Below are 57671 nucleotides of genomic sequence, written 5' to 3'. Positions count from 1 at the left end.
GTGTTGCTGTTACTTACCCTGGCTTAACTAAAGATTTAAAAGTCGGTGATACCGTTTTAGTCGATGATGGCTTAATTGGTATGACTGTCACCAATATCACTGACACAGAAGTCGTTTGCCAAGTATTAAACAATGGCGACCTTGGTGAGAAAAAAGGCGTTAACTTACCGGGCGTTTCTATCGGTTTACCCGCTCTGGCAGAAAAAGATAAAGAAGACCTCATTTTTGGCTGCCAACAAGGCGTTGATTTTGTTGCAGCTTCATTTATCCGTAAACGTTCAGACGTTGAAGAGATTCGTGCTCATCTGAAAAAACACGGTGGCGAGAATATTCAAATCATCTCTAAGATTGAGAACCAAGAAGGTTTAAACAATTTCGACGAAATCCTTGAAGCCTCTGACGGTATCATGGTTGCACGCGGTGACTTAGGGGTTGAAATCCCAGTTGAAGAAGTCATTTTCGCCCAAAAAATGATGATTGAGAAATGCGTTAATGCTCGTAAAGTGGTTATTACTGCAACGCAAATGTTAGATTCAATGATCAAAAACCCACGCCCTACCCGCGCAGAAGCAGGTGACGTTGCGAATGCTATCTTAGATGGTACTGATGCAGTTATGTTGTCAGGGGAAAGCGCGAAAGGTAAATACCCAGTTGAAGCTGTGACCATCATGGCAACAATTTGTGAGCGTACTGACCGCGTAATGCCTACTCGCATTGAAAACCAAAAACCAACTCAGCGTTTACGTGTCACTGAAGCGGTTTGTCGTGGTGCCGTTGAAATGTCAGAAAAACTGGATGTACCATTAATCGTTGTAGCGACTTACGGTGGTAAATCAGCGAAATCTGTACGCAAATACTTCCCTACCGCGCCAATTCTAGCTCTAACAACGAATGAAGAAACTGCACGTCAGTTACTGTTAGTTAAAGGTGTTATTCCGATGATCGTGGGCCCATTTGAATCAACCGATGATTTCTATCGCGAAGGTAAACGTGCTGCACTGGAAAGTGGTTTAGCTGTATCCGGTGATGCAGTGGTTATGGTCTCTGGTGCGTTAGTACAAAGCGGTACAACGAATACGTCATCAGTGCACGTTCTGTAATCATTTAGCCTTAGTAAGAATGACAATAACCCTATTGCTTCACCGCAGTAGGGTTTTTTTATTCGCTAACATAACTGGAATTTAGTGATTCGTGCGAAATATAATTTCAATAAGTTACGTTATGATCTTCGAAAATCTAATTCACGCAAATCTCAATTACAAATCATTTACAAAATTAATCATAAAACGATAACCATTCGCTCAAATTTCAAACTAACAATCCCTTAATTGAAATTTTTATTCGTTTTCACCCTGTTAAATATAAAGTATTTCTAGCAAAACTTTGAATTACGTACTAGCATAAGACTTAGTAAGTACCATACCCTAATTTACATTAGGTTGTTTTAAAGGGATAGAGGTAGCTTTAAGATAACGCTCTTAAGTCTATTTTTTGGTTGCTTGCTTTTATATTTTCAAGATAAATCAATCTAGAGGGTAAAATAATGATTCGTACTAAAATTGTACTGGGCTCTATCGTATTAGCTTCAGCATTACTGGCGGGTTGTTCTAACAGCACTGAAGTGCAAAAGCTCTCTTCAGACGTGCAAACTCTGAACGGTAAAGTTGACCAGCTGAGCAATGACGTTCAGTCTCTGCGTTCTGATGTACAAACTGCACAAGAAGAAGCAGCTCGTGCAAACCAACGTCTGGACAACCAAGTACGTACTTACAAAAAATAAGTTCGACTTGATGTTATCTAGAAAAGCTTAACAGCTGAATTATTATTGAGGGCCTATTTTATAGGCCCTTATTTTTTACGTCGACTCTCGCTCAGGATAGGCAGTCATTAACTTTTAAATGACTGATATTTGGCAGGAATAGATGACTTCACTTCCCCTTCAAACACAGGTTGAGGTTGAGTGATCGTAAATGGTGCAATCGGTTTTAATTGCTGATAATCGCGTCCCATCGTTTCCGAGTTTTCGCCAACATTCACTTTTACAGGAAGCCCTGAGCGTCTAGAGAGCTCTGCTTGAACCTTCGCTTTATCAACCCCTGGATTCGCTAAAAACGCTTGGAAATCGTCTGTCAGCTTAATTGGCATCGTTTGTGGGTTATCACTGTCTTTACGAGACAACGGCTGATGCACTTCAATATAGTAACTACCATCCGGCTCTTTCGAATACTTAACAGGCTGATCAATAACTTGAACTCGGGTACCTTTTGGCACATTCGTGAACAACGCCTTGATATCATCAGGGCGTAAACGAATACAGCCAGAACTCACTCGCATACCAATACCAAAATTAGCATTAGTACCGTGGATCAGGTATTCACCTCGGCCATAAGACAGACGCAGCGCATACAGCCCCATTGGGTTTTCAGGTCCAGCTGGTACTACCGCAGGCAACGTTATACCTTGTTGCGCATAATGCTTACGAATATTGGTTGTCGGTGTCCATGTTGGGTCTTTAATCAGCTGGCTAATGGATGTGACCATTTCAGGGGTATCACGTCCTAGTTGGCCAATTCCAATTGGATACACAACCACTTTGCGGCTATTTTCTGGATAGTAATAGAGACGAAGTTCCGCTAAGTTGATCACAATGCCTGTACGCGGCGTTGAAGGTAATAACATCTGCGCTGGAATAATCAGTGGCTTACCCACTTCAGGCAAATAAGGGTCGGTGCCAGGATTTGCTTCTAACATTGCCAGTAAACCAATCTGGTAGTCACTTGCAATTGCTTCCAGTGGGCGCCCATCGTTAGGCACCACATACGTGATATTTTCCCCGATTAGGCGCGTATTGTTATTGGGTAATGGATAATCTTTAGCCTGTGCTGGTGCCAGCACCGCACTCATGACAAACAAACTTACCGCCGTCAAAACTCTTTTCATACCTACTCCAAGGAAAATAAGATTCATTACAAAATTCAAACAATATCGCTCATAATAGCAACTATCTCGAATATCTTTAATACTTAATAAATATTTTAGCCAGCTAATCATTAGAATAAGCGATAACTACCGTAAGACATTGTTAATTTAACAATAGAATACAGTAAGTTACTTAACTATAAGTTCTAGTATAAGAATAAGAGGAATAAAAGAAAAATGTGGGAAATTCTGAAGATTTCCCACTGAGGCATTAAATTAGTTGGCTGGCTCGCGTCAAAATCGACTTGATCATGCCATTTAAACCTTGCGTACGCGAAGGTGTAAGATGCTGTTCAAGCGCTAATTGTTGGAAAAACCGCTTCACATCCACGGCAAGAATTTGCTCGGGTGTTTTCCCTTGAAAAAGGATAATCACAATCGCGACTAGACCTTTAACAATTGCTGCATCACTGTCTCCCGCAAGAGCCACATGACCGTCCGGTTGCTTTTGCATATCAATCCATACTTGGCTTTGGCAACCTGCAATCAAATTAGCATCCACTCTTTGAGCTTCAGATAATTCAGGGAGTCGCCCACCCAGCTCAATCATATACAAATAGCGCTCTTCCCAATCTTGGCAACGGGCGAAATTGCGTAATAGCTTAGTTTCATCGGGTAACGCCGACATAATATTTCCTTTACTGTCCATTGCTAAATACGACTTGTCTTTATATAAAGCCTGTTTTAGCCGAGTAATTGTTTAATCCGCAACAACGCATTATACAAAGCATCAATCTCTTGCTTTGTCGTATAAATGCCTATAGACGCTCGACACATAGCTGGAACCTGATAGTGCTCCATTAACGGCATCGCACAATGGTGCCCTGTACGAATAGCAATCCCATATCTATCAAGAAATGCGCCAACATCATAGGCGTGATGCTCACCTAAATTAAAGGTAATCACCCCTTCTCGTTGATCATTCCCATATAATCGAAGGGAAGGTACTTGCTTCAGCAACTCTGTGGCATATTGCATCAGCTGCTTTTCATATTCAAAAACGTCGCTAAGTCCCAAACCATTGAGATAATCAAAAGCAGCCCCTAAACCAACGATACCACTAATGTTCGGGGTTCCGGCTTCGAATCGCCAAGGAATATCTGCAAATGTAATCCCTTTTGTGAGGCTAACTTGGCGGATCATCGCTCCGCCTCCTTCCCAAGGCGGCATTTTTTCTAACCATGCTTTTTTGCCGTATAAAATCCCAATCCCCGTTGGTCCATACAGCTTGTGCCCAGAGCAAACATAAAAGTCACAATCCAGCGCTTGAACATCCACGGTTTGATGCATAGCCCCTTGCGCGCCATCCACGACAATAGCGAGGGGATTTCCATATTGGCTGGCAATTTCGCGCGCATGTGAAATCAATGCCTTCACTGGGTTAACCGTACCCAACACATTGGAAATATGGGTAAAGCTGAATAATTTAGTCCGCGCATCAATCAGTTGTGTTAGTTGAGCCGTATCCAGTGTACCATCTTCAACAATCGGCAAAATACGGACTTCAAATCCACGTTCTTCTGCCAGCATAAACCATGGGACGATATTCGCATGGTGTTCCATTTCAGTGATAATAATATTGTCACCTTGCTGGATAAACTCACGCCCGAAGCTATTCGCAACGAGATTAATTCCTTCTGTCGTGCCTTTAACAAACACAATCTCTTCAGGGGATGTGGCATGCAAAAAATCAGCGGCTTTTTGTCGTACATTTTCGACTCGCGTAGTCGCATTTGCGCTCAGCGTATGTACGCCACGATGAACCGCGGCATATTCGTGCAACGTAAATTGGCTTTCAGTATCCACAACGGATAACGGTTTCTGGGCGCTGGCTGCGCTATCCAGATATACCAGTGGATGGTTATTTACTGATTGCGCTAAGGCAGGAAAATCCTGCCTCACTGTTTCAACATCAAAGGCCATCGGTTTACACCTCTGCTAATCGCTGGTGAATACTCAACATTACTGCCTGTTTCAGCCCATCAATAGCAATAGATTCCGTTAACTCGGCGGCAAATGCGTTAATAATCATCTGTTTCGCAGCTTGGCTATCAATTCCTCTAGAGCGCAAATAAAAGAGCTGCTCGTCATCAATACGCCCGACTGTCGCACCGTGTCCACATTTCACATCATCGGCATAAATTTCAAGTTGCGGTTTCGTATCGATTTCCGCTTTTTCACCCAGTAATAAGGTGTTGTTCGTCATTTGCCCATCTGTTTTTAGTGCATTCGGCGCAACTTTGATCATGCCGTTAAATACCGCTTTACTGCTATCCATAGCAATGACTTTGTGCAATTGATGGCTTGAGCAATAACCTGCATTGTGCTCAAGATAACTGCGTGTATCCGCAATTTCATTGCCTTGCGGTAACAGCAAACTATTTAACTCAAATTCCGTGTTTTCACCTTCAAGACGGCTACTCGTATGATGACGAGTCAGTCCAGCACCCAATAAAAAGCTACTGCTTTTCACTACGCTATCGCGACCTACGATAATGTCATTATGAGCAAAATGCTGAGCCGAAGCGTTCTCTGTCATGAGCTTGAAATGGGTAAATTGAACATTATCCCCTACTTCAACAGTCAAACGCCCGCCAGTGAGATGCGGTTGATCATCTAAGCTAACAAAATGTTCAATGACGTGAGATTGGCTATTATTTCCCAGCGTAAGATGATAACGATACTGGCTCATGTTCATCGCTTCTGGATCATGGCTACTACTGGAAATATTCAATAAATAAAGCGGCTTAGCTGCCACTTTATTGGCAGCAAGCTGAATAATCAGCGGCTGAACCGCTAAACATTCCGTGAGATGCAAGAAAATCTCGCTGCTCACTGCGTCTGGCAACCAATCTTGGCTATCAAGTAGTGAAACTTGAAATTCCCCTGTATCCACCGAGCTCAGTTCCGCATTATACCGACCATCCACCAGCACAATGCGATACGCATCGATAGGTAACGCAAGAGCTTCACTCAGTTGTACCTGCTGGTTGGGCGAACTAAAACGATATTGGGTATTTAACACGCTATTAAGCGGCGTATAGTGCCAATCTTCATGACGAAACGCTGGTAGCCCTACATGCTTAGCAAGGCTCCAATGAGTTTGAGCATGCTGAGATTTTCCACCTGCCCCCTGCTCATATAGCGTTTCAAAACGGCGCATTGCCTGTTGATTTAATGCATCAACGGCAGCCCGCTTTTCAGTTCTTTCACTGTTGGTCAATAAGCCAGCCATAGCCTTGCTCCTCCAGTTTTTTCGCTAAACTGAAATCACCTGATTTAATAATTTTTCCTTGATAAAGGACATGCACAAAATCGGGTTTTACGTAATCTAAAATGCGTTGATAGTGCGTCACGATGATAAACGAACGCTCAGGTGTGCGCAGAGAGTTCACCCCATTAGAGACAATCTTTAACGCATCGATATCTAGACCAGAGTCAGTTTCGTCCAAGATACATAACTTCGGCTCTAATGCCGCCATCTGTAAAATATCATTACGTTTTTTCTCGCCACCCGAGAAACCCACGTTCACAGAACGTGTTAACAGGTCTTGGGGCATATCTAATAATTCGATTTTATCTTCAATAAAATCTTGAAAATCAAAACGGTCTAGAGGCTCTTGTTGGCGGTATTCACGAACTGCATTCACTGAAGTTTGCAGAAAAAACTGGTTACTGACGCCTGGAATTTCAACTGGGTATTGGAATGCAAGAAAAATACCTTCACCAGCCCGCTCTTCTGGATCTAACGCTAATAAATCCTTACCATTGAACGTCACTTCACCGCTATCAACTTGATAATCTTCGCGTCCCGCTAAGGTCGCGGATAACGTACTCTTACCCGAACCATTTGGTCCCATAATAGCGTGAACTTCCCCTGGTTTAATTTCCAGAGATAAGCCTTTTAAGATTTCATTACCTTCTACACTTACATGCAAATCTTTAATACTTAACATATCAACATGCCTTTGGCGCTTAAGCGCAACTAAACTCGGTTAGGATCAGCCCACACTATGTTCTAAGCTGATAGCCAATAATTTTTGTGCCTCGACGGCAAACTCTAATGGCAGTTCTGAGAAAACATCTTTACAGAAACCGTTAACAATCATTGAGATAGCATTATCTTCGCTGATCCCACGTTGCAAGCAATAAAATAGCTGGTCTTCCCCAATACGGGAGGTTGTCGCTTCATGCTCCAATTGTGCCGTATTGTTCTTCACTTCCACATACGGGAAGGTATGCGCACCACATTGAGTACCTATGAGCATCGAATCACACTGGGTAAAGTTACGAGCGTTATGGGCGCTAGGAAGAATTTTGACTAAACCACGATAGCTATTTTGGCTTTTACCAGCCGAAATTCCCTTCGAGATAATGGTTGAGCGAGTATTTTTACCAATATGGATCATCTTGGTCCCTGTATCCGCTTGCTGATTACCGTTGGTCAGCGCGACAGAGAAAAATTCGCCTACCGAGTTATCCCCTTTTAAGATCACACTCGGGTATTTCCAGGTAATCGCAGAGCCTGTTTCGGATTGGGTCCACGACATTTTGGAATTTTCACCTTCGCACAGGGCTCGCTTAGTCACGAAATTGAGGATCCCCCCAGCTTCGCTATCGCCACCAGAGAACCAGTTCTGCACCGTCGAATATTTGACTTCAGCATCTTTATGGATAATCACTTCGACTACGGCTGCATGTAACTGATAGCTATCGCGCACAGGCGCTGAACAGCCTTCGATATAGCTCACATAGCTGCCTTCATCTGCGATTAAGATGGTACGCTCAAATTGCCCTGTTTTTGCCGCATTAATACGGAAGTACGTTGATAATTCCATCGGGCAGCGAACCCCTTTCGGGATATAAACAAACGTTCCATCTGATGCCACTGCGGCATTCAGTGCGGCAAAGAAATTATCGTGGCTCGAGACTACGCTACCTAAATATTTTTGGACGAGTTCTGGGTATTCTTGAATAGCTTCACTGAACGAGCAAAAAATAATCCCGTGTTTGGCCAAATCACCGCGGTAGGTTGTTGATACAGAAACAGAGTCAAATATCGCATCCACGGCGACTTTGCTTCCTTCACGAACAGGGACACCGAGTTGGTTGAAGGCATCTTCAACTTCGCTCGTCAGGTAATTTGCCTCTTCAGCCGTACCCGTTGATTGCGTCGCCCCTGATTGTGAACCGCAGGTATCATCACACGACCCACAGGAAGGTGCTGAATAATAACTATAATCTTGATAATCTAAGTTTGGATAATGTGCTTTTAGCCAATGCGGCTCTTCCATTCCTTTCCAATGATTGAATGCATCTAGACGGAACTGCAACATCCATTCAGGTTCATTACGTTTAGCAGAAATGGCGCGAACGACATCTTCATTGAGCCCTTTAGCCATCTCATCGGTGGCAACTTGGGTAAAAAAGCCTTCTTTATAACGTTTTTCATCAAGCCAGCTTTGAACATCTTCGCCAACTTCTACATTGCTCTGAGACATAATCTAGCTTCACAAGTTAAACGCCGAAGCTTTCACCACACCCACAGGCATGCTGAGCTTTCGGGTTATTAAATTTAAAAATATGGTTAAGTCCTTCTTGGACATAATCCACTACGGTGCCATCAATAAATGGCATAGCTTGTTTTGGTACATACAGGTGTGCACCATCGAGTTCAAACAGCAAGTGGTCATCGGTTGGATTTTCAATCATCTCGAAGACATATCCAAAACCCGCACATCCTGACTGTTTGACGCCAAGCGACAGTCCCTTGCTATTCGGTGTTTGAAGAACCAATTTATTAATCTGTTTAGCGGCATTCGGGGTTAGGCTGACGCCCTGCCATGAATTTTCATCGAGTGAAAATGTTTCTACACCATCAGTCATATTGACCTCACTTTTCTTATGGTTTTTCAGCCTGTTATCAGATATTTTTTCTCTATATGACATGGTAATGATAACCCATATGACTTCAACCACTTGTTTTAAGAGGTTATAGCGATGAGAGGGCATTATTGATGCCATTTCCACACAAGAGAAAGTCTAACCAATTAATTATTAAGCAATAATTTTAGATTATGATGATATTTATTATGTATTATTGAGTACATAAAAATGACACAAATTAATAAAGTAATATTTGATATAGGACGAAATTAATTGAGTAAAAATAAATAATTCAGATAGGTTATAAAGTTTTGATATGAAAGACAAATAAATGGATGATACCCTCAAATAAACTGAGGGTATCTATCAGGCGAAATTGCTGATTATTCAAACAAAATCGCGGTGGTTAAACGAGAAGTACAACACAGCTGCCCTTTCTCGTTAAAAATTTCGATATTCCACACCTGCTGACGACGTCCTAAATGAATCGGTTTGCAGACACCTCTCACTATACCTTCCCGAGCGGCACGAACATGGTTAGCATTAATTTCCAAACCAACCACTCGCTGCTCACCTTCACTGCAAAGATAACCGGCAATGGAACCTAAAGATTCCGCTAATACCACGGATGCTCCACCGTGTAATAACCCAAAGGGCTGCTTAGTACGGTGATCCACCGGCATCGTCCCTTCAAGGTAATCATCACCAAAGCCAGTGATTTCAATCCCCAAGTGACCTAACATACAGCCTTCAGCCATTGCTGCCATTTGTTGTAAGTTAAATTGACGCTTCCAAATCATGAAACAATCTCCAGTAAGGCTTGAATTGGGTGTTTAATTGCCGTTTTTTCCATTCGTTTTACTTGGCTACGGCAGGAATATCCCGAGCTTAAACAACGCTCTAAGGGTAATTTTTCTATCGCAGGTTTCCACGACAAATTATAAATACCTTTTGAGTTTTCGAGGTTCGCAACTTCATGACCATAAGTCCCCGCCATACCGCAACAACCCACGCTAACATTGATAAGCTTGCGTCCATAACGCGTAAATAATGCCGCCCACTGATTAGCACTATTAGGCAATGCGGTGGATTCTGTACAGTGACCAAAGAAATACCAAGGCTGCTCATCCGCTCCACTCGTCTCTGTTTGCACCGGTAATGAAATTAGCCATTCATGAGCTAGCATCACCGTAAATTGGCACTGCTGCTCGCCCAATATTTCATGATATTCATCGCGATAACATAGTACCAGCGCAGGATCGACCCCGACCATAGGTAATTTCAGCTTAGCAACCCGATTTAAAAACTCCGATGTTTTACGTGCTGTTTTTGCAAAGCGACTTAAAAAACCTTTAATATGCTGCGCTTTGCCATTCGGTGAAAACGGCAATAAGACAGGCTTATAACCCAATTTGTCAATCAGCCGAACAAAGTCAACGACCACTTTCGCATCATAATAACTGGTGAACGGATCTTGCACGACTAACACATGTTTTTCACGTTGGCTCGCTGACATTCCCTCAAGTTGCTCCAACGTCATTGATGTTGCGGCATGACCCGATAACTCTTGCTTCAACGTCGGTTGTGAAAACAGCGGCAAATCCACCATACCAATGGTGCGCTCACTAAGCTTTTGCACCAATGTTTGGCGTAAAAAGAAGTTAAACACACCTGGTGCCTTTGACAGCAATGGTGCACTCACTTCCACATTCGCCACAATATGGTCACGCACAGGTCGCAAATAGCGACTATGGTAAAGAGCAAGGAATTTTGCACGGAAAGATGGCACATCAATTTTAATTGGGCATTGAGTGGAGCACGCTTTACAGGCTAAGCAACCTGACATGGAGGCTTTTACTTCATGGGAGAAATCATAGTCCCCCTGTTTAGCACGCCATGAATTACGCGTTTTCTCAATTAGCCCACGCAGCGATGGAGAATCGCTTTTGACACCTTTATCAATCTGTTCTGGTGTTACGCCTTGCTCTGCCAATAGGCGTAGCCATTCACGGACTAACGTGGCGCGACCTTTCGGTGAATGAACCCGCTGACCACTGATTTTCATTGATGGGCACATTGGGCTTTTCACATCAAAGTTAAAACATAGCCCATTACCATTACAATCCATAGCTCCCCGAAATTCTTGGCGCATTTGAATTGGAATTTGACGATCAAAAGTACCTCGTTTCACCGCATCGACTTGCTTCATTGGGGCATCGATACCTGCAGGTGGGCATATTTTACCTGGATTCAAACGGTTATCGGGATCAAAAGCCGCTTTTATATTGCGCAGTTCACCATATAGCACCTCGCCAAAGAACTCAGGGCTATATTGTGCCCTAAAGCCTTTACCGTGCTCCCCCCACAGTAACCCGCCATATTTTGCAGTTAACGCAACGATCTCATCAGAAATTTGCTTCATCAATATTTCTTGTTGAGGGTCGCACATGTCTAATGCAGGACGAACATGTAGCACACCGGCATCGACGTGACCAAACATGCCATAATTCAATTTATGGCTATCCAACAGAGCCCTAAACTCGGCAATATAATCCGCAAGGTGTTCTGGTGGTACACAAGTATCCTCAACAAAAGGGATCGGTTTTGCTGCGCCTTTGCTATTACCCAGTAATCCCACTGCTTTTTTGCGCATATTATAGATACGTGTAATATCATCCAGGTCATGGCAGACCTGATAACCAATCACTCCAGCCTGGTTGTTTGCCATCAGTTCATCAAGACGTTGGCATAAGCTATCGGTCAAATGATTAATTTCATTCGCATCATCACCACTAAACTCAACAATGTTCAGCCCTAACATCTCTTTATTCGGGACATCTGTGATTAGTAATTTTACTGAGTGCCAGACGATATCTTCTTTCGCTAAATTGAGCACTTTGGAATCAACTGTTTCCACTGATAGTGCCTGTGCTTGTACCATAAATGGTGCATTACGTAGCGCAGATTCAAACGAATCATATTTAACGTTCACTAGGCGACGTACTTTCGGTAACGGCGTAATATCTAATGTGGCTTCGGTAATAAACGCCAGAGATCCCTCAGAACCTGTTAAAATACGAGTTAAGTCAAACTGGGTAAGGTCATCACTAAAGACATGACGTAGGTCATAGCCCGTTAAAAATCGGTTTAATTTTGGGAATTTTTCTTCGATTAACGGACGTTGCTCTAAACAACGCTCAAGTACGGTTTTATAAATTCGACCTTCGACTGAATCCTCTAACGCAATCGTTTGGGCGAGTTCGATAGGCATAGCTCGGGTATCTAGGCAGGCGCCCCCTAAAACCATCGCTTTAACACCCAAAACGTGATCTGACGTTTTGCCATACACCAATGAGCCCTGCCCAGAGGCATCAGTGTTAATCATGCCACCCAGTGTTGCACGGTTACTCGTTGATAATTCTGGGGAGAAGAAATACCCATACGGTTTTAGAAACTGGTTAAGCTGGTCTTTAATAACCCCCGCTTCAACCTTTACCCATCCTTGCTCTGGGTTAATTTCTAAAATTCGATTCATATAACGGGACATATCCACCACAATACCTTCGGTGAGTGACTGCCCATTTGTGCCCGTACCACCTCCCCGTGGAGTGAAGCTGAGTTCGCGGTATTTATCTTGCCCTGCTACGCGCGTAATAATTTGCACGTCAGCACTTGAACGTGGAAATATAACTGCGTGAGGTAATAATTGGTAAATGCTGTTATCCGTTGCCATAGACAAACGCTCAGCATAGCTGGTGCCAGTATCACCAGTAAAACCTTGCTGTTGTAACTCGTGCAGAAATTGTATGGCTAACTGACTAAGATGTGGTGCTTCAGATATACGCGGGATCATTATTAATCATGACTCTTGTTGTTGAGTAATCGCATTTGTCGTGATGTACTATCCTTAGTTTAAGTAGCACAATAGGCACAAGGTTTATTGAACGATCTCCTCGCGACCTGTAAAGATAGCGCATCTGCCGATGACATTGTCAGTAAAACCATATCACAATATTGTTTCTTTTAAGCATGAAAAATAATTACGTTATTTTCACCTGTAAAAGCACTAACCCCACAGAATTTTCATTTATTAAGGATTGATCATTAATGGAAAAATCGCAAAAACGCTTGGACTTACCCAAGCTTGTCCTAGGGCTGCTCTCCATTATCTTTATGATAGCCACCTGTTTTTGGGTTTTAAGCCCATTTATTTTAGGATTTATATGGGCGGGGATGATGGTGATTGCGACTTGGCCAATTCTCTTACGATTAGAAGCACGCCTTTGGCATAAACGTTGGCTCGCCTCACTTACCATGGTTCTGCTGATCTTTCTTCTATTTGTTATTCCAACCAGTATTTTGATTGGCAGCATTATCCAAAACAGTGCGCCGCTCATTGAATTGGCAAAATCCCCCACTAACATGACACTGCCTGACTTAGAGTGGTTAAACCAAATTCCAATGGTGGGCGAAAAACTGTATTACGCTTGGCATAGTCTCGTTGCCAGTGGCGGAAACGCATTATTGGCAAAAGTTCAACCTTACTTTGGTCAAGCTGCGGGTTGGTTTGCCACTCAAGCCATTAGTGCTAGTCGTTTCTTGTTCCACCTTGTCTTAATGCTACTATTTAGCGGGTTACTCTACTATAAAGGTGAATTAGTGACTTTGGGTGTTCGTCACTTTGCTGTACGCCTTGCCGGCATTCGTGGTGATGCAGCAGTGGTTCTCGCAGCGCAATCCATTCGTGCTGTCGCGCTAGGGGTTGTCGTCACCGCACTGATCCAAGCGATTGTCGGTGGAATTGGTCTAGCTCTGTCTGGTATTAGCTATGCCGCTATCCTTACTGTTTTAATTTTTATCTGCTGCGTAGCGCAACTTGGTCCTCTGCTAGTGATGGTGCCTTCTGTGCTCTGGTTATTTTGGACAGGTGATACCACATGGGCGATTATTCTCGGTGTATGGGCAGCGGTTGTTGCGACCATGGACGGCGTATTACGCCCTTGGCTCATCAAGATGGGGGCAGACCTTCCTATGGTGCTTATTTTAGTGGGAGTCATTGGAGGCATCTTGTCATTCGGGATGATAGGTCTATTTATTGGACCGGTTGTACTGGCCGTTTCATACAGCCTACTTAAAGCGTGGATGAACGAAGTTGCGCCACCAAGCGAAGATTTAGAAGCCACTGAAAAATTTCTTGAAGAAGAATTTTTAATGAAGAAATAAATTTAGTTTAATCCGGAAAAACATGTTTCATTTTGAACATGTTTTTCCATTTAGACATTCTCATTAATATTTAGAAACAATATTTAACACTCTACTGTTAGTTTTTATTTTAAATTATGTTAATATCCCTCCGTCGAATGAATAATCATTTTAGAACAATAAGTAATATTTTATTAAGAGTGTTCTGAGTGATTAACTTATTTAAACGGTTTAATATATTTCTGTTAATATCTCTTCGATAATGAATTAATAAGTTGCGTTATTTAATTTCCAACGTGACTTACTTAGCCGAATTGCTGTGTGTAGTCTTTGCCTGTCAGCCCATGATAGGCTTTTTTTTTATCTTTACTCTCCCAGCGCATACTCCCATCTGCGTCACAGTCATGTCCAGACCTATATCAACAATATAATATTCTTATTACTCTCCATATGCGTAATTACGCATAATTAGAGTAATGGATTTAATGGAGTTAATGGTTTTTATTAATTCAATGGTATTATATTTAACATTGATAATGAATAAAGCGTGAGACTGTAGTTTTATTTTGCTGAAATTCTGAATAATATATTATGAATATTTACGTAAATTAAACTTATATTTTGTTTAATACGGATGAGTTGGTGAAAGCGTTATATATATAAATAAAGGTCGGTAAATAGTTATTATTTACCGACCTTTTTATAATTACCCATCTAAAAATGAATAATTAACCTATTGATTTTCTGCGATTGTCACCCAAGTTTGCACAACAGTATCTGGATTCAAAGATAGGCTATCAATGCCTTCATCCACCAGCCATTGAGCAAAATCTTGATGGTCTGAAGGACCTTGACCACAGATACCAACATACTTGTTCTGACGCTTAGCCGCTTTGATTGCCATCGACAACATCGCTTTCACTGCATCATTACGTTCATCAAACAATTCAGATACAACACCAGAATCTCTATCAAGACCAAGCGTTAACTGAGTCATGTCATTTGAACCAATGGAGAAACCATCAAAATGCTCAAGGAATTGGTCTGCTAATAGTGCGTTGGATGGGATCTCACACATCATAATAAGCTTGAGACCATTTTCGCCGCGTTTCAAATCATGCTTAGCTAATTCAGCCACAACAGACTCAGCTTGTGCGACAGTACGAACGAATGGAATCATGACTTCAACGTTAGTCAGTCCCATCGTGTTACGGACACGTTTAACCGCTTCACATTCTAATGCAAAACAATCACTGAATTTTTCAGAGACATAACGCCCAGCACCGCGGAAGCCCAACATTGGGTTCTCTTCCTTCGGTTCATACTTATCGCCACCGACTAAATTCGCATATTCATTGGATTTAAAGTCAGATAAACGAACGATAACGCGTTTAGGCCAGAATGCCGCAGCCAGTGTTGAAATGCCTTCAGTTAGCTTACTAACATAGAATTCCACTGGATCATCATAGCCAGCCATCATATTACGGATTTCGGCTTGCAGCTCAGGAGTTTGCTCATCGAATTCGAGCAGCGCTCTTGGATGCACACCAATCATCCGGTTAATGATAAATTCAAGTCTTGCTAAGCCTACGCCTTCATTCGGTAAACAAGCAAAGTCAAATGCACGGTCAGGATTACCCACGTTCATCATGATTTTCACATTTAAACTTGGCATATCTTTAACTTGAGAGCTTTGAACTTCAAACTGTAGCTTTCCGTCATAGACAAAACCGGTATCCCCTTCAGCACAAGAAACCGTGACTTCTTGATTTTCTTTCAGAGTATCCGTTGCATCGCCACAACCGACAACTGCGGGAATGCCCAGTTCACGAGCGATAATTGCTGCGTGACAAGTACGTCCACCACGGTTTGTCACGATGGCGGCAGCTTTTTTCATGATCGGTTCCCAATCAGGGTCCGTCATGTCTGTCACTAACACATCTCCTGGTTGAATGCGATCCATTTCACTTAAGTTATGGATGACTTTCACCGTTCCTGCGCCAATACGATGACCGATAGCACGGCCTTCAACTAAAACCTGCCCTTGGTCTTTCAGTTGGTAGCGTTCCATAACCTGCTGGTTAGAACGAACGGTTTCAGGACGCGCTTGGACAATATACAGACGACCATTATGACCATCTTTTGCCCATTCGATATCCATTGGACGACCGTAATGTTTTTCAATCTGTAACGCTTGGCGAGCTAGCTCTTCCACTTCGAGGTCAGTTAAAGAGAAACGATTGCGTAGTGCTTCTGGCACATCTTCAATCTTCACTTGCTTACCGTGCTCTTTACTGTCCGCGTAAACCATCTGCAACTTCTTAGAGCCTAAAGTACGGCGTACAATTGCAGGCTTATTGTTTTTCAGCGTTGGTTTATGCACATAGAATTCATCTGGGTTTACCGCGCCCTGGACAACCATCTCGCCAAGACCATAAGCCGAGGTGATAAAGACGACTTGGTCAAAACCAGATTCAGTATCGATAGTAAACATAACACCGGAAGACGCGAGGTCAGAACGCACCATTCTTTGTACCCCCGCAGACAGTGCAACGCCACGATGATCGTAACCTTGGTGTACACGATAAGAAATAGCACGGTCATTAAACAGCGACGCAAACACATGTTTAATAGCAACCAAAACCGCTTCAATCCCTTGAACGTTAAGGAATGTCTCTTGCTGCCCAGCAAATGAGGCATCCGGCATATCTTCAGCGGTTGCTGATGAGCGAACAGCAAATGACGCTTCGGCTTCACCTTCAGAAAGCTGGAGGAATGCGTCACGAATATCCTTCTCTAATGCTGGCGTCAATGGTGTATCAATAACCCATTGACGGATCTGAGCACCGGCTACCGCCAGTTGGTTCACATCATCAATATCCGTTTCATCTAGCAGGTTGTAAATACGCTGATTTACACCGCTCTGCTCCAGAAAATCATTAAACGCCTGTGCGGTTGTCGCAAAACCGTTTGGTACGGATACACCAAGATCGGACAAGTTGGTAATCATTTCACCGAGGGAAGCGTTTTTGCCACCAACACGGTCAACATCATTCATCCCTAATTGGTTATACCAAAGTACATTACACGGAGTAAGGCCATTTGTGGACATTGAAAGCGATCCTTTTATAGCAATTTAGTGACAGACAACAAATCGTAAAAAATCTCGTTGGCGAATAATCGCCGCGGGAATAGACTAGCACAGACGTTATGGGAAGATGGACTGGTGAATCGTTCCATCAATTAATAAAAATTTTTTGTTCTAAAAATTGTTCAAAATTTGGCTATACTTCCCCCACAAATTATTTTTTGACGTTTATTCACTAACAATATTTTTCAAAACTCAGAAAAAACACGATAAAAAGAAGCTATTTATGAGCGAATTAAATTCTATGAGTAAAAGTGCCAGCCAAGTCCAGCGTACCGTTTTTTTCATCTCCGATGGCACCGCGATTACCGCTGAAACGTTAGGGCACGCTGTCTTATCTCAGTTCCCTTTATCCTTTATTTCTTACACGTTGCCGTTCGTCACCAATCAAGCCCGTGCCCTTGAAATTAAGCAAAAAATCGATGCCATCTACGTAGAAACGAACCTTCGTCCTTTAGTGTTCTATTCAATCATTTCGCCAGAAGTCAAAGAGATCATCACCCAAAGTGCAGGTTTTTGTCAGGATATTGTCCAAAGTCTTGTTGCCCCAATCCAACGAGAAGTGGGATTAGAGCCTGAGCCTAAATTGAATCGTACTCATGGATTATCCATGCAAAATATGAATCAATATGACGCTCGCATTGCCGCCATTGAATATACTCTCGCACATGATGATGGAATTTCACTGCGCAACCTTGAGCAAGCCCAAGTGATCTTAATTGGTGTATCACGCTGTGGGAAAACACCCACCAGCTTATACTTAGCGATGCAGTTTGGTATTCAAGCCGCTAACTATCCCTTCACGGCTGATGATATGGACAATTTACAATTACCCGCAGCATTGCGTCCATATACTCACAAATTATTTGGATTAACCATCAGCCCTGAACGACTCGCGGCTATTCGTGAAGAACGACGAGAAAACAGCCGTTATGCGTCACTCCGCCAATGTCGTATTGAAATTGCAGAAGTAGAAGCTCTATTTAGACAGAATAAAATCAATTACTTAAATACGACGAACTATTCCGTTGAAGAAATTTCAGCCAAAGTGATCGATACGATGGGATTACAGCGCCGTATTTTTTAATAAAATTAATTATAAAAAATTATTCATTCACCCTAGTTGATGGTTTGAATTTGAGCCACTTTCGTTTATTGTGACATTAGTCACTAATACGGCAGGACAAAATGGTTCAGCCGAGTACCAGTTTTGAGAAACGAAATGCAAAAAACAGATGAGTTACGCACTCAGCGAGTGGACAGTTTAATTACGCCACAAGCGCTTGCTGAGGAATTTCCTATATCCCAAGCAATTGCCGAAAACGTGACAGCGTCACGTAAAAGAATTGAAAAGATCTTATCCGGTGAAGACCCTCGTTTATTGGTCATCGTAGGTCCGTGCTCTATTCATGATATTGATGCCGCAATTGAGTATGCGAACAAGCTCAATACACTACGTCAAAAATATCAAGATCGCTTAGAAATTGTCATGCGCACCTATTTTGAAAAACCGCGTACCGTTGTGGGCTGGAAAGGCTTAATTTCTGATCCGCATCTTGATAATTCATGTCAAGTAAACACCGGTATCCGTTTAGCGCGCAAACTTTTGATTGAAGTTAATCAATTAGGGTTAGCAACCGCCACCGAATTCCTCGACATGGTGACGGGGCAATATATTGCGGACTTAATTAGCTGGGGAGCGATTGGCGCTCGTACCACTGAAAGTCAGATCCACCGAGAAATGGCTTCGGCGCTCTCCTGTCCTGTTGGTTTTAAAAACGGTACAGATGGCAATATCAACATCGCTATTGATGCTATTCGTGCAGCCAGAGCGCAACATATGTTTTTATCGCCAGATAAGAGCGGGCAGATGACCATTTACCAAACCAGTGGTAATCCTCATGGGCATATCATTATGCGTGGTGGCAAGAAGCCTAACTATGAAGCGCAGTACATTTCACAAGCATGTGAAAAATTAAATGAATTTGGTTTAGCTGAGCATTTAGTGGTGGACTTCAGCCATGGTAACTGCCAGAAAATTCATCGTCGCCAATTAGATGTTGCGCAAGATATCGCCCAACAAATTAAGCAAGGTTCCACAGCAATTAGTGGTGTGATGGCAGAAAGCTTCTTAAAAGAAGGTAATCAAAAAATCTGTGCAGGCCAACCTCTAGTTTATGGTCAATCGATTACCGATCCATGTTTAGGTTGGGAAGACACCGAACAGTTGATTGAAATTCTGGCTGACGCGGTTAACTTCCGCTTCAAATAAGTCTCGCGGTCCATAGCCAAAATAAGCGCTTTAAATTGTATTATAATCTAAAGCGCTTATCTCCATTCCTCGTCCAAATAAGTCACTACCAATACATTCATTTCACAATATAATTACCTTATAATCTCAATTATTTTAATATTATTAACCGAAAAACACTTGATGTCGTCATTTTATTAACGATAATGATTCTCGTTTTTAACTATATACTACCCATAGATAATTTTTTTATTATCTTGGCTGCTAGAATCATATTACTCAGGAAAGGATTTCCTAATGGCGCTTACATTGAGATCAGCATCAACTTCAGATGCTTCACACAGCAAAGTATTTTCTTTATCAACATTAACCGTCGCCCTTGCTATGACTGGGTTCAATACTGCAAGTTTTGCCGCCGACGATATCATTCACGTCACCACCACTCCATTGAGCCACGAAAAGTTTGCCGTTGCTGAGCAATTTGAGGTGATTGACGCAACCGCACCAGAACAACAAACCGCCACATCTGCACTCGACCTATTAAAAGGTCAGGCTGGTATTTTTGTGACGGGAGCCAGCAGTACCTATGGACAGTCAGTACAGATGCGAGGCTACGACTCCCGCGGTGTCAAAATTATGGTGGATAATGTGGTTCAGGATTTTAATTCTGGGTTATTCGATGCCACACTGATTGATCCCTCACTGATCAGTAAAGCCTATGTGCATAAAGGCGCATCTTCTGTACAACACGGCAGCGGCGCGCTTGCTGGTGTTATTTCCCTTAAAACCCTCAGCGCTTCAGAAGTGTTAGCACCCGGACAAAATATCGGAGGGCGCTTATTTAGTGGTATCAACCGTAATGATCATGGTTATTACGCGGGGGGAACATTACTTGGGCGCAGTGATTCTGTTGATGCCCTACTCAGCTATAGCCAACGCAAAAAATATTTAATGGCATCAATTGATTCAGCCCCTTTTGATAACCAAGAAAAGATCCATAATTGGATGTTTAAAACCACCTGGATGGCAAACCCTGCTTATCACCTTGGATTACAGCTGAGAGAGTATCGCAATGATGGGCTAAGCCTTAAACAACCGGCTTCCGTAGATACAAAGAAACAGATGTTCCCAAATACCCCAACTCAACGTAATGCTCATCAGCGTGATATCCTCATTAATCAGGCTTTTAAACCGACAAACAAGCTTCAATGGGAAGGTGAATGGGATATTTATTATACTGATCTCAGCCTAAGCCAATTAGATTTAGTTAAAGCCGCTAAAAAACCAACGGAGTATGGTGCCGAAAGTCGTAATCAATATACCTATGGTTCTAAATTTTCAAACCACTTTACTTTGCCTGTATCGAGCTGGGCATACAGCAATATTCAAAGCGGTATTGAACACTATCAACAAAAACAAAAACCGAATCAATATGCAATTAGCTATCCACCCACAGAGTTATCAAATACCTCCGGTTGGCTAAACAATGAACTCACGTTTGCCCATGTGCCTGTGACGCTTTCAGCTGGAACGCGTTTTACACAATATAGTGTCAATCGCGATGGTTTTGCTAAAAGCAAACATACCAATTGGTCTTCACGTTTTGCCATTAGCGCGACACCAACGCATTGGCTAAGTCTTCATTCCTCGTATGCCGAAGGCTATCGCGCGCCAAGAATGGCGGAGTTGTACAATAACTCACTTCACTTTTCCACCAAATGGGCTGGCACTTCAATCTTTAGAACGTCCCCTGATTTAAAACCAGAAACCAATAAAACTACAGAAGCAGGCCTAAAACTCAGCTTCGACGATTTTGTGGTAACGGGTGATACGCTCAGCTTTGGAACAACCTATTTCCATACAAAAGCTCATAACTACATTGCGATGCATAGCCAATATAAAAGGAAAGTGAACCGCGATTTATATTATGTCTGGTTCCCTGAAGAAATTTTCTATGCCAATGTGCCATCGGCCACCATTGCTGGTTTCGATAGCTTTATTCACTATCAGTCTCAGTGGTTTGATTTGAGCCTCAACCATAATTTAACCTCTGGAAAAGAAGATTTAGAAAATCACGCTCTTTCTTCTATTCGACCTGAATCGATGATGATTAAATTCAATGCACCTATAGCGAACACCGGAATTAATGTGGGCTGGACTGGCGAATTTGCCGCAAGAACAAAAATTACGGGAGATAGTACCTATAAACTGCCTGATAGAAAAAATTCTAACGATCTAGACCGCTACCGCCGTGAGATTTTCCAGCGGGCTGGTTATGGCGTTCATGATTTTTACGTAAACTACAAAGCCGACCAATTTGTCAAAGGGCTCAATACTACCCTAACCCTCAAGAATGCGTTTGATAGAGACTATGTCTCTTCTATGGACGTGCCTCAGGAAGGTCGTAATTTTTATTGGAACGTCAGTTATCAATGGTAATTAATAAGTAACTACATATTGAAATCAGGTTCATTTATCCCAATCTTAAATTTCATGGGTAAATGAACCTTTCAATACACGCACTATCGTTAAGAAAACAATTCACTTCGGAATTTCCTGTTAATTGTTATATTGCCTTGAAGTATTTTGTTCATTATTACATCAAATAAAATTTCAATAATTTACTTGGTTAATAAAATAGAACAGCACCAACAATAAATTTGAATAAGTCTATTGGCAAATCTAAATAAGTCTATTTTTAATCATAAAAACAAACATAACATACTGTATTTAAGTGAATTTTAACATTCAATAGTGTATGTTTAGTTTTTTGCATTTCAATGAAAACTATCGTAACAATAGTTATTCTCACTCAAAAACCGCACGATTAGCCTATCGATATATCGGAAAAAAAGGAAGAATAGACCATAATTTCATGAGTTATTATTAGTTATTAATGAACAATAGCCTACTAGAGTAGGAGGTAGATATGTCAGAAAGTGTAGTCAATGAAATTGTTAGATGGCTTGAAAGCCAATTACAACGCAATGAAGGCATCAAAATCGATACTATCGCAGATAAAAGTGGGTATTCGAAATGGCATTTGCAGCGCGTCTTTAAAGAGCTTAAAGGATGTACTCTCGGTGAATATGTCCGTAAACGTCGCCTGCTAGAAGCTGCTAAATCATTACGTGAAGGCAACTTACCTATTCTAGACATTGCGCTACAATATGGCTTTAGTTCACAAGCAACATTTACACGCATATTCAAAAAACACTTTGATACTACGCCTGCAAAATTCCGTCAAGTAGGTGAATTACCAGAATGCAAAACCTTTATGACCTGCAATTGTCATCATTAATAGTACATTAGATTTTCGTTACACCCTCAAACACCCATTCCAACGAAATCTATATTTTGAGCCGATACACTAATCGGCTCTTTTTTTATCTCAGTTCATTAACTAACCAGCCTTCTAAATCAGCAAACTGCTCAATCAATGCTGGCCACCGTGATTTCATTTGTGCCATTAACTGGTGGATAGTGTCTATCTGATACGTTTGTCCAACAAATTGTTCGCTCAACCATTCTAGCGGCGATGGATCTAAGCTATCCGTAAAAAATTGGCAGCGAGTGATCACCCCTTTTTCGATATCAAAATGAAACTCGATACCTCCCCATGGGAAACGAGTATCCGCCATATGGCTAAAAGCTGGCGCTTGCCCAAAGTTCCATTCCCAACTACTTTGCTTTGCAAATGTCTCCGCAAAATTAGGTAAGTCAGGGAGTTTCTCCGGTGAAATATATTCAGCTTCGACGGTTTCACCATAATAACTAAAGAAGCTATTTATGATCCCTTCACACACTTTTTCATGAGAAATATCAGGGACTAATTCATTCAGATTGGCAACACGAGAACGAACTGATGTGATCCCTTTAGCTTGCAGCTTTTTAGGATCTGGATTGAGGTAGTTTGCTAAGCGACTTAAATCTGTATTAATGAGCAAGGTACCGTGGTGAAAACCGCGATCTTTGGTTTCACGGTAAGCTGAACCTGAAATTTTTCGCGGACCATTTTCTGTTTCGAGAACCAAGTCATTGCGCCCAGAAATTTCAGCGTGAATCCCCACGTTAGCGAGACCATTCACAATAATTTGGGTTGAGATAGTCTTATCATATTCAGGCTTACCCGCCATAAAGGTAAAGCAGGTATTGCCTAAATCTTGAAATACAGCCCCACCACCACTGCTACGACGCGCTAATCGAACATTATCTTGTTCCATTTTACGCGTGTTGCATTCTTTCCACGGATTTTGAGCGCGTCCGATAACCACAGTATCCGCATTCCGCCAAAGAAACATAACACGCTGATCAGCTGACATTTGACGAAAAATAGTTTCTTCAACCGCTAAGTTAAACCATGGGTCGAAGGATTCTGAGATAAATAAACGTAATGTAGACATTCGGCTACCCTAAAAACAAAACTTGCTCTTAAGATAGCATAATCACTGAAGAATTAATGGGGAATGAAGCGAAATTAGATACGGCGCGCTTGCCAAAACACTTTTCGCCAATAACTATTGTCCATTGATGAGCGCATAACGCCTTTGCTGGTAGAAGCATGGATAAACGTGTTGTCTGTATCATAAATTCCTACATGCAAACCGTTCTCTCCTGACCCTGTTTTGAAAAACACAAGGTCGCCAGGCATTAAATCTGATTTATCAATACGGGTGCCTAAGCGAGTTTGGTCAACCGTCGTGCGCGGAACCTCAATAGCAAAGCGATCACTAAAAGTACGATAGACAAACCCTGAGCAATCAACGCCATTTTGGCTCATTCCGCCATAGTGATACGGTGTGCCATACCATTGACTTAATTGATCTTTAAGTTGAGCGATCGTCATTATAGGGTCTGACAATTGGGTTTTCATTGGCGGTGCTGACGTCCGTTTTACGGATGAAGAGCAGCCAATCAACACGAGGCAACACAGCAATGGTAGGTATTTGAGATTCACTATCATAGCGTACCTTATAGATAACCCATGAATAATCACCTTAAGTGATATCTTTATACGCGAGACTATAATGTACAATGCGTGAAAAATAAACACTTAAGGCTAATTATCTGGAACTATTCCGCTTTTTTAGTTAACTGCTTGGAAGGGCGGCTAATCAGCCATACACCTAATAAGATAAATGCAATTCCTGCTGCTTTTAACCCTGTTGCTGGTTCATTAAACCATGGCAACACTACCGCCAGTATATAGACAAATACATAGCTTAAACTGATCAGCGGATAGGCTTTATTTAATGCGATATATTTCAACGCAAATAGCCAACACAACATCGATAATGCATAACAAACTAGCCCAACAAAAATAATCCCTAAGCTTACCGCATTAGCCATCAGCCATTCTCGCTGTAGCCAGTGCCACCCTAAGGAAAAAGAAGGGAGTTCGACAACGCCGGCTTTTAAACTCAGTTGAGCGACAGTCACTAATAACGCACTACCAAGCACCCATAAGTAGCCTTTATTCATACGCTTATACTCATTAGTAATATCCCTACCATGATAGAAACAACCCCAAGCCAATGATTCAACCCAGTTTGCTCATGGTAGACAAATTGCCCTATCAGCGTGACTAACACAAAATTAATGCTGAGCATCGGATAAGCAATACTTAATGGCATCGTCTCCAATAACTTAAGCCAAAACAACATGCCCAGACCCAGCATAAAAACAGCCAGCACCAGCCAACGAATGGCGGATGCGGCTTTGTTCTGTTTTTCGCCTTGCCAAGTCACTACCGCTTGCTTTTGGGCAATTTGCCCCACACAAGTCAGAATACTGACAAGGAGTAATAAAAATAATTGCGCTATCATTGTTTATGATAAACCACTATCGCCATGCGAGAATTTTTGATCACTTCATCCGGTTTCGGAATATCTGGCAATCCTTCTTTCTTACCTAGCAAGAATACCACCGTAACCTGCCCTTCTTGACGAGCCTTCGCTAACCATGCGGCAAATTCATCGGGTTTTACTAAGCGATGCGCACTGTCAGGGTATTTCAAACCATAAGTCAATTCGCCACTACTGTTGTAGAGGTAAATGTTCGAATTTTTAGTTTCCCATGCCAAACCGGCTGCCACCCCAACATTACTCGCCATCAAATAGCGGCTATCCATCAGAAGGTCATGATTTTGGTGAATAAAATTCTGTGGTAATTTCGAATCAATCGTATTATTAGGTAATGCGCTACCAATGCATAAACTGACAGCTAACGAGCAAGAAGCCGCCCATAACCAATATTTGGCATTCAGAACTGTACAGAGATACCCAATGATTGCCCAAATTGAAAACGCCACAACACCCAGCACCATTTTTGACCATTCATCATGCTCATATAATGGTTTTTTGATTACACTGCTGACGATAATCACCGCGATCACCGCCGCGATTCCAAGCACTATGTTGATAATTCCATTGGCTTTCAATGCCTTCATCGTGCCATTACGTACACAGTCGACACCATATTTCGCCATTAGCAGTGCCAATGGACCCATAAATGGCAGCATATAGGTTGGTAATTTTCCGCGTGAAATACTAAAGAAAATCACGGGGACCACGAACCAACATAATAAGAAGAACATATCTGGGCTTGATTTTCGCTCTTTCCACCCCTTAACCAAGGCACCAGGCAGTAAACCAGTCCACGGAATTGCACCTAGTAAAATGATAGGAATATAGTACCAAAATGGCTCAAGGTGTTGGGCATCATCAGCCGTGAAGCGTTTAATATGCTCAATCCAGAAGAAGTAATTCCAGTAGTCTGGTTCTTGTTTAGCGATGGCTAAAGCCCACGGCAAACTGATGATCACTGCAGTGATAATCGCCAGAGGACCATATTTCAGCATTTCAAGAAAACGTTTTTGATACAACGTAATAGGGAGCATCACGATAACGGGAATGGCTAAGGCTAAGAAGCCTTTGGTCATGAATGCCATTCCACAGGCTAAACCAAGTGCACTCCATGCTGCAAGTTTGGTTTTTACCTCTCGGGCTTTCATCGCCCATAAGCAGCAAAACATGCTAGCAGTAATCCATAAAGACAACATGGGATCGAGGACGCTGTAGGTTCCCACGGCAAATACGAGGAACATCGAGATATAAATGAAGCTTGCCACATAAGCCACATGACTATTACGCCACATCATTTTTGCCATGCGATACACAAGCAACGTACTCAATAAAATACAGAAAACTGAACCAAAGCGAACGGCAAAGTTAGTATCACCAAAAATCATTTGGCTAATATTGTTGATCCAATACCCTGCCACTGGTTTTTCAAAATAGCGAATATCCAGCATATACGGCACGATCCAGTCACCGCGTTGCAACATTTCGCGACTGATTTCTGCGTAACGAGTCTCATCCGGCTGCCAAAGTAAACGGCTGTTCAACGGCAACAAATAGGTCAAGACAAAAAAAAGAGCCAGCAGAGAGGCTCCTACTTTGCTCGCTCGGTTATTCAACATGGGTATTTTATTCCTCTTCTTGGCAGCCCAGCCAACCTTCTCGTCCCGGGAATGGGGCGCGAACCACTCTTCCTTTTGGAAGCATATTGATGTCTTCAGGCAACAATTCACTTAATGTACAGAATTGGATTTCTTCTTGCTTAATTCGTTCCAATAATTGTGAAAATTGTTGTGACTTTGACATTCCTTCAACTTCCGTATGGATAGTGTAAACCGGAATACCTTGGTCATCTTTTATTGCTTGAAGAATAAAATCATTAAATTCTTCATCAGTGACTACCGTGCCGACGACTTCATCGTAGGTTGGTAATGTCACCGGAATTTGAACCGTACCCAAAGAACCATCACGCAAGATAGGTCTAAATGGGAATTTTCCACGACAGTCGCTGTTGTAGTCAAAATTAAACCCTTGTTTAACTTCGAGTACACGCTCGTCACCACGCCACCCTGCTACCGCTGAACAAGTGACTCGTTGACCTGTTGCGTTGTGCAGTGCGTCGACACCCAATTTCACTTGTTCAGTGAGTTGAGCCTCGCTCCATTTAGCCACCTTAGCTTGCCACCCTTGATGATCCCACGCATGTAAGCCGACTTCATGCCCAGCGTCCAAGGTTTGTTTCATCAAATAGCCTAGATCTTTGGCGATTTTTTTACCTGGCCACGCAGTACCCGCCAGTAAAATATCTAAACCATACAAAGATGCCGCATTCGACCGTAGCATTTTCCACAGAAATTTAGGACGCAAAAGGCGCCATAAATGGCGCCCCATATTATCGGGTCCTACACTGAAGAAAAAGCTGGCCTGAATATCATGCTCTTTGAGCACTTTAAGTAATTGAGGAACCCCTTTCAATGTACCTTGATAGGTGTCCACATCGATTCTCAAGCCAACTTTTTTCATTATTTTTTGCTTTCCAGCTCTTCTACAGCACCCTGTAAGAAGAAGTCTAATGTTTCTTCAATGGTATCTTTCATATCGATAGTCGGAACCCAGTCAAGTAAACGACGTGCGTTTTCAACACTTGGTTTACGATGCTCGACATCTTGGTAACCTTGACCATAGTAGCTAGCACTTTCGATTTCACGGAAGCCAGCAAATGGAGGGAACTTGCTACGAGCTGGATGTTTTTCGAAGCTTTCTAACAGCATTTCCGCTAACTGACGAATACTTGCTTCGTTAGTTGGGTTACCGATGTTGATGATTTGACCATCACATTTGCCGTCTTTGTTTTCAATGATGCGGAACAGTGCTTCGATACCATCTTTGATATCTGTGAAGCAGCGTTTTTGAGCACCACCGTCTACTAACTTGATTGGTGAACCTTCAACTAAGTTCAGGATCAACTGAGTAATCGCGCGTGAGCTACCAATACGTGCAGAGTTTAGGCTGTCTAAACGTGGTCCCATCCAGTTAAATGGACGGAATAAGGTGAATTTCAGGCCTTCTTTCGCACCGTATGCCCAGATCACTCGGTCAAGTAACTGTTTAGAAACCGAGTAAATCCAACGTTGTTTGTTGATTGGACCGACGATCAAACGAGATTCATCTTCATCAAATTCTTTATCATCACACATACCGTAAACTTCGGAAGTTGATGGGAAGATGATGCGTTTGTTGTATTTCACACAGTAACGAACAACTTTCAGGTTTTCTTCGAAGTCTAATTCGAATACACGCAGTGGGTTACGGGTATATTCGATTGGCGTCGCGATAGCAACCAGTGGCAGAATAACGTCACATTTTTTGATGTGGTACTCAATCCACTCAGTGTGGATGCTCACGTCACCTTCAATGAAGTGGAAACGTGGGTTACCAATGAAACGTTCAATCGCAGATGAGCCAATATCCATACCATAGATATCGTAGTTGTCATCTTGTAACAGACGCTCAGTTAAGTGGTTACCGATAAAGCCGTTCACACCTAAGATCAGAACACGTTTACGACGCTTAACTTGTGCAGTTGGTTTAGCACCAACGCGAACGTCAGTTACGATGCCCATTTCGTTAGCTAGGCGGTTGCCTTGCATGTACAGACCAGTTTCGCTTTGACCGCTAACGATTTCCAGTGCGCCTTGACCACATGCGATACGCAGTGGGTCGCTAGACAATACGGTACCTGCTGCTTTACCTTGGTTATCGTCTAATACACGCGCACGCCATATAATCATTTTACGCGCACCTAAATAGGTGAATGCGCCTGGGTATGGTTCTGTTACTGCACGAATCAAGCAGTTAATTTCTTTCGCGCTACGGTTCCAGTCGATTTGACCATCATCCGCACTACGGCGACCAAAGTAGCTCGCTTGGCTTTCATCTTGTGCCGTTGTTTTGTAGCTGCCTGCTTCGATTAATGGCAGGGTTTTATCCAACAGAACTTCCGCAGCTTCACGGACTTTAGCGTGTAAAGTCAGTGCAGTATCGGTATCGGTGATAGCCACTTTCTCTTGAGCCACGATATCGCCAGCATCAGCTTTAGCAACCATCTTGTGCAACGTTACGCCTGTTTCGCTTTCGCCGTTTAACAGCGCCCAGTTGATTGGTGCACGACCACGGTATTTTGGCAGTAAAGAACCATGCAAGTTGAACGCGCCTTTCGGTGCTAATGCTAATAGTTCTTCGCTTAACATATCGCGATAGTAGAAAGAGAAAATCACATCAGGTTTCATCTCACGAATACGTTCAATCCACAGTGGGTGGTTAACGTTTTCTGGAGCGAAAACAGGAAGTTCCATATCTGCACTGACACGAGCTACAGAAGAGTAAAAGTGGTTTTCATTTGGATCATCAGTGTGAGTAAATACTGCCTGAATATCAAAACCCGCTTTCTCAAGCGCTTTTATCCCTACACAGCCAATATCATGATAGGCAAAAACAATAGCTTTCATTAGTTTTCTTCCTGATTTTTGTCGGATTTAAGGTCTGCTCCGACGACTTTTTGAATAAAATAACGAGGTCTCGCGCGCACATCATTATAGATCCTACCGATGTATTCGCCCAATAATCCCATAGCAACAAACTGCGCGCCGATAAACATAAAGAGTATCGCAAACAGTGTAAATACGCCGTCTGCAGCCCAGCTCGCGCCGAACAGTAGACGTAAAACAATTAACAGCACTGCCAGTACAAAACCCCCCGCAGCGATAATGCTACCAACAACACTTAACAAACGCAGAGGTGCAGTGGTTAAGCACGTTAATAAGTCATACATTAAATTAATCAGCTTCATAAAGCTGTATTTTGAATCACCAAACTCACGCTCAGCATGCGCTACATCAATTTCAATGGTTCTACGTGCAAAAGTATTCGCTAAAATAGGAATAAATGTACTGCGTTCATGACATTGGAGCATGGCTTCAATAATATGTCGACGATAAGCACGCAACATACAACCATAGTCACCCATTGAACGACCTGTTGCTTTGGTGATCATCGCATTGATCATTTTTGATGCAGTTTTACGGAACCAAGAGTCTTGACGATTCGCACGACGAGTGCCAACAACATCATAGCCTTGAGACGCGGTTTGCACTAAACGCGGGATTTCTTCCGGTGGGTTCTGTAAGTCGGCATCAAGAGTGATGACTAAGTCACCATCAGCTTGATTGAAACCCGCCATAATAGCAGAGTGTTGACCATAGTTACGGTTCAAAATGATCGCAATCACATGATTATCTGGATTTTCTGCGGCTTCCACCAGCATTTTTGCTGAACGATCGCTACTTCCATCATCAACCAAAATCAGTTCATAAGACTGAGTGAGTTGTTTACAGGATTTAATCGTACGTTCTAACAATTGAGGCAAACTTTGCTCTTCGTTATAAACAGGGATTACGACTGAGACTTTTTTAATCTCATCAAATTCATCAGCTAATGACACTATTTTGACTCCAAAAGGACTGTATTAATCGCACTCACTACCCGTTCAACATCGGCGTCAGTCATGTCTGGGAATAAAGGCAACGAGCAAAGTGTTGCGCTATTCCATGTTGATTCTGGTAATGACAGCTCTGGGTATTTTTCGCGGTAATATTTTTGTGTATGAGCTGCACGGAAATGTAAACCCGTACCAATATTATGCTCTTTTAACTTCTCCATAAATGTATCGCGGTCAATACCACAAACAGATTTATCAACACGCACCATAAACAAGTGGTTTGCATGCAAATGAGGGTATTCTGGCACAGATAACATCTGTAATGGAGAGTCTTTTAGTAATTCACGGTAACGAGCCGTTAATTCGGCTCGACGTTGATTTAAATACTCAACACGAGACAATTGTACGACAGCAATGGCAGCATGAATATCGGATAAGTTATACTTGAAGCCGGGCTCAACCACTTCCGCTTGCGGTTTTCGACCTTGCATCTGACGATCAAATGCATCCACACCTAAGCCGTGGAATTTCAATGCACGAACGCGCTGAGCAAGTGCATCATCATCTGTGGCGACTAAGCCACCTTCCGCACATGTCACGTTTTTAATCGCGTGGAATGAAAAAATGGCAGTCCCCTTTTCACCAATCCACTCATTCTTATAACGTGTTCCAACCGCATGAGCTGCATCTTCAATGAGGAAAACGCCCGCTTGTTGAGCAATAGCACGCAGTGCATCTAAATCGCAAGGCGCTCCCGCATAGTGCACAGGGATAATTGCCTTCGTTTTACTTGTTAAGGCTTTTTCTACTGCTTCTGGCTTAATCATTAAGGTATCACGATCAACATCAATCATGACAGGCGTTGCACCCAGCAACTCGATCATATTGATAGTGGAAACCCACGTTTGTGATGGCGTAATAACCTCATCGCCTGGACCTATGCCCAATGCCATTAAAACAACATGCATGCCAGCTGTCGCCGATGCAAGTGCAATTGCATGCTTGCAACCATAGCGCTTACAGAAATCTTCTTCTAATTGATGATTCTGTGGACCCGTGGTAATCCAGCCTGAACGCAGAACGTTTTCTACTGCCTTAACCTCTTCATCCCCGATTGCTGGTTTTGAAAACGGAAGGAAATTGCTCATATTGTTTGTAGCCTAATTTCATTATGAATAGGATATTCTAGTTAAATTTACTTTAACCGAACCTCAACACCAGTCATCATTACTGCAATAAATTGCCGTGATACGGGCAATAAGAACACGATTAGCTAATTAGTATGATTAATAATTTGCCATACTTTCTCTGATGAGCTTTGGCTGAGTTTTATATCAGCCATAAATACTTCTGACAAATGACTTTCTGTCATTACATCGTCAGGCTCACCTGCATAGATAATTGCACCTTTCTTAATCATCCAAATTCGACTTGCATTTTTATATGAATGACTAAGATTATGTCCACTCATTATAACTGTTCCTGCGCAATGACAAAAACATTTCACCCATTTATCTAGCATTCCTTGCTGAATAATATCTAAATTGTTTATTGGTTCATCAAATAAGATTATTTTTCCGCTCAAACAATCCTGATCCCAAACCTGCAAAAATACAGCAACAATCCGAATTCGCTGCCATTCTCCACCAGATAATTGATTAATTGGCTTAGACAATAATGACGTAAGTTGGAAATCAGAACATATTTCACTAAAAATAACCGGTGGAATTAATTTCTGTCCAATAAACAAGGTTAAGTATTGAAATACTTTTAGGCTTGGTAAAGTGCTTGCTTGCTGTGTTAAATAAGCTCGACACGTTGAAAGCGCTTGAACAGTATAATTTTCTAAATTCAGGTTATTGAGAAGAATCGTTCCTGTATAGGTGATGCAACCACTCAGAGCGGCTAACAATGTGCTTTTTCCTGCACCATTCGCACCTAAGAGGTGTATTTGCTCGCCAGCAGAAACACATTGGCTAATCCCAGATAACCGATGTTCCACCTTTAAATTTTGAGTTTCAATCACCCATGTTTTATTCATATCATTGCCGCCAAGCGTGATTTTTGACTAATAAATAGATAAAAACCGGTGCACCTAAAGTTGCCGTAATCACCCCTATCGGAATTTCCGCATTGTCTATCAATAACCGAGACAACAAATCTGCAATTAATAAACATAGCGCACCAGCAACTGCACAAGCGGGTAATAAAAAGCGGTTATCCGTTATACCGCTTAGCCTTAATATATGCGGGATAACCAACCCAATAAAACTAATGGCACCCGCCACTGCGACACTAAACCCAATTAGTATTCCGGTAATGATAATTAATATTAACCGCCATCGATGAGTAGAAACACCCAATTGGTAAGATTGAATATCACCCAGTAATAAATAATTTAAAATTTTACCCTGTCGCATTGCCCAAAATAAGAAAGGAAGACAAGCAATAATTAACCCTATTTGACGCCAATCCACGCCGCTAAAGCTTCCCATCATCCAATACAACAATTGGCGTAAATCTAAATTGCTGCTCATATAAACCATCCACGTCATACAGGCACCACTGATCACGCCAAGAGCAACACCAACCAATAGTAGGCTAGTATTATTGATATTTTTACGGCGAGCAAAATACAAAAGAATACCAGTAAGAATCAATGCCCCCGCTATTGCACTGAAGCTCAGAACCCAATAATTAACCACCCCTGATGAAATCAAGACGGTAAAAACCACAGCGACGCCAGCGCCATTACTGACCCCGAGTAAGCCCGGCTCTGCAAGAGGATTTTCGAATAACGCCTGCATGATCGCACCAGTAACCGCTAATGCAGCACCAATAATCACCACGGCAAACAATCTCGGCAATCGAATTTGCCAGACAAATAATTGTGCAGAATCATCCATCCATTGACTCGGCCAATACCAAACTTCTCCTGCACTGAGCGATAGTATAACAATGATAAAAAGACTCAGTAACAACAAAAAAATCAACCCCATATCAGATTGACATTGCTGTTTTTTTAATTTTTTCAAGGAAATAGTCATGACGTTTACAATAATTATTTCTTGTTAAAAAACAAGCGCGTTTTATATAAGAGAGAACATAAAAAAAAATTTAAAATACTGCCAATTTTTTACTCTTAACCACTATAAGGGGTTACACATGGCACAAACTACAGTTAACCATTCTTCCAAATCGCAACTTTCTGCATATAACACAAAAGAGGTGGACCAAACTGGGGATAAGGCTAGCAGTCATTTTAAAACATCAATAAAGAAAGTAACTCAATTATTTGCTAGCTTTTTTTCTTTATTTTTTAGTAGCCAAAACAAACAAGCCAACCATAAAAAAACCGTTTCAGATGAACCCTTGGTTATGATTAGCCTTCCAAACAAGGATGCATTGTCACGCACAGTTTCCTTTACACATGAAACTTCCACAAAAAGCTTACCACATCAAGATGAAACTATATCTAAAGCGAGCTTAACTGGAAATCCTCGAGCCGATGCTGCAAAAGCTGCTGCACTACATAAAGTCGCGCAACATAAAGCCCAGCTAGCAGAAAAAACACGAAAAACCAAACCACTAAATTGCAACAAAGGAATGTTGAGCTCATTAATAATGATGAGCGTCTTTCTGACATAGATAGAGAGAAAAACCGTACAATTAACCTGTTAGGTTGTGCGATTCTTAAACATCAGGAATATGCAACGAGTCAAGGAATCTTTCGTACTTCAGGTACCGAAACTGACATCAATAAACTCTTTAATAAGGTAAATGACCCAAAGAATGGCCATGAGCATCTGACACAACTAGAGCACTATCCTTTAACAACATTAACCAGTACGTTTAAAAAAATAGCTGGAGAATCGCTTAGAAAAAATAACAACATTGACTTCAAATCAGATATTTCATTTGGTGATTTACAAGCGTGTGCTGATGCAGTAAAAAACAAAGAGGATGTAACTCAACAAATTAAAAGTAACGAGCAATTAAAAAATAAGACCCCTTTGATTTTAAAAAACAGTGATAACAGGATCCACCGTGTGTTGAGCCGCTTGGCACCACCGCCATTAACATTACAACTTATTACTCGCTTTTGCGCTCTTATTTCCAATGATGAAGCATCCCATAAAATGTCCATCAGAAATTTAGCTATGATGTTCGCGCCACACTTAATTAACACAAGCAACGCCTCGCAACATAATAGCCAAAACGCTCTTGCTGAGCTCGAAAAAGAAGCTGCGGCAACTCAGCTAGCAGAAAATTATCTTGCTGCGTTAATCCATCAAGAAAAAAGTACATTTCATCGTCTTTAAAAAAATGTTTTTTACTTAAAAACAAAAGACCGCCTAGGCGGTCTTTTTTATTACTCTGCTATTCAGAGAATAGGATTACTCTTTTGGGGTTGCTCTTTCCACACGGCTTTTTAATTTTTGGCCAGGGCGGAAGGTGACAACACGGCGAGCAGTAATTGGAATATCTTCCCCAGTTTTAGGGTTACGACCGGGACGTTGATTTTTATCACGTAAATCAAAGTTACCGAATCCAGATAATTTAACTTGCTCACCATTTTCTAAGGAAAGGCGAACCTCTTCAAAGAAAGTTTCAACAAGGTCTTTCGCATCACGTTTGCTAACACCTAGCTTTTCAAACAAATTTTCTGACATTTCAGCTTTAGTAAGCGCCATAAGTTTAGTCCCTCAAGGAGGCTTGGAATCGCTGTTTTAACGCAGCAACACACAGATCAACGGTCGCGGTAATCTCTTCTTCTTCCATGGTACGCTGGGTATCTTGGAAGACGAGACTGATAGCGAGGCTCTTATAACCTTCTGCTATCCCCTCACCACAATACACATCAAATAAGTTTATGCCAACTATATGATTTATGCCAACTTTTTTACATTCTGCTAAAACTTCGGCAGCTGCTACATTTTCTGGCACAACCACAGCAATGTCACGACGGTTCGACGGATAACGCGAAATCGCTTTCGCTTCTGGAATAACACGCTGTGCGATTGCATCAGTACGAACTTCAAACACGACTGTTCTACCATTTAAATCGAGTTTACGTTCTAACTCTGGGTGAACAACACCAATAAAACCAATATGTTCATTTTCCAGATAAATCCCAGCACTTTGCCCAGGATGTAATGCTGGATGAGCTTCAGATTTAAATGTAATTTGATTTAGTTTTCCAGTCAATTCAAAAACAGCTTCAAGATCACCTTTTAAATCAAAGAAGTCAACAACTTGTTTATCTAATGACCAATGTTCATCAAATTTATTGCCCGTGATCACACCCGCCAGCATGTTTTCCTGACGGATCCCATATTCTGCTTGATTATCAGGTGTAAAGCGCAGACCAGTCTCAAATAAACGAATTCTATTTTGTTGACGATTTTGATTATAGACCACCGTTCCTAATAAACCAGTCAACAACGACAAACGCATAGCAGACATGTCGGCTGAAATTGGATTTGGCAGGCTCAGCACCTCTTCTTGAGGGTGTAACAAACTTTGAACTTTAGGATCAACAAAGCTATACGTAATCGCTTCTTGATAACCACGGTCAACCAGCATCGCTTTAATGCGTTTCAGCGGTAAATCCGCTTCTTTATGATCTGTCATGATCAAGTCAGCACGCAGAGGAACGTCAGGAATATTGTTATACCCATATACGCGAGCAACTTCTTCCACTAAATCTTCTTCGATTTGCATATCGAAGCGCCAGCTTGGAGCAACAACGTCCCAACAATCGGCGGAAACTTGTACTTGGCAACCTAAACGCGTCAAAATATCAGTGACGATATCATCCGCAATCACGTGACCAATTAAACGATCTAATTTTTTACGAGTCAGTTTAATATTTGCCGCTTTTGGTAAATGTGCTTCACTAGAAACATCAATGATTTCACCAACTTCACCGCCACAAATTTCCACGATCAACGCAGTTGCACGCTCCATTGCTTTAAATTGCAACTGTGAGTCAACACCGCGTTCAAAACGATGGGATGCGTCGGTGTGCAAACCATAATTACGTGCACGACCGGTAATCGCCAGTGGTTCGAAGAATGCGCACTCTAATAAAATATTTTTAGTTTCGGCGTTAACACCAGAATGCTCACCACCAAAAATCCCCGCGATACCCAGAGCTTGAGACTCATCGGCAATCACCAGAGTATCCGATTTCAAAGTAGCTTCAGTGCCATCTAGCAGAACCAGCTTCTCTTCATCTTTTGCCATACGGACAATGATAGAACCGTTTAAACGGTCTAAGTCGTAAGCATGTTGTGGTTGACCTAATTCCAGCAGAACATAGTTTGTAATATCCACAACTGCATCAATAGAACGAACACCGCCACGACGTAACTTTTCTTTCATCCACATTGGTGTCGGCGCGCTAACATCGATATTCTTGATAACACGACCTAAGAAACGTGGGCATGCCGCAGGCGCTTCAACACGGATAGGGAAAGTCTCTTTAATGGTGCTAGCAACCGGAGTGATCGCAGGTTCAACTAAATCTAATTTGTTGATCACCGCAACATCACGTGCCACACCTAAAATACTTAAACAGTCAGCACGGTTTGGAGTAATACTGATTTCAATTGCATGATCATCTAATTTTAGATACTCACGAATATCAGTACCAATAACAGCATCTTGTGGCAATTCAATAATACCGCTGTGATCATCAGAAATACCCAACTCAGAATAAGAGCACAGCATTCCTTCAGATGGCTCGCCACGTAATTTGGCTGCTTTAATTTTGAAATCGCCTGGCAATACCGCACCGACCGTTGCAACAGCAACACGTAAGCCTTGACGGCAATTTGGTGCACCACAAACGATATCTAATAAACGATCGCCACCTACGTTAACTTTGGTGACACGAAGTTTGTCGGCATTAGGATGCTGTCCGCATTCAACAACTTCCCCGACAACTACACCGTGAAATTGCCCTGCGACAGTTTCAACACCATCAACTTCCAGACCAGCCATCGTGATTTGGTCTGATAATTCTTCACTACTTACCGCCGGGTTCACCCATTCGCGTAACCATAGTTCACTGAATTTCATGAGATAGACCCGCCTTATTTAAACTGTTTGAGGAAACGAAGATCGTTTTCGAAAAATGCACGAAGGTCAGAAACGCCATAACGCAACATGGTTAAACGCTCCATTCCCATACCAAATGCAAATCCGGAGTAGACTTCAGGGTCAATACCAACATTGCGTAATACATTTGGATGCACCATACCGCAACCTAATACTTCCAACCATTTACCATTTTTACCCATCACGTCAACTTCAGCTGAAGGCTCTGTAAATGGGAAATAAGATGGACGGAAACGCACTTGAACCTCTTCTTCAAAGAAGTTGTTCAGGAAGTCATGAAGTGTGCCTTTTAAATTGGTAAAGCTAATGTCTTTATCAACAATCAGACCTTCAGTTTGATGGAACATTGGGGTATGAGTCTGGTCGTAGTCATTACGATAAACACGACCAGGCGCAATAATACGGATTGGTGGTTGCTGACCATTCATGGTACGAATTTGCACGCCTGACGTTTGAGTACGTAATAGACGTTTTGCATCAAACCAAAAAGTATCGTGGTCTGCACGCGCAGGGTGATGAGCAGGAATGTTTAGTGCATCAAAGTTATGATAGTCATCTTCGATTTCGGGTCCGGTCTCAACAGAGAAACCTAACTCACCAAAAAACTCTTCAATTCGCTGAATGGTACGAGTTACTGGGTGTAACCCGCCATTTTCCATACGGCGCCCTGGTAATGAAACGTCAATTTTTTCTGATGACAAGCGTGCATTCAGAATATCCGCTTGCATTGCATCTTTACGGGCGTTCAGTGCATCTTGAACTTGGACCTTAGCTTCATTAATCACAGCCCCTGCTGCTGGGCGTTCGTCCGCAGGCAGATCACGCAACGTTTTCATCTGGAGTGTGAAGTGGCCGCTTTTGCCTAAAAATTCAACACGCACTGACTCTAACGTCGCAACATCTTGTGCCTGTTCAATGGCTGCTTTTGCCTGTGCAACCAATTCAGCGAGATGTGGCATTGTTTCCCCTTTATGACCACTCGGTCTTTTGCTAGTTATTCACTAAATTTCACAAATCATATTTAATGAGATATGAATACTTGACTGATTTTACTGTATTTTCTGTTAAACCAAAAACAAAAAAGCCTCCTGACGGAGGCTTTAGCGTAACTTTTCGTTTCTATTCTACTCGCTATACGCAAAAGCCCCCGAGATTCAGGTGCTAAAGTAAAAAAAGAAACGAAAAATAACGTTGTTCATTAAAAGAGTCTCAATAAAAACAGGCTTAAAGTATTAACACAAGCTAATTTTTAATACAAACAATATAAATGAAAAGAGGAAGTTTCCTTCCTCTTTTCAAGCAAACATTAAGCTAAAGCGCCTTTTGCTTTTTCAACTAAAGCAGTGAATGCTGCTTTATCGAAAACTGCGATGTCTGCTAAGATCTTACGGTCGATTTCAATTGAAGCTTTTTTCAAGCCATTGATGAAACGGCTGTAAGACAGACCGTTCTGACGAGCCGCAGCGTTAATACGCGCGATCCACAGTTGACGGAACTGACGTTTACGTTGACGGCGGTCACGGTAAGCGTATTGACCAGCTTTGATTACCGCTTGAAATGCTACGCGGTAAACACGAGAACGTGCACCATAGTAACCTTTCGCCTGCTTCATGATTTTTTTGTGACGTGCACGGGCGATTACACCACGTTTTGCGCGAGCCATAGCTATCTCCTATCGTCTTTATTCTTAATTAACTAAAATGTTTACTTATGCGTAAGGCAGGCAAGCAACTACCAGACCCAGATCGCCCTTAGATACCATACCTTTCGGACGTAAATGGCGTTTACGCTTAGTAGACTTTTTAGTCAGAATGTGACGAAGGTTTGCATGCTTGCGCTTAAAGCCACCGCCTGCAGTTTTTTTAAAGCGCTTTGCTGCGCCACGTACAGTTTTAATCTTTGGCATTTCTGTTATTTCCAACTTCGCATTGTGATTAACTACGAATTAATTAGGCGAATAATATTCACATTACTGTAAGATTATTACTTGATGGCCTAATTATTTCTTCTTCGGTGCCAGCACCATAATCATCTGACGTCCTTCAATTTTTGAAGGAAATGACTCCACTGACGCCAGCTCTTCCAAATCAGACTTAATGCGGTTAAGCACTTCCATACCGATTTGTTGGTGAGCCATTTCACGACCACGAAAACGTAGCGTTACTTTAGCCTTGTCACCATCTTCTAGAAAGCGTATCAGGTTGCGTAGTTTGACCTGATAATCACCTTCATCTGTACCAGGGCGGAATTTAATTTCCTTCACCTGAACAACTTTTTGTTTCTTTTTCTGTTCTTTTTGAGATTTGCTCTTCTCATAAAGGAATTTGCCGTAATCCATGATACGACAAACTGGCGGTTCAGCATTTGGGCTAATTTCAACGAGGTCAACGCCCGCTTCTTCAGCTTTTTCAAGCGCTTCACGTGCGCTCATAATGCCTAACTGTTCGCCGTCTAAACCGGTTAAACGGACTTCAGGAACACGGATTTCATCATTAATACGATTTGGTCGTGTTGATGGGATTCTTTTTCCGCCTTTAATACTTCATTCCTCCAACTGGATAAAGAGATTTGCTACATTCTCTAAAGCAAGCGTTCCGGTAATGTTTTCAATAACTTTTCACCAAAACGCGATATTCTTTTTGGGCTTTAACTCGAACAATGCGAGATTTTACAAAGCGATTCGACCGCGGATTTTACTGCTTATTGTGAGATTACTCAAGCAGATATTCAAATTTTTCGCGGTAAGTCATGTTAATGAGAGGATATCTTCATAAAAAAACGCGAGTGAGAGGCTATCCCCCACTCGCGTTCTTACATGACAACTTATTTATTTTTCTTCGGTGACATGACCATAATCATTTGTCGACCTTCAATACGTGAAGGGAATGATTCAACAATAGCCAGTTCTTCCAAATCAGCTTTAATGCGGTTAAGCATTTCCATACCGATTTGCTGGTGTGCCATTTCACGACCACGAAAACGTAGTGTGATTTTCGCTTTATCACCATCTTCTAAGAAACGAATGAGGCTACGCAATTTAACTTGGTAGTCTCCTTCATCAGTTCCCGGACGGAATTTAATTTCCTTCACTTGAACGACTTTTTGTTTCTTTTTCTGCTCTTTTTGAGACTTGCTCTTCTCATAAAGATACTTGCCGTAATCCATGATACGACAAACTGGTGGCTCTGCATTTGGGCTGATTTCAACTAAATCAACACCAGCTTCTTCCGCTTTAGCGAGTGCGTCACGCACACTCATCACACCGAGTTGTTCACCGTCAATGCCAGTAACACGGATTTCAGTTGCACGGATCTCGTCGTTAATACGATTCGGACGTGCTGTTGGGAGTTTTTTTCCGCCTTTAATACCTTATTCCTCCATCTGATTGAGCTGACGACTGCGAATTTCTTCCAGTAGTTTAGTCGTGAATTCGTTAACATCAAGGCTGCCTAAATCTTTACCACGACGGGTACGAACAGACACTTTACCTGATTCAACTTCTTTCTCACCACAAACCAACATGTAAGGAACACGACGCAGGGTGTGTTCGCGGATCTTAAAGCCGATTTTCTCGTTGCGTAAGTCCGCTTTCGCACGAATGCCAACACTTTGCAGTTTGCTTACTAATTCTTGAACATAGTCTGCTTGACTATCTGTAATGTTCATCACCACAACTTGTTGTGGCGCTAACCATGTTGGGAAAAAGCCTGCATATTCTTCTGTTAAAATACCGATGAAGCGCTCTAATGAACCTAGAATGGCACGGTGGATCATAACAGGCGTAATGCGTTCATTATTTTCGCCTACATATGAAGCATTTAGACGACCTGGTAAGAAGAAGTCTAATTGTACGGTACCGCATTGCCATGCACGGTCAAGGCAGTCATACAATGTAAATTCGATTTTTGGACCATAGAATGCGCCTTCGCCTGGTTGGTATTCGAATTCAATACCTTTAGACTTCAGAGCATTCGCTAAATCCGCTTCTGCTGTATCCCACATATCGTCAGTACCGATACGTTTTTCAGGACGAGTAGACAGTTTTACAACGATTTTTTCAAAACCGAAAGTGCTGTAAACGTCATAAATCATTTCGATACAGCTTGTCACTTCACCCAGAATTTGATCTTCGGTACAGAAAATATGCGCATCATCTTGAGTAAAGCCACGTACACGCATTAAACCATGCAGCGCACCAGATGGTTCATTACGATGGCAACTACCAAACTCTGCCATACGCAGTGGTAAATCACGGTAAGATTTTAACCCTTGGTTAAAGATCTGTACGTGACCTGGGCAGTTCATTGGTTTTACACAATATTCACGGTTTTCAGATGACGTTGTGAACATCGCATCTTTGTAGTTTTCCCAGTGACCTGTTCTTTCCCACAGTACGCGGTCCATCATGAATGGACCTTTAACTTCTTGGTAGTTATAGGATTTTAGTTTGGTACGTACAAAAGTTTCCAGCTCACGGAAAATTGTCCAACCATCATTGTGCCAGAACGCCATACCCGGCGCTTCTTCCTGCATATGATATAAATCTAATTGCTTACCAATTTTACGGTGGTCACGTTTTGCCGCTTCTTCTAAGCGCAGCAGATAAGCAGCTAACTGCTTTTTGTCTGCCCATGCCGTGCCGTAAATACGTTGCAGCATTTTATTGTCGCTGTTTCCACGCCAGTATGCCCCTGCAACTTTTTGTAATTTAAAGTGATGGCAGAAACGCATATTAGGTACGTGCGGACCACGACACATATCAATGTATTCTTGGTGGTGATATAAGCCTGGGCGGTCATCTTGGCTAATGTTTTGATCCAAGATTTCAACTTTATAATCTTCGCCACGGCTTACAAATGTTTCACGAGCTTCGGCCCAAGAAACACGTTTTTTAACCACGTCATAATCTGTTTTGGCAAGCTCAAGCATACGCTTTTCTAGCTTGTCCAAATCTTCCTGGGTCAGCGTATAGTCAAGGTCAATATCATAATAGAAACCGTTGTCGATAACTGGACCGATTGCCATTTTGGTATTTGGCCACAATTGTTTAATTGCATGACCTAATAAGTGAGCACAAGAGTGACGAATGATCTCTAGACCTTCATCATCTTTACTCGTGATAATTGACAAGTTCGCATCGTGCTCGATCAGTTCACAAGCATCCACCAGCTCACCATTAACACGACCAGCAATACACGCTTTTGCAAGACCTGCACCGATATCGCGAGCCACATCCATGACAGAAACGGCATGGTCGAATTGACGCTGACTTCCATCAGGAAGAGTAATAACAGGCATTAAAAAATCCTTATCAGCAGTGGTGACCCACACGAAAGATCACTTGCTTGATTATTCCAAAGTTTATAAATCAATACGTTACGTTTAATTTCTTGCTTCACAATGCAAGGTATGTACACAGATATGTACACAAAATTCAAAACTACTATGCACATTAAAAGTAACTCAAACGAAATAATAACACAGACTGGATTATTAGCGATAGAAAAGAGGGGATTGACCCCTCATCCTCACGTCACAATTTCGGCACAGCTCGTCACAGTGATTTTCCCTCCGTGCTATACTCCGATCACTTACCCCCCACAGAAAACTATCATGCACAATCTTGCAGAACTACCAAAAGAAGATAAAGACAAAGTAAATGTCGATTTAGCCGCTTCAGGTGTCGCTTATCGTGAAAGACTCGGCAAGCCAATTATCGATGTTGAAGTCGAGCGACAACAACCCGAACACTTGCGCGGGTATTTTCGTGAGCGTTTAGTTTATTACAGAGAATTGAGCAAGCGATTTCCACAGGGATATGAGTATAATAAAGAGAGTTAAGGTTTTTGTGGCCAGTCAATGTCTGGCGAGGTTGAAGTATCGATGCGGTTTAAAAGAACGCGATATTTCTTCCATTCTTTAAGCAGTGCAATTTCTTCGTCTGTAGCCATCCCCAAATCAACAGCGTCTTGTAACGGTACTAACACATTATTGGCTTCAACTAAAAGCGATTGTTTTTGTTGCCCTGCTTCTGCAATTAACTGCTCTTTTGATACTGGTGGGTTTAGGTGGGCTTCAAGTTCTTTAGCACTCATTTTCTTGAATTCTTTTAACTTATCTCGAATATCAAAGAATACATGAAAAATAGAATCATACTCAAATTTAAGCTGAATGTAATCACTTTCCGCTTTTTTAAATGATATCAATTCATCATTTAATTCTTCTTGTGCGTAGATTAATTTTTGCCGTAAAACTTCAACTTCACTTTCTGCGGTATCGCCGTTATTAGCGGACTCACACTCAATATAAGCCGCATTGAATTTATCCTGCTTTTCATTCAGTTTTTTCTGTGATTCGGTGAGCTCTAGCTCTTTATCAACAAGTAAAGCCTCTAATTCAGTGCAACGATTAACTTGTGCTAATTGCTCATCAGAATATGCATGAACTCTGTTATTATCTACGTCTTTGTAATAATGCATTTTCATTAAGATATCTCCACCCACTTTTTAAATTCCCCAGATGAATACGAGGAGCCTGCCGGCACAGGTATTGTTGCTGACGTAACGTTACCGTATTGCGCGCCGGAGGTGATCCATGTCATGGAAACACCGTCAAGTGTAAATATACTAGCCTGACTGACAGAGCCGTAAGATTCAAGCATAACAAAAATTGTATGACTATTTGAGTTTACGTATGTTACTCCTGCCTCTCTCTGAGATGTGACGTCCTCTACCTTCGTCACTGATGACGGAATATCACTAACAAGTGCAATAACACCGCTTTTCTTACGTAGGGATACAGTGAATACTTCGGAACCACCGACTCTTTTATAGAAAAATTTAGCAGCGTCATCAAGTGAATCAGGTACTGTTTCTATAGAAAAGCTTTCTCCTGAATTTTTTTCTAGCTTAACAGAAGCATATTCACCGCTTGACTTTATCGATAATGCGTTATTTACTTCAGCATTTAATTTATCCACTTTTTTTGCAGCTAACTCAGTGACGGAATTCTGACTCATCACCAATGTAGTTGATGCTCCCGTAGTTTGAGTGACGTCCGGTTTTTCCTTAATAGCATCAGTAACCGCCTTCTGACTCATCACAACATCTTCATTAGCACCGCCGTATTGAACAATTGCATCTTTACCAAGCTTACTATCTAAGCCTGTTTTTAATTCGTCTTTTGTCGCATAGTCACCAGCAGGGGCGTAATTACCTTTTGGTTGTAACTTCCCTACTTCATTAGTCAATAAGTTCAGGCTAGGGACTTTACTATTGTCATTGCCTAATATTCCAGAGATATTCTCTTTATCGAATTTCTTCAATAACGCTAAATCAACTTCAGTTTTAATCGCGTACTTAGCCCCAACCAGCTCCCATGAAGCTGAAATATTTGATTCGGTATTGAAGTTAACTTTATTGTTATCGATTAAGCTCTGATACTCTTTCTTCTCGTCATCAGACTGAAGTATCGCTCCCTTAGGATATCCACCGATGGATTCAGCGTACTCTGGTGAAAATTTAAAACGCCCACCTTGGGATTGATAAACAATGCTCTCTGAAATCTGGTTGAGAATTCCGTTAAAGTCCTGCCCTTTTGGTGGTAATCCGCCTGCTGCGACGGGCAGCATTGTGATTTGACCGAAACCCTGATCCCACGTTGCCTGGTTTGAATCCATGCTAGTTTCATAGTTTTCAGGGATGACGTTTTTCTGCCCGTTCTTAGCGAAAGGCTTTACTATTAATTTTGGATTTTTCATTTCGTACCTATTTTATGAAAGGCGCTTGATTGAAGGGTTGGAATCCAGTTTTATAAAAACCGAAATATTCACTCACTGGCAGTTCTGTGATACTCACTTCAACGCCGCAAGGTTTTGGTAAGATGTTGTGGTTAAAGATTAAATTCTTTTCAAACTCAGATAGACGATACTCAAATACATACCTCGCTTTCATGTGCCCCGTAATCAAGTAATACGCCCTTCCTCTTGTGAATGAATCCTTCAGAAATGCGTTAATATTGGGAGCAGTGGCGTAGATGATATTTGCATAAGCTTTCATGATAATGACTTCTCTAAACGATTCATCAGGCATCATATAAGCGCTTTCGCTACTATCGCCGCTATAAAATGGCGCTTGGTTAAATGGTAGATACTTTTCCGTACCATCAAAGCCGAAGTAATCTTGGTCTGGGTCGGGAATAGAAATACCCCTATCGATTCCAACTATTCTCCCCCATATGTCCAAACCGAACCCCTGTGCTGTATGTACATTAAAAACAAGGGAATAGAAGTCATCTATGTTATTCGATGGGTCTATTGATTCGTTTGCTGATTTAAGGATAGAGGTGATAATTGGGGAGTTTGCATACTGACTCATTAGGGTTGGGTTAATGCTATCCATCACGTCATCCTTATGTCATCTGGAGATAAGACAGGAAACTCATCTATCCCAAAATCAATATAATTCCCCAAAGCACCACTTTTCCGCCCTATTTGAATAGATATCAATCGGTTTCCGGTTGACTGAGCAACTGAGCAGATATAATCACTAGCAATCAGCCGCTTAGCTATTCGCCCTTTGCCTACCCCTGTGTTGAATTCATTAATGATTGCGTTTTTAATTGCTTCTTTATCCTGCAATGTCAGCAAATCTTTATTTTCAAATTTAACGTTAAACTCAACGGGAATATGATTTGGTCGAATGAATTTAACGTCATATGTTGGAGGCATGTATGGAAAGTTAGTTGTGTCTTCATAAGTCACCGTTGTGTTACCAACAAACGCGCACCCAGTACCAGCTTTAGTTAAAATCTGTTTAGCAATCTCATTATCATCACCGCCCACAACTGATACCGCAATTGAGTTTCTAATCAGTGAATAGTTAGTTTTACCTACTGTAATAGTCGCGTCACTAGGGTTATCAATCACATAACAGTCAATGACATCGTTGATGTTTGAAATAGCACCGTATGTGGCATCGTTTGTGTTCTTGGCATTCTGCGAGACAGATAGCGACCTTCTAAGTTCAAACTCTTGTCGTGTTTCAGTGTTTCGACCCGCTATCGCTGCCTTAGCATTTGTTACGCTATCAATTCCGCCAACATTACGAACAATACGATTAATTGTGTTTGGCTGAGCGTAAATCATACCCTCGATATCACAGGTTGCCTCAACAGCAACCAAGCCATTACTCATGATAAAAACATCCCTCGATGTTGACCATGCATTGCCATTGTCATCTTGGACTTTAAAGCCTGCTGGAACCGACACGCCAGATAGACCGTTAAAAGTTAACTCGGCTACTGATTTTGTGGCTTTCTTTCGCTGCAAAAAATAAATATAGCCAATGGCGTTTTGCATTTGACCATCGGCATATCTCGGGTCGAACTGATTAAATAATTCAACCAGCTGATTTCTTTCATCCGTAATAATGGCTGCAAGCGTTGTAACTAGCTGACCCTGCGGCGTGTCCATGTCTTCATTTAGATCTTCACCAAAGGCATCTCTCATCATCGACCACAGTCCACTTATCACCTCTTGTGTCGTAGGTGTGATAATGCCGTTTGGCGTTATTTCTAGCTTGGGGATCATAATTCTATCGCTCCTTCTCTGCCTTGCTTGTCAGTGAAAATCAACCTCCCTCTGACTACCCTATCATTCGCGGTGCTTAATTCAGCTTTAGCCGACACCACACCATCAACTGACATTGCTGCATCTTCTAAATGCTGGCGATACAGAGATAATGAATACCTATTTTTACCCAGTATTTTCTCTAAGTAAGGGATGCCTTCATTTTGTGAGTAGTACATATCATGCATGAACACCTTGCATTTATTTGCCACTGACTGAGCGATAGCATACTGATCGGAAGCCATAGCAATATTTCCCGATACGTCTAGGGTTAAGTCCCACGTATCAGGCAATAGAAACAGTGTTTTCATTGGTTATACCTGCTGATTTGGCTTATCTGTATTGGCGTATTCGCCGTTAGCTTTGTGCGTGTGACCGTTATAAGTAACGCGCATGCTAGCCATGGTTTGAGTGTTTCCGCTGCCAGTGTTGTCGGTGATATCACCCTTCGATTTAATTGTCGAAGTGGTTTCTACGGGAGCATCAAGGATTATTTTTGTGCCCCTGGCTTTAATCACCCCTGTCGCAACAATATCAATTCCGCTTTCTAGGAAGTGAATGTATTGGGATGGAGTTCCGTTGAGTATGCCTCCGATGTATAAACTATCTGCGATATCATATTGCCGCTTAGTCGATGGTGGCGCATCCTTCTTGGTGCGCTTTATTTGTGAGATATCCCGTGAAGAGACCAAGCAAATTCCAATATCACCAACCTTAGGATCAATAATTACTGCGTTGCCGCCACCCTGATAGCGAAAATATGGGACATTGTAGATAGTGGCACTATCGAAGATATTCCCGCCGCCATCCACTTGAAGAACCATTGGTTTGACATCAATAAACCCTACCGGATTTACCCCGCCACCTTTAACCTTCACCACCCTGCAAACTGTTACAGTGCCAATTTTTCCAATCAGACTATTAATGATGAACTCTTGCGTTCTGGCGCCGCCCGCTAAGTCTTCAGGGTCATACGGTAATACCGTTTCATTTTGCGACATGTACGTTTTTATCCTTCAGATTCGAACCGACGATTTCCATAAACCAGCGACCGGAGTCCATCTCAGTTTCTAATTGCGCTCGCATTCCGTAGACTCGCCAATCCCCGTTACACATTTCAATCTCACTGCCTTTCACGCGGACTAGCGCACCAAACTGGATAGACGGGTCGTACAGACACCGGAATGTTGCTCCGATATTTGTGATAATTGGATAGCCGATGAGTCCTGTATCAGGGGATATGACGGCAATCTTAATTTTTCTTGCTGCTCCCTTCGGCGTTATTGCCACACTATTATTGCCAAGGTAGAGGTCTAGGTCAGTGTTAGCGCATAGCCATCTGATTTTGTCTAAGTCAGATCCAGTAAGGTAAGCATTATCAACTACTGCATTAACGGCGTTTGACTCAAACGAAAAGCCGATGCGCTGGCATATCCCTGCAATGATTTCAGCAACAGAATGAACCCCCTCATAACTCTCTGCTGCTGTCGCTAGCTTGCTTTCAAAAACAGCCGACATTGCCTCGATAACAATCGATACGTTAGGAGCTTCCGAATATTCAGGTAAAGCCATGAATATCCCGCCGCTAAACACTTGAGCAAAATCTCCTTCACCTTCAGCTGCTTCAATAGTGATTAATGTCCTAAGCGCCTTTACGTTCTGCCATTTTGCAGTGATGAGCTTATTCATCGTCTCTTGCGGCAGACCATAGACTCTTATTCGTGCATACGGAGCCGGAGATCCATAGCCAAATGTCACGTCCGCGCTAATACGCAAACCAACGGCTGATAGTTTATTTTGGTTATCTGAAGTGAATACTTCGTCTTTACCGTTCAGCTTCAGCGTTAGCCTGATCCTCTTTCGATTAAATGCCATCAGCCCACACCAACTTATATCGAGTGCCCAATCCAGTGTAAATCGGGTCTGTGTTGCCTTGCTGGTCTGCAAATATTAACCACTGACAGATATAGGTCATGTTTCGACATATCCGATTGCAAACCACGTATTCGTTATTCTTCTTCACTGTCGCGTAAAGATTATTCCTACGAGAATTTAGCTCTATCTCGTACTCATCAGTATCAAGCGTGAAGGTTAGGATTTGATTAGGGATTGGAGAGGTTGGAATTATTGTCATCATTGTAGGCTAACTCCTTGCTCTACTATCATCTCAGCTTGTTGCTGTATCTGAGTTAGGTCGCCGCCAAGGTTTGAAATAGCTTTATAAAGAAGTGCTGATATTTCTTTCCCTTTTAATAGCTTGGACTTTGTAGGGTCATCAAGTATCTTCATCAACTCATCAAGTGTTTCACCAGAAAATAAGGAGGCTACTTGCTGTGTTTTGTCTCCTGTATCCTTGATTCGTGCATCATCAGGATTAGTCACTTCTTCTTCATCATATTTGACGATTACTTCGCGAATTTCCTCCAGATGTACGTTCACCTTAATCAGTGTCGCGCCATCTCTAGCCTCGCGAGCAAAATCAAATCCGACGATATTTGCACTTTTATAAACATACTCCGGCGTGATGATGTAAAACTTGAGCGTGCTCTTGGCAAGTATTTCCAATTGCGCTAAAAACGCCCCACGCTCTAATGTGCCACCGCTACTCTTGCTTAATTGAACAGTAGCTTTGTAAGGATCGGCTACTTTGTTGTAGCTCGTGAAAGAACCCTTCTCAATCGGTGCGTTCACTACACGGCTCTGATTTTGGTACTGAAGAGATATCACGTTATCAGCTAACAGTAATGGAACGCCGAACTCGTTGAATATTCCCCAGTAGTTACCGAATAGAGTATTGATTAACGCACCGCCACCTAAGCTAATTCCGGCGTTAATGGCAGCGTCAGGAATATTCTTCCAGTTTGGTATATCTGGCATTCCGAACATGATTTTTCTCCAACGTGAAAAACCTCAGTTAAGAGGCGTGGTGTGTGATCTAGATTACAAGCCCATCCTTGGGCTATGTGTGGGTTAGGCTACTTCTTTTCCGTGAATGATATGGCGTAATGCACTAATGCCATTATCGTTATAGCGGAATGCTTCAACCTGCTTTGATGAGTGAGCCGACTTGTCTAAGAAGAACTTACCGAACTCATCAGTTTTCAATCCGTTCTTATTGGCGATTCGTCCAATTTTATTTGCTGAGACTTCTAGCATTTCTCCTACTTCACCAGCGCTGTAATACTTTTGCTCAAGAACTGGCAGCGGAACAGCTTCAAAACCTACAATCGGGTTAACAATATTTGCCGCTGCACACTGTTTGGCTTCATTGCTTAGGTTCGGCATCAAATCAAACAAGTTAGTAATAGCATCAACCGACATTTTCAGTGTTCTGGCTTGGCGATATTCAGGTAGACCAGATTGGCTTTTCTTCACGGAATAACTGCCAGTTTCCATAATTTCAGGTAAAACCTGTTCACACACCCAGTCTTGAACATTTTCTGCTGACGGTAGCTTGCTACGCATAATCAAACGGAACATATCAGCTTGACCAGCTAGCATTACACCTTTTGGTCTGTAACCAAAACCTAATTCCGTCGATTCGCCGGAATCAAGCTTAATCAATGACTTACAATGTTTTCTTAACGCATCATGAGGATCTGAATAACCAAGAGACTCTGCTAACTCAACCGCTAGAAACACAGGCTTACCTTTGTATTTCAAACCTGAAACGGTCACTAATTGCTCATTGCTTGACTTATAGTTAAAAACTCGAATACTATTACTCATAAATATACGTCCTATATTTTAGTTTAAGATGAGCCGGTAGCTGTAACTATCGGCTTTTCTGCTTTTAGTGCTAATCAATGTGTTGCTCCTAACTTCCGATGAATCCCCATTTCTATAGGTGTGAATGATGTAGGTGCTAAACCTAAGTTTTCACATATCCCCGTTGCTATTGCGTTAAACGTGTTCCCCTTACCCATGAACTCAACTTCACCACCAAACAAAGTGTCCTTAATGGTTACTTTCACAAAATAACGATGCATTGGTGAGTGAACTTCTCCTTTCTGTACCTCCTTATCTAAGATATCCAACACCCATTTACGGAACTCTTTTGCCACTGGAGTGTTAGAAAACATTGCGATCAGGTGAGCACCACGAAGTGAGTAAACTCTGACCGATTTGTTACGTAAGCTATTGTTTATCCCGTTGAACGTCATATTGACGGTCATTGTCATGGAGTCTGTAAACTCATCAGCATTACGCGCATAAAGCTTACTTACGTTATCTGTACGGCTATACCCTAATACCTGTGCAATTTCAGTTGATGTTAACCACACTTGACCATCTTCAACTATTGGGTTGAATGTGAAGTTCTGGAAAGTTAAATCTGTTTTAGCTACAATGTTCATGTCACTTATTCCTGTCGCAAGGGTATTTGACGTTAAGGCCTCATTCGATTCGTTCGGGTGGGGTCTTTTCTTTTTATTGAGCATTTTTCCTTTGCCCCTCTACTCTATTCTTCCTATCCGTTAATATCTTTACCAACTCCGCATTCAATGAACGCGCGTTATTATCTGCCTCTAGCTCATACCACTCCCTAACCTCATCAGGCATTCTGAGCGGGTATGGAGGTATTCTTTTTACAGATTGACTCATTTGGAATCCTATTTTATCAGCATTTAATTATATTGTAATCCAATAATGATCCCTATGGACTCACTTGTCAAGTTTACTTTGTACCATTAGACTCAATAGTATGAATCATTTGGAGTCAAAAAGATGACACGCATAGCCCCATACCCTTTACGTATGCCGCCTGAAATGAGAGATGAGTTAGAGAAAATTGCTGATGAATCAAGACGTAGTCTTCAGCAAGAAATAATTTACCGACTTGACTCTTATGAAAGCATAAGAACATTGCTGCGCAATTTACCTATAAAGGGAGACCCTTATGAGCAGGTAATGGTTTTGCTTAGAGCATATACGCAGGTAGAGAGGCAAACCCATGAAATAGAGTCATTAAAGAAACGATTGTCTGCACTAGCTGAATCAACAAAATCATCAGATGTTGATAGATTTATTGAAATTGAACAGCAGGCTAAAAATATAAAATCAGCGATCAGTAAGTTAATTAAACAAATACCGCCAAGGTTTGAAGAATAACCACCCAGCCCAAGGACGGGCTAGCGCCCCAAACGTTGTTGATTATTCATGCTGGGATCAAGGTAGAAACTTTTCTATATATATCATTATGATACAGGTATAATGCTTGCATTCAGCAATTCGTAACACTTTGATTTACATAGGATGCAGTATCAATATTAGCAATTTAGATCTCACGGCGATCAGGGAATAAAAAAGCCCCGAGGGGCTTATTGGTTTCAATCGGTAGGCATTGGATGCTCTAAATTCTTAATCATCTTGCAGTTATATATTAAAGTGCTTGCACCTAGAAGGTCATTCTTCACTGCAATCATGGCGTAAACCCCCTTTGATGAGCTTGCTCCGATAACAAACGATTTATCTTTTTTGTCTGTATATCGGTATGTAACAAGCTCCTTTGTTTGGTCTATCTTTCCCGTTATCGGTGGGTTTACTGAAATATTGCCGGGGAATGAGGCTATAAACAAAATGGTCTCATTCTCCATATTTTCAACATAAATATTTGCAGATTTGAAGTTTCCTTTCAGTGTTTCATTCTCTGTAATGCTTCCATACGAGCATTCATAATTGCCATCAATAATTCTTACATTTCCGCTGACATCCCTTCCTATTCCAAGATTGCTCACTTGAGCAAATGCAAGTAAAGGAAGTAGCGCCAAGCCAACAAAGATATGCTTAATCATCATTCACCCCATGAATATTATTTGAGCATATTGTGCCATTGACTTGACGCAAACTACAGCAATTCCTAACTAATGGATGGGACTAGCTGATAAACCCTCTTTATAGATTCCTCAGCCGCCGCTTCGCTTACTCCTGACAGTGTACTTGCGTTAGTATTAACAGTAATACCAGCAACATTAACATCCGTTTTGTTGTTTGTGATTGTTTGGGCTTGTGATTTTAGCGCATTTGATTGATCTAAAAATCCTTTAGCTAAATCACCCACGCCAGCAGCAAAAGGTGTAGATATCTGCTTATTGAATGACTTGATGTTATTCAGGGCATTGGCTTGATTTACATAATATTCCTTGCCTTTTTGTTGCCCCTCTTTTTGGTCAATCACAGCAATAAGAGCATCCCTTTGTGCTGGAGTCAGGTCGCCCATGCGAAGATCTGTACTGCCAAGAGCGGCTAATGCTGATCTGATGTATGCAGCAGTATCGTTACCAGCCTCCGGTGGTGAATGCGCTGTCAGTGCTTGTGCTACAGTTTTATTCTGATAACCAATTCCCGCGCCGTAATCGCCCTTAGTGCTTAGTTGCTTTCCTCCATCACTCTCAAATAAAAGCCAGCGCCTAGCCTTATCCCCAGTCTCTCTGTTAGGGAATATAGCCATTGTGTGACCTTGCGCGTTAGTATCGTGACCGATAGCGCCCTGCTTTCTTGCGGCTTCACCCCAAATCATATTGCTAGGATTATTATTTCTCCACGCTCTGGATCCGTCCTCTCGAACGACATCACCTTTATCAGTTTTATAGATGCGCTTATTTTGGCTAGGAACTTCTACACTAGTAGCTGTGAATGAATCACTGGAAGCTGATGGAAGCCCGAGAATTTCCCTAAGCCCTCCAAACATGCCACTATAGGCTAAAGCTTTATTTGCCTTATGCTCTTCGATGTATTTATTTGTAGGCTCGCCATATATAGCATTAAATATGCTCCCGTCCTTTTCTCCCGTTATCAGTGTTGTCGCAGCACCAGCTAATGAGTCATAAGCCCCAGAGAAATCACCGTCAGTAAGCTTGTTTAAAGCATCAAGCAATAACGCTAGTGTTTCCGATGCTCGTCTAACTCCCGCAATTATCTTGTCAAAAACCCAATCAGCAGAAAACTTGCTAGGGTCTATTCCTATTAACTCAAGAAGCTTACCAGTTAGAGAGGATACCGAGTCCTTAATGCTATCAAATGACTTCTTGATTCTATCGATGTCTCTACTCCATCGACTAAAATCAGACTTAATGAACCAATCACCCATTTCATCAAGCTTTTCAAGTATCGGTGTAATTGTGCTATCCCACTTTTCCCAATACTCACCGAGTAATGATTCTCCGCCCTCTTTCCACTTTTTGAAGTCGTCATACAGCAGCCATAAACTGGCGCCGAGCAACAACAGGAGAGCTGGCAGCAAACCAATCGCACCAAACAGCCCCACAAATGCCGTAGCTGCTTTTAGCACAATCGGGATTAGCGTGACACCGATTACCGTTCCGAGTGCCTTGAAGAGGAATATAGCGGTATCTCTGTTCTTGTTCAGATAACCAAGGAAGCCAGTCACCGTAGCGGATAGTTTTAATGCATAAGGGATGAGGTAGTTACCAAGTAACGTTTTCAGCCCATCCCATTGCATACCGACCAGCGCATTTTGTTGCTGTAACTGCCGGCTGATTTCTAACTCTTGCTCAGACGAAACAACGATATCTTTTTGTAATGCAAGTTGCCGCTCCATTTCTTGGCGACCCTGCAACAACATATTTATCGTGCCTTCATCAAAGCCCATATTCTTAGCGAAGTTATAGGCTTGAGGTCTGGACATCTGAGACAGGCTATCGGCGACATCCAGCAAGATATCATCGAGGTTCCTCAGCTCCCCGTTGTTTTTAACCACACCTACGTTCAGCGCGTTAAAGTAAGGAAGAATTGAGGTATCACCTACCGTCACCAAATCCCAAAGAGACTTGTTCAGGTTAGCCATACTGGAAGCCATACCTTCGGCACTTCCACCCGACAGCTCGGCGGCACCCTGCCAACGTTTAACTTGCGTGGCATTCATGCCGAGATTCTTACTTAGAAAATTAAGCTGGTCATTTGACCGTGCCGTATCTTCGATAAGTTTAGTTAACCCCGTTGACATGAATATAGTTGTGAAGAGTCCAGCTAGCGCCTTAGTCGCATTGTTAATCGACTTTGTGAAACTATCACTTTGCTCCTTGGCTTTCTTTTGCTGCTCTCTCGTACCTTTTAGGGTCTCATTTACGCCGCCGAGCGTTTCATTCAGAGCATCGATAGAGTCCGCTAACTTATCGTTTTCAGTTGTCGCCTTTTTCGCGTCGTTAGCAAAACCGCCGCTATCGAGTTTCAGCGAAACAAGAAGCGTATCAATTAGCGTTGCCATCGTTTATCTCACTCATTAGTTGCTTGTTGTACGATTCGACCTGATGGATTTCTAGGAGGTTTAAAACATCTTCCAGACTGTAAATCGTGTGGAGTTCGTGAAGCGTTGCGTACTTCGCGGTTATCACTTGGTACGCAACAGTAGACACGTTATTTGTTTCAGCTAAAACGCCATCGCGAAGCGGTAGCCCTGCTTTTAATCGTTCGAGCTGGAGCCACCGCCGTTCACTAAAAAATCCAAGTGAATAGCTAACGCCTCCTTGCGAAGGGTGAACATGGTCGAGAGGTCTTTCACGTCGGATTCAAGTAACAGGGGACGAGCTGTTCCACCTGACGGGATGGTTTGCACACAATCAAGAAGTTCATCCAGCAGAGGAATGCCGACATTCGGATTAATACCTGCCAGCGCCTTGATTGCTACGTTAGCCATGCCTAGCATCCCCATGTTTGGACTGACGCCTTCCAAGTCCACACCACCATTGGCAATAGCGAACAGTGCTCGCATCGCCCAGTTATCCGCCTTGGCAATTGGCATTTCGGTAACTTGATACATCATCCCAGCATCACGACCCTTTTCAATCGTGATAGTTTTTGATTTCAGCGTCATTAGATTTCCTCAGCGCCTTCGAAGACCATGTTGAAGTTGTAGCTTGTCCCGTCGAGCATTTTTTTACCGCTTGCGCCGCCAGTCATTGACGTTAATCCGCCCGTTGCGCTGTAGCGTTTGCCGATTGATGGAATTTCGACAACGATGTCCACGAATCGGGCTTCCATGTTCGCGTTAAAGTCCTTACGAATGTTTTCCATGATTTGCGTAGATACGCTGTTTGCTTCCAAATAAAGCGTCCATTGCGTTTCGTGCGGCGTGTAACCGATGGACTGTTTGCCATCGACACCCATGCGAGTCTCACCGATGTTTGCGTCACCAAAGTTCCACGCGTTATCAGCCTGAAAACCTTGCAACTTCACAAACTCGTCATAAACGCCCTTGCAGCGGATCATCAAAACGGCATTTGCCGATGTTAATGTTCTTGGGTTATGTCCCATTGGCATAATGTTTTACCTCTTACTGGACGTTGATTGATGGGAGATTAACTTGCTGAGCACTGCCGCCATCGGCGTACCACAGTTTCAGAGGCATTGATTTACGAAGACCGCGTGTTTGCGCCGGAGTGTCTTCAATCTTCATGCACCAACCCGCAGTATTGATTTGAGATGCCGCATCAAATCCAGCTTCGATGTTGATTTGTTTCTTTTGCTGTTCTGACAATGCAACACCCGTTTGGATTCCGCCAAAATTAAGCATCTGGAATACCGGATCAGCGACAGCAGAACGATGAATTGCCTTGCCTGTCTCGTTGTACGGTACAGATTTAAAGCTTTTCAGCATCGTCATTAACGCTAATTGGAGTTGGTTATTGAAGAACACCTGATTCACATAACTATCAACCCACTTAAACTTACCCGATACAGATCCGGGATAAACGAAGATGAAGCGGTCATTAGCTGTGCCGTATGCACCGTAGAAGTTAAAGCCCATCGCGATTAATTCATCTGCCAGTGCTTTATCTGTCACTGAAGGCGTTAAACCTTCCTGTCCACGGAATGCCAAGTTTGTGCGACCGTTCAGCTCATCAAAGTTCAAGCTTGCTGCAAATCCACAGACAAAAGCTGCGTGTTTGTGACTACCGTAAAACAGGCATGTGCCGCCGATATCGGACTCTTTAATTGCTGAGCTGATAGTTTCTAGCTCACCTTCACCGTTCTCTGTTCGACACAGAACGTGCATATAGCGGTCATTTTGCAGAGCAACCCAGCGAGAAATTGCTAAACTTTCATCTACAGGGAAATCAATCTCCATGATAGAAACAAAG

The 57671-nt window shown here is 42.2% G+C and carries 58 protein-coding genes, 1 other RNA gene and 1 other annotated feature (1 of these 60 running past the window's edge); of the genes, 12 read left to right on the top strand and 47 right to left on the bottom strand.

The window, feature by feature from the left end:
- Together pykF and PSF16_RS03595 are read left to right on the top strand one after the other, a co-directional pair.
- Window positions 1-1100: the 3' portion of a pyruvate kinase PykF gene (gene pykF / locus PSF16_RS03600; RefSeq protein ID WP_006660085.1), read on the top strand. Its footprint begins 313 nt before the window's first position; only the last 1100 of its 1413 coding nucleotides appear in the window; the start codon falls outside the window, past its left edge; its stop codon occupies window positions 1098-1100.
- Window positions 1101-1543: 443 nt separating this feature from the next.
- Window positions 1544-1780: a major outer membrane lipoprotein gene (locus PSF16_RS03595; RefSeq protein WP_004263789.1), complete on the top strand. Its 237-nt coding sequence runs from the start codon at window positions 1544-1546 to the stop codon at window positions 1778-1780.
- Window positions 1781-1887: 107 nt separating this feature from the next.
- Here PSF16_RS03595 and PSF16_RS03590 read toward each other — a convergent pair whose 3' ends face one another.
- The 9 genes from PSF16_RS03590 to ydiJ form a co-directional block, all read right to left on the bottom strand.
- The gene (locus PSF16_RS03590) at window positions 1888-2940 is read right to left on the bottom strand and encodes a L,D-transpeptidase family protein (protein WP_036962165.1); all 1053 of its coding nucleotides are present in this window, start codon (window positions 2938-2940) and stop codon (window positions 1888-1890) included.
- Window positions 2941-3190: 250 nt separating this feature from the next.
- Entirely contained in the window at window positions 3191-3607 is a 417-nt protein-coding gene (sufE, locus tag PSF16_RS03585; protein ID WP_006661939.1) for a cysteine desulfuration protein SufE, read from the bottom strand.
- A 56-nt stretch (window positions 3608-3663) separates the two neighbouring features.
- Window positions 3664-4902 (bottom strand): cysteine desulfurase SufS, encoded by a 1239-nt coding sequence (gene sufS, locus PSF16_RS03580; RefSeq protein WP_272688781.1) that lies wholly within the window; start codon window positions 4900-4902, stop codon window positions 3664-3666.
- Window positions 4903-4906: 4 nt separating this feature from the next.
- Window positions 4907-6214 carry a Fe-S cluster assembly protein SufD gene (sufD, locus tag PSF16_RS03575; RefSeq protein WP_006660089.1) on the bottom strand — a complete coding sequence of 436 codons (1308 nt, stop codon included), beginning with the start codon at window positions 6212-6214 and terminating at the stop codon, window positions 4907-4909.
- A complete protein-coding gene (sufC, locus tag PSF16_RS03570) occupies window positions 6189-6935 on the bottom strand; it encodes a Fe-S cluster assembly ATPase SufC (RefSeq protein WP_112860188.1) in 747 nt (248 codons plus the stop codon). The genes sufD and sufC overlap by 26 nt, the downstream gene beginning before the upstream one ends.
- A 45-nt stretch (window positions 6936-6980) precedes the next feature.
- On the bottom strand, window positions 6981-8480 hold the full coding sequence (gene sufB / locus PSF16_RS03565; protein WP_272688780.1) for a Fe-S cluster assembly protein SufB: 1500 nt from the start codon (window positions 8478-8480) through the stop codon (window positions 6981-6983).
- Between the two features lie 16 nt (window positions 8481-8496).
- Complete coding sequence (sufA, locus tag PSF16_RS03560; protein ID WP_036962289.1) at window positions 8497-8865, bottom strand: Fe-S cluster assembly scaffold SufA; 369 nt, start codon at window positions 8863-8865, stop codon at window positions 8497-8499.
- A 383-nt stretch (window positions 8866-9248) separates the two neighbouring features.
- Entirely contained in the window at window positions 9249-9665 is a 417-nt protein-coding gene (gene menI / locus PSF16_RS03555) for a 1,4-dihydroxy-2-naphthoyl-CoA hydrolase (RefSeq protein ID WP_006660093.1), read from the bottom strand.
- A complete protein-coding gene (gene ydiJ / locus PSF16_RS03550; protein WP_272688779.1) occupies window positions 9662-12718 on the bottom strand; it encodes a D-2-hydroxyglutarate dehydrogenase YdiJ in 3057 nt (1018 codons plus the stop codon). The genes menI and ydiJ overlap by 4 nt, the downstream gene beginning before the upstream one ends.
- Window positions 12719-12972: 254 nt before the next feature.
- Between ydiJ and ydiK the strand changes: the two genes are divergently transcribed.
- Window positions 12973-14088 carry an AI-2E family transporter YdiK gene (gene ydiK, locus PSF16_RS03545; RefSeq protein WP_006660095.1) on the top strand — a complete coding sequence of 372 codons (1116 nt, stop codon included), beginning with the start codon at window positions 12973-12975 and terminating at the stop codon, window positions 14086-14088.
- A 235-nt stretch (window positions 14089-14323) separates the two neighbouring features.
- Window positions 14324-14430, top strand: an RNA gene (gene rprA, locus PSF16_RS03540) — antisense sRNA RprA.
- 370 nt (window positions 14431-14800) lie between these two features.
- Here the strand turns inward: rprA and ppsA are convergent.
- The gene (gene ppsA, locus PSF16_RS03535; RefSeq protein WP_036962149.1) at window positions 14801-17179 is read right to left on the bottom strand and encodes a phosphoenolpyruvate synthase; all 2379 of its coding nucleotides are present in this window, start codon (window positions 17177-17179) and stop codon (window positions 14801-14803) included.
- Window positions 17180-17459: 280 nt separating this feature from the next.
- Between ppsA and ppsR the strand changes: the two genes are divergently transcribed.
- The 4 genes from ppsR to PSF16_RS03515 all read left to right on the top strand — a co-directional run bounded on the left by ppsR (window position 17460) and on the right by PSF16_RS03515 (window position 22767).
- Window positions 17460-18302: a posphoenolpyruvate synthetase regulatory kinase/phosphorylase PpsR gene (gene ppsR / locus PSF16_RS03530; protein ID WP_179896531.1), complete on the top strand. Its 843-nt coding sequence runs from the start codon at window positions 17460-17462 to the stop codon at window positions 18300-18302.
- 135 nt (window positions 18303-18437) lie between these two features.
- Window positions 18438-19487 (top strand): 3-deoxy-7-phosphoheptulonate synthase, encoded by a 1050-nt coding sequence (locus PSF16_RS03525; protein ID WP_272688778.1) that lies wholly within the window; start codon window positions 18438-18440, stop codon window positions 19485-19487.
- A gap of 276 nt (window positions 19488-19763) precedes the next feature.
- Window positions 19764-21905, top strand: a complete 2142-nt coding sequence (locus PSF16_RS03520; protein WP_272688777.1) for a TonB-dependent receptor domain-containing protein — start codon at window positions 19764-19766, stop codon at window positions 21903-21905.
- Between the two features lie 490 nt (window positions 21906-22395).
- A complete protein-coding gene (locus tag PSF16_RS03515; protein WP_006659467.1) occupies window positions 22396-22767 on the top strand; it encodes a helix-turn-helix domain-containing protein in 372 nt (123 codons plus the stop codon).
- Window positions 22768-22852: 85 nt separating this feature from the next.
- Here the strand turns inward: PSF16_RS03515 and PSF16_RS03510 are convergent, their stop codons facing one another.
- From PSF16_RS03510 to btuC, 11 genes are all read right to left on the bottom strand, one after another.
- On the bottom strand, window positions 22853-23869 hold the full coding sequence (locus tag PSF16_RS03510; RefSeq protein ID WP_272688776.1) for a lipoate--protein ligase A: 1017 nt from the start codon (window positions 23867-23869) through the stop codon (window positions 22853-22855).
- A 74-nt stretch (window positions 23870-23943) separates the two neighbouring features.
- Entirely contained in the window at window positions 23944-24429 is a 486-nt protein-coding gene (locus PSF16_RS03505; RefSeq protein WP_036950443.1) for a C40 family peptidase, read from the bottom strand.
- Window positions 24430-24539: 110 nt separating this feature from the next.
- On the bottom strand, window positions 24540-24947 hold the full coding sequence (gene arnF, locus PSF16_RS03500; protein WP_006659464.1) for a 4-amino-4-deoxy-L-arabinose-phosphoundecaprenol flippase subunit ArnF: 408 nt from the start codon (window positions 24945-24947) through the stop codon (window positions 24540-24542).
- On the bottom strand, window positions 24944-25291 hold the full coding sequence (gene arnE, locus PSF16_RS03495; protein ID WP_006659463.1) for a 4-amino-4-deoxy-L-arabinose-phosphoundecaprenol flippase subunit ArnE: 348 nt from the start codon (window positions 25289-25291) through the stop codon (window positions 24944-24946). The genes arnF and arnE overlap by 4 nt, the downstream gene beginning before the upstream one ends.
- Window positions 25288-26946 (bottom strand): lipid IV(A) 4-amino-4-deoxy-L-arabinosyltransferase, encoded by a 1659-nt coding sequence (gene arnT, locus PSF16_RS03490; RefSeq protein WP_006659462.1) that lies wholly within the window; start codon window positions 26944-26946, stop codon window positions 25288-25290. The genes arnE and arnT overlap by 4 nt, the downstream gene beginning before the upstream one ends.
- Before the next feature lie 7 nt (window positions 26947-26953).
- Window positions 26954-27847, bottom strand: coding sequence for a 4-deoxy-4-formamido-L-arabinose-phosphoundecaprenol deformylase (gene arnD, locus PSF16_RS03485; RefSeq protein ID WP_006659461.1), 894 nt, complete (start codon window positions 27845-27847; stop codon window positions 26954-26956).
- Window positions 27847-29832: a bifunctional UDP-4-amino-4-deoxy-L-arabinose formyltransferase/UDP-glucuronic acid oxidase ArnA gene (gene arnA, locus PSF16_RS03480; RefSeq protein WP_006659460.1), complete on the bottom strand. Its 1986-nt coding sequence runs from the start codon at window positions 29830-29832 to the stop codon at window positions 27847-27849. The genes arnD and arnA overlap by 1 nt, the downstream gene beginning before the upstream one ends.
- Complete coding sequence (arnC, locus tag PSF16_RS03475; RefSeq protein ID WP_006659459.1) at window positions 29832-30824, bottom strand: undecaprenyl-phosphate 4-deoxy-4-formamido-L-arabinose transferase; 993 nt, start codon at window positions 30822-30824, stop codon at window positions 29832-29834. The genes arnA and arnC overlap by 1 nt, the downstream gene beginning before the upstream one ends.
- Complete coding sequence (gene arnB, locus PSF16_RS03470; protein ID WP_006659458.1) at window positions 30824-31969, bottom strand: UDP-4-amino-4-deoxy-L-arabinose aminotransferase; 1146 nt, start codon at window positions 31967-31969, stop codon at window positions 30824-30826. The genes arnC and arnB overlap by 1 nt, the downstream gene beginning before the upstream one ends.
- 125 nt (window positions 31970-32094) lie before the next feature.
- The gene (locus PSF16_RS03465; protein ID WP_272688775.1) at window positions 32095-32862 is read right to left on the bottom strand and encodes a vitamin B12 ABC transporter ATP-binding protein BtuD; all 768 of its coding nucleotides are present in this window, start codon (window positions 32860-32862) and stop codon (window positions 32095-32097) included.
- Window position 32863: 1 nt separating this feature from the next.
- Window positions 32864-33868: a vitamin B12 ABC transporter permease BtuC gene (gene btuC, locus PSF16_RS03460; RefSeq protein WP_272688774.1), complete on the bottom strand. Its 1005-nt coding sequence runs from the start codon at window positions 33866-33868 to the stop codon at window positions 32864-32866.
- Between the two features lie 118 nt (window positions 33869-33986).
- On the opposite strand from btuC, the gene PSF16_RS03455 reads away from it, so the two are divergent.
- The gene (locus PSF16_RS03455) at window positions 33987-34469 is read left to right on the top strand and encodes a hypothetical protein (RefSeq protein ID WP_272688773.1); all 483 of its coding nucleotides are present in this window, start codon (window positions 33987-33989) and stop codon (window positions 34467-34469) included.
- Window positions 34415-35143, top strand: coding sequence for a RhoGAP domain-containing protein (locus PSF16_RS03450; RefSeq protein WP_272688772.1), 729 nt, complete (start codon window positions 34415-34417; stop codon window positions 35141-35143). The genes PSF16_RS03455 and PSF16_RS03450 overlap by 55 nt, the downstream gene beginning before the upstream one ends.
- Before the next feature lie 75 nt (window positions 35144-35218).
- Here the strand turns inward: PSF16_RS03450 and ihfA are convergent, their stop codons facing one another.
- From ihfA to thrS, 9 genes are all read right to left on the bottom strand, one after another.
- Window positions 35219-35515 (bottom strand): integration host factor subunit alpha, encoded by a 297-nt coding sequence (ihfA, locus tag PSF16_RS03445; protein ID WP_006659454.1) that lies wholly within the window; start codon window positions 35513-35515, stop codon window positions 35219-35221.
- A 4-nt stretch (window positions 35516-35519) separates the two neighbouring features.
- Window positions 35520-37907 carry a phenylalanine--tRNA ligase subunit beta gene (gene pheT / locus PSF16_RS03440; protein WP_272688771.1) on the bottom strand — a complete coding sequence of 796 codons (2388 nt, stop codon included), beginning with the start codon at window positions 37905-37907 and terminating at the stop codon, window positions 35520-35522.
- A gap of 14 nt (window positions 37908-37921) precedes the next feature.
- Window positions 37922-38905, bottom strand: coding sequence for a phenylalanine--tRNA ligase subunit alpha (gene pheS / locus PSF16_RS03435; protein ID WP_006659452.1), 984 nt, complete (start codon window positions 38903-38905; stop codon window positions 37922-37924).
- A 115-nt stretch (window positions 38906-39020) separates the two neighbouring features.
- Window positions 39021-39151 (bottom strand) — a sequence feature (Phe leader region).
- On the bottom strand, window positions 39101-39145 hold the full coding sequence (pheM, locus tag PSF16_RS03430; protein WP_126437459.1) for a pheST operon leader peptide PheM: 45 nt from the start codon (window positions 39143-39145) through the stop codon (window positions 39101-39103). It overlaps the preceding feature by 45 nt.
- 101 nt (window positions 39152-39252) lie before the next feature.
- Window positions 39253-39609, bottom strand: coding sequence for a 50S ribosomal protein L20 (gene rplT / locus PSF16_RS03425; protein ID WP_006659451.1), 357 nt, complete (start codon window positions 39607-39609; stop codon window positions 39253-39255).
- A gap of 45 nt (window positions 39610-39654) precedes the next feature.
- A complete protein-coding gene (gene rpmI / locus PSF16_RS03420; RefSeq protein WP_004263702.1) occupies window positions 39655-39852 on the bottom strand; it encodes a 50S ribosomal protein L35 in 198 nt (65 codons plus the stop codon).
- A 93-nt stretch (window positions 39853-39945) separates the two neighbouring features.
- Entirely contained in the window at window positions 39946-40485 is a 540-nt protein-coding gene (infC, locus tag PSF16_RS03415) for a translation initiation factor IF-3 (protein ID WP_071524939.1), read from the bottom strand.
- Between the two features lie 284 nt (window positions 40486-40769).
- Entirely contained in the window at window positions 40770-41312 is a 543-nt protein-coding gene (gene infC, locus PSF16_RS03410; RefSeq protein WP_071586594.1) for a translation initiation factor IF-3, read from the bottom strand.
- A gap of 3 nt (window positions 41313-41315) precedes the next feature.
- Window positions 41316-43244: a threonine--tRNA ligase gene (gene thrS, locus PSF16_RS03405; protein ID WP_272688770.1), complete on the bottom strand. Its 1929-nt coding sequence runs from the start codon at window positions 43242-43244 to the stop codon at window positions 41316-41318.
- Between the two features lie 315 nt (window positions 43245-43559).
- Between thrS and PSF16_RS03400 the strand changes: the two genes are divergently transcribed.
- Window positions 43560-43787, top strand: coding sequence for a DNA polymerase III subunit theta (locus PSF16_RS03400; protein ID WP_442959246.1), 228 nt, complete (start codon window positions 43560-43562; stop codon window positions 43785-43787).
- Here PSF16_RS03400 and PSF16_RS03395 read toward each other — a convergent pair.
- The 12 genes from PSF16_RS03395 to PSF16_RS03345 form a co-directional block, all read right to left on the bottom strand.
- Window positions 43784-44431: a tail fiber assembly protein gene (locus tag PSF16_RS03395; protein WP_272688769.1), complete on the bottom strand. Its 648-nt coding sequence runs from the start codon at window positions 44429-44431 to the stop codon at window positions 43784-43786. The two genes, PSF16_RS03400 and PSF16_RS03395, sit on opposite strands and share 4 nt — an antisense overlap.
- The gene (locus PSF16_RS03390; protein ID WP_272688768.1) at window positions 44431-45705 is read right to left on the bottom strand and encodes a hypothetical protein; all 1275 of its coding nucleotides are present in this window, start codon (window positions 45703-45705) and stop codon (window positions 44431-44433) included. The genes PSF16_RS03395 and PSF16_RS03390 overlap by 1 nt, the downstream gene beginning before the upstream one ends.
- Window positions 45706-45712: 7 nt before the next feature.
- A complete protein-coding gene (locus PSF16_RS03385) occupies window positions 45713-46345 on the bottom strand; it encodes a DUF2612 domain-containing protein (RefSeq protein WP_265693281.1) in 633 nt (210 codons plus the stop codon).
- Window positions 46345-47535, bottom strand: coding sequence for a baseplate J/gp47 family protein (locus PSF16_RS03380; protein ID WP_272688767.1), 1191 nt, complete (start codon window positions 47533-47535; stop codon window positions 46345-46347). The genes PSF16_RS03385 and PSF16_RS03380 overlap by 1 nt, the downstream gene beginning before the upstream one ends.
- Complete coding sequence (locus PSF16_RS03375; RefSeq protein ID WP_154600747.1) at window positions 47532-47885, bottom strand: hypothetical protein; 354 nt, start codon at window positions 47883-47885, stop codon at window positions 47532-47534. The genes PSF16_RS03380 and PSF16_RS03375 overlap by 4 nt, the downstream gene beginning before the upstream one ends.
- Window positions 47886-47888: 3 nt before the next feature.
- Window positions 47889-48575 (bottom strand): Gp138 family membrane-puncturing spike protein, encoded by a 687-nt coding sequence (locus PSF16_RS03370; protein ID WP_272688766.1) that lies wholly within the window; start codon window positions 48573-48575, stop codon window positions 47889-47891.
- Window positions 48562-49449 (bottom strand): baseplate hub protein, encoded by an 888-nt coding sequence (locus tag PSF16_RS03365; RefSeq protein WP_272688765.1) that lies wholly within the window; start codon window positions 49447-49449, stop codon window positions 48562-48564. Before PSF16_RS03365 ends, PSF16_RS03370 begins: the two co-directional genes overlap by 14 nt.
- A complete protein-coding gene (locus PSF16_RS17440) occupies window positions 49439-49708 on the bottom strand; it encodes a phage baseplate plug family protein (protein WP_442959245.1) in 270 nt (89 codons plus the stop codon). The genes PSF16_RS03365 and PSF16_RS17440 overlap by 11 nt, the downstream gene beginning before the upstream one ends.
- Window positions 49708-50460 carry a phage baseplate protein gene (locus PSF16_RS03360; protein ID WP_265693288.1) on the bottom strand — a complete coding sequence of 251 codons (753 nt, stop codon included), beginning with the start codon at window positions 50458-50460 and terminating at the stop codon, window positions 49708-49710. The genes PSF16_RS17440 and PSF16_RS03360 overlap by 1 nt, the downstream gene beginning before the upstream one ends.
- Window positions 50461-50544: 84 nt before the next feature.
- Entirely contained in the window at window positions 50545-51303 is a 759-nt protein-coding gene (locus tag PSF16_RS03355) for a BRO-N domain-containing protein (protein WP_272688764.1), read from the bottom strand.
- Window positions 51304-51377: 74 nt separating this feature from the next.
- Window positions 51378-51929 carry a BRO-N domain-containing protein gene (locus PSF16_RS03350; RefSeq protein ID WP_272688763.1) on the bottom strand — a complete coding sequence of 184 codons (552 nt, stop codon included), beginning with the start codon at window positions 51927-51929 and terminating at the stop codon, window positions 51378-51380.
- Between the two features lie 73 nt (window positions 51930-52002).
- The gene (locus tag PSF16_RS03345; protein ID WP_272688762.1) at window positions 52003-52176 is read right to left on the bottom strand and encodes an Arc family DNA-binding protein; all 174 of its coding nucleotides are present in this window, start codon (window positions 52174-52176) and stop codon (window positions 52003-52005) included.
- A 123-nt stretch (window positions 52177-52299) separates the two neighbouring features.
- Between PSF16_RS03345 and PSF16_RS03340 the strand changes: the two genes are divergently transcribed.
- Complete coding sequence (locus tag PSF16_RS03340; RefSeq protein ID WP_206086899.1) at window positions 52300-52683, top strand: Arc family DNA-binding protein; 384 nt, start codon at window positions 52300-52302, stop codon at window positions 52681-52683.
- Between the two features lie 218 nt (window positions 52684-52901).
- Here the strand turns inward: PSF16_RS03340 and PSF16_RS03335 are convergent, their stop codons facing one another.
- From PSF16_RS03335 to PSF16_RS03315, 5 genes are all read right to left on the bottom strand, one after another.
- Window positions 52902-53366 carry a hypothetical protein gene (locus PSF16_RS03335; protein WP_265693292.1) on the bottom strand — a complete coding sequence of 155 codons (465 nt, stop codon included), beginning with the start codon at window positions 53364-53366 and terminating at the stop codon, window positions 52902-52904.
- 65 nt (window positions 53367-53431) lie between these two features.
- Window positions 53432-55798, bottom strand: a complete 2367-nt coding sequence (locus PSF16_RS03330) for a hypothetical protein (RefSeq protein ID WP_272688761.1) — start codon at window positions 55796-55798, stop codon at window positions 53432-53434.
- Window positions 55799-55993: 195 nt separating this feature from the next.
- Complete coding sequence (locus PSF16_RS03325) at window positions 55994-56404, bottom strand: hypothetical protein (RefSeq protein WP_036965284.1); 411 nt, start codon at window positions 56402-56404, stop codon at window positions 55994-55996.
- Complete coding sequence (locus tag PSF16_RS03320) at window positions 56404-56850, bottom strand: phage tail fiber protein (RefSeq protein WP_051473540.1); 447 nt, start codon at window positions 56848-56850, stop codon at window positions 56404-56406. Before PSF16_RS03320 ends, PSF16_RS03325 begins: the two co-directional genes overlap by 1 nt.
- Window positions 56851-56863: 13 nt before the next feature.
- Window positions 56864-57671, bottom strand: an 808-nt coding sequence (locus PSF16_RS03315; protein WP_272688760.1) for a DUF3383 family protein, incomplete at its 5' end; no start/stop codon positions are given.

It is taken from the genome of Providencia sp. PROV033 (assembly GCF_028484855.1).
GTDB classification, from domain to species: domain Bacteria; phylum Pseudomonadota; class Gammaproteobacteria; order Enterobacterales; family Enterobacteriaceae; genus Providencia; species Providencia alcalifaciens.
Note: the sequence above shows the minus strand (reverse complement) of the source record. Positions and strands in the feature narration are given on the sequence as shown.

What these genes read in the sequence shown, in the direction of transcription:
- PSF16_RS03595 (WP_004263789.1), top strand. Translation starts at nt 1,544, where the DNA reads ATGATTCGTACTAAAATTGTACTGGGCTCTATCGTATTAGCTTCAGCA.
- PSF16_RS03590 (WP_036962165.1), bottom strand. Translation starts at nt 2,940, where the DNA reads ATGAAAAGAGTTTTGACGGCGGTAAGTTTGTTTGTCATGAGTGCGGTG.
- sufE (WP_006661939.1), bottom strand. Translation starts at nt 3,607, where the DNA reads ATGTCGGCGTTACCCGATGAAACTAAGCTATTACGCAATTTCGCCCGT.
- sufS (WP_272688781.1), bottom strand. Translation starts at nt 4,902, where the DNA reads ATGGCCTTTGATGTTGAAACAGTGAGGCAGGATTTTCCTGCCTTAGCG.
- sufD (WP_006660089.1), bottom strand. Translation starts at nt 6,214, where the DNA reads ATGGCTGGCTTATTGACCAACAGTGAAAGAACTGAAAAGCGGGCTGCC.
- sufC (WP_112860188.1), bottom strand. Translation starts at nt 6,935, where the DNA reads ATGTTAAGTATTAAAGATTTGCATGTAAGTGTAGAAGGTAATGAAATC.
- sufB (WP_272688780.1), bottom strand. Translation starts at nt 8,480, where the DNA reads ATGTCTCAGAGCAATGTAGAAGTTGGCGAAGATGTTCAAAGCTGGCTT.
- sufA (WP_036962289.1), bottom strand. Translation starts at nt 8,865, where the DNA reads ATGACTGATGGTGTAGAAACATTTTCACTCGATGAAAATTCATGGCAG.
- menI (WP_006660093.1), bottom strand. Translation starts at nt 9,665, where the DNA reads ATGATTTGGAAGCGTCAATTTAACTTACAACAAATGGCAGCAATGGCT.
- ydiJ (WP_272688779.1), bottom strand. Translation starts at nt 12,718, where the DNA reads ATGATCCCGCGTATATCTGAAGCACCACATCTTAGTCAGTTAGCCATA.
- ydiK (WP_006660095.1), top strand. Translation starts at nt 12,973, where the DNA reads ATGGAAAAATCGCAAAAACGCTTGGACTTACCCAAGCTTGTCCTAGGG.
- ppsA (WP_036962149.1), bottom strand. Translation starts at nt 17,179, where the DNA reads ATGTCCACAAATGGCCTTACTCCGTGTAATGTACTTTGGTATAACCAA.
- ppsR (WP_179896531.1), top strand. Translation starts at nt 17,460, where the DNA reads ATGAGTAAAAGTGCCAGCCAAGTCCAGCGTACCGTTTTTTTCATCTCC.
- PSF16_RS03525 (WP_272688778.1), top strand. Translation starts at nt 18,438, where the DNA reads ATGCAAAAAACAGATGAGTTACGCACTCAGCGAGTGGACAGTTTAATT.
- PSF16_RS03520 (WP_272688777.1), top strand. Translation starts at nt 19,764, where the DNA reads ATGGCGCTTACATTGAGATCAGCATCAACTTCAGATGCTTCACACAGC.
- PSF16_RS03515 (WP_006659467.1), top strand. Translation starts at nt 22,396, where the DNA reads ATGTCAGAAAGTGTAGTCAATGAAATTGTTAGATGGCTTGAAAGCCAA.
- PSF16_RS03510 (WP_272688776.1), bottom strand. Translation starts at nt 23,869, where the DNA reads ATGTCTACATTACGTTTATTTATCTCAGAATCCTTCGACCCATGGTTT.
- PSF16_RS03505 (WP_036950443.1), bottom strand. Translation starts at nt 24,429, where the DNA reads ATGATAGTGAATCTCAAATACCTACCATTGCTGTGTTGCCTCGTGTTG.
- arnF (WP_006659464.1), bottom strand. Translation starts at nt 24,947, where the DNA reads ATGAATAAAGGCTACTTATGGGTGCTTGGTAGTGCGTTATTAGTGACT.
- arnE (WP_006659463.1), bottom strand. Translation starts at nt 25,291, where the DNA reads ATGATAGCGCAATTATTTTTATTACTCCTTGTCAGTATTCTGACTTGT.
- arnT (WP_006659462.1), bottom strand. Translation starts at nt 26,946, where the DNA reads ATGTTGAATAACCGAGCGAGCAAAGTAGGAGCCTCTCTGCTGGCTCTT.
- arnD (WP_006659461.1), bottom strand. Translation starts at nt 27,847, where the DNA reads ATGAAAAAAGTTGGCTTGAGAATCGATGTGGACACCTATCAAGGTACA.
- arnA (WP_006659460.1), bottom strand. Translation starts at nt 29,832, where the DNA reads ATGAAAGCTATTGTTTTTGCCTATCATGATATTGGCTGTGTAGGGATA.
- arnB (WP_006659458.1), bottom strand. Translation starts at nt 31,969, where the DNA reads ATGAGCAATTTCCTTCCGTTTTCAAAACCAGCAATCGGGGATGAAGAG.
- PSF16_RS03465 (WP_272688775.1), bottom strand. Translation starts at nt 32,862, where the DNA reads ATGAATAAAACATGGGTGATTGAAACTCAAAATTTAAAGGTGGAACAT.
- btuC (WP_272688774.1), bottom strand. Translation starts at nt 33,868, where the DNA reads ATGACTATTTCCTTGAAAAAATTAAAAAAACAGCAATGTCAATCTGAT.
- PSF16_RS03455 (WP_272688773.1), top strand. Translation starts at nt 33,987, where the DNA reads ATGGCACAAACTACAGTTAACCATTCTTCCAAATCGCAACTTTCTGCA.
- ihfA (WP_006659454.1), bottom strand. Translation starts at nt 35,515, where the DNA reads ATGGCGCTTACTAAAGCTGAAATGTCAGAAAATTTGTTTGAAAAGCTA.
- pheT (WP_272688771.1), bottom strand. Translation starts at nt 37,907, where the DNA reads ATGAAATTCAGTGAACTATGGTTACGCGAATGGGTGAACCCGGCGGTA.
- pheS (WP_006659452.1), bottom strand. Translation starts at nt 38,905, where the DNA reads ATGCCACATCTCGCTGAATTGGTTGCACAGGCAAAAGCAGCCATTGAA.
- rplT (WP_006659451.1), bottom strand. Translation starts at nt 39,609, where the DNA reads ATGGCTCGCGCAAAACGTGGTGTAATCGCCCGTGCACGTCACAAAAAA.
- rpmI (WP_004263702.1), bottom strand. Translation starts at nt 39,852, where the DNA reads ATGCCAAAGATTAAAACTGTACGTGGCGCAGCAAAGCGCTTTAAAAAA.
- thrS (WP_272688770.1), bottom strand. Translation starts at nt 43,244, where the DNA reads ATGCCTGTTATTACTCTTCCTGATGGAAGTCAGCGTCAATTCGACCAT.
- PSF16_RS03400 (WP_442959246.1), top strand. Translation starts at nt 43,560, where the DNA reads ATGCACAATCTTGCAGAACTACCAAAAGAAGATAAAGACAAAGTAAAT.
- PSF16_RS03395 (WP_272688769.1), bottom strand. Translation starts at nt 44,431, where the DNA reads ATGAAAATGCATTATTACAAAGACGTAGATAATAACAGAGTTCATGCA.
- PSF16_RS03390 (WP_272688768.1), bottom strand. Translation starts at nt 45,705, where the DNA reads ATGAAAAATCCAAAATTAATAGTAAAGCCTTTCGCTAAGAACGGGCAG.
- PSF16_RS03385 (WP_265693281.1), bottom strand. Translation starts at nt 46,345, where the DNA reads ATGGATAGCATTAACCCAACCCTAATGAGTCAGTATGCAAACTCCCCA.
- PSF16_RS03380 (WP_272688767.1), bottom strand. Translation starts at nt 47,535, where the DNA reads ATGATCCCCAAGCTAGAAATAACGCCAAACGGCATTATCACACCTACG.
- PSF16_RS03375 (WP_154600747.1), bottom strand. Translation starts at nt 47,885, where the DNA reads ATGAAAACACTGTTTCTATTGCCTGATACGTGGGACTTAACCCTAGAC.
- PSF16_RS03370 (WP_272688766.1), bottom strand. Translation starts at nt 48,575, where the DNA reads ATGTCGCAAAATGAAACGGTATTACCGTATGACCCTGAAGACTTAGCG.
- PSF16_RS03365 (WP_272688765.1), bottom strand. Translation starts at nt 49,449, where the DNA reads ATGGCATTTAATCGAAAGAGGATCAGGCTAACGCTGAAGCTGAACGGT.
- PSF16_RS17440 (WP_442959245.1), bottom strand. Translation starts at nt 49,708, where the DNA reads ATGACAATAATTCCAACCTCTCCAATCCCTAATCAAATCCTAACCTTC.
- PSF16_RS03360 (WP_265693288.1), bottom strand. Translation starts at nt 50,460, where the DNA reads ATGTTCGGAATGCCAGATATACCAAACTGGAAGAATATTCCTGACGCT.
- PSF16_RS03355 (WP_272688764.1), bottom strand. Translation starts at nt 51,303, where the DNA reads ATGAGTAATAGTATTCGAGTTTTTAACTATAAGTCAAGCAATGAGCAA.
- PSF16_RS03350 (WP_272688763.1), bottom strand. Translation starts at nt 51,929, where the DNA reads ATGAACATTGTAGCTAAAACAGATTTAACTTTCCAGAACTTCACATTC.
- PSF16_RS03345 (WP_272688762.1), bottom strand. Translation starts at nt 52,176, where the DNA reads ATGAGTCAATCTGTAAAAAGAATACCTCCATACCCGCTCAGAATGCCT.
- PSF16_RS03340 (WP_206086899.1), top strand. Translation starts at nt 52,300, where the DNA reads ATGACACGCATAGCCCCATACCCTTTACGTATGCCGCCTGAAATGAGA.
- PSF16_RS03335 (WP_265693292.1), bottom strand. Translation starts at nt 53,366, where the DNA reads ATGATTAAGCATATCTTTGTTGGCTTGGCGCTACTTCCTTTACTTGCA.
- PSF16_RS03330 (WP_272688761.1), bottom strand. Translation starts at nt 55,798, where the DNA reads ATGGCAACGCTAATTGATACGCTTCTTGTTTCGCTGAAACTCGATAGC.
- PSF16_RS03325 (WP_036965284.1), bottom strand. Translation starts at nt 56,404, where the DNA reads ATGACGCTGAAATCAAAAACTATCACGATTGAAAAGGGTCGTGATGCT.
- PSF16_RS03320 (WP_051473540.1), bottom strand. Translation starts at nt 56,850, where the DNA reads ATGCCAATGGGACATAACCCAAGAACATTAACATCGGCAAATGCCGTT.